Raw genomic sequence first — 57671 nt, forward strand, 5'->3', positions numbered from 1 at the left:
GCTGGCCGCAGTTCACCCGGGCGGTCGAATGGCTGCTGGACGAGAAGGTCGAGCGGCGGGACATGGTCGTGGCCTTCGGCGGCGGCGTGATCGGCGACCTTGCGGGTTTTGCGGCGGCCGTGCTGCGGCGGGGCGTGGGCTTCGTGCAGATCCCCACGACGCTGCTGGCGCAGGTCGACAGTTCGGTCGGCGGCAAGACCGGGATCAACACGCGGCACGGCAAGAACCTCGTCGGCGCGTTCCACCAGCCCTCGCTGGTCCTGTGCGATACCGCGCTCCTTGGCACGCTGCCCGCGCGGGATTTTCTGGCGGGCTACGGCGAGGTGGTGAAATACGGCCTGCTGGGCGACGCGCAGTTCTACCGCTGGCTGGAGGACAATGCCCCCGCGATGGCGGCGGGCGACATGGCGGCCCGGGTGCACGCCGTGAAACGGTCCTGCGAGATGAAGGCCGAGATCGTCGCGCGTGACGAGACCGAGCAGGGGGATCGCGCGCTGCTGAACCTCGGGCATACCTTCTGTCATGCGCTGGAGGCCGCGACCGGGTATTCGGACCGGTTGCTGCACGGCGAAGGTGTGGCGATCGGTTGCCAGTTGGCGCTCGACCTGTCGGCGCGTCTGGGGCTGTGTCCGCAGGAGGATCCGTCGCGGCTGGCCGCGCACCTCGCGCGGATGGGGACCAAGGCGACGCTGCGCGATATTCCGGGCGAACTGCCGGATGCCGATGCGCTGCTCGACCTCATGGGGCAGGACAAGAAGGTGGTGGACGGGCAGCTGCGCTTCATCCTGACGCGCGGAATCGGACAGGCCTTCGTCACCTCGGATGTGCCGCGCGATGCGGTGCGGACGCTGCTGACCGAGGCGCTCGCGGCGCGATAGGCCATCCGGGCTTGCCTTTGCGGCACCGGCCCGGTGAATATCGCGGCGAGAGAGGGAGGCGCCGGATGATCACGCCCGCTTATTGCGTCACGATGGCCCGTTACAACACCTGGCAGAACCGCCAGATCGCGCGGGCGATGGACAAGCTGGACGAGGCCGCGCTGACGCAGGACAGGGGCGCGTTCTTCGGCTCGATCCTTGCGACGGCGAACCACCTTCTTTGGGGCGACCGGACGTGGATGGCGCGGTTCGGCGTGGGTGAGGCCCCCGGCGGGCGTCCCCGCGACGGCGCGACGCTGACCCCGACGCATGCCGTCTGGTATTCCGAGCGCTACCGCATGGACGGCCAGATCGAAATCTGGGCGGAACGACAGAGCTCGGTGGACCTGACCGGCAACCTGACCTGGTACTCGCCCGCCGCCGGGCGCGAGATGTCGAAACCCGTGGGCCTGTGCGTCGCGCATATGTTCAACCACCAGACCCATCACCGCGGCCAGATCCACGCGATGCTGACCGCCGCAGGTGTCGATCCCGGCGACACCGACCTTTTCCTGATGCCCGATCCGTCGTAGACGAGATCTGAAGAAGGCGCTGCAAGGCGCGGAAAAAGAGGAGTTTTCCAATGTTCAAAGCCCTGATCCTCGAGCAGGATGCCGAAGGCCGCGCCAGCGCCCAGATCAAGGAGATCGGCGAGGACGCGCTGCCCGAGGGCGACGTGACGGTCGCGGTCGAATATTCCACGGTCAACTACAAGGACGGGCTGTGCCTGTCGGCCAAGGGCGGCGGGCTGGTGCGCAAGTATCCCCATGTCGGCGGCATCGACTTTGCCGGGACCGTCGAGGCGTCGGACGACAGCCGTTACAAGCCCGGCGACAAGGTCGTGCTGACCGGCTGGCGCGTGGGCGAGGTGCACTGGGGCGGCTATGCGCAGAAGGCGCGGGTCAAGGCAGACTGGCTGGTGCCGCTGCCCGAGGGGCTGTCGACCAAGCAGGCGATGGCAGTCGGAACCGCCGGGTTCACCGCGATGCTCGCCGTCATGGCGCTCGAGGATCACGGGCTGAAGCCGGGCAACGGCCCGGTTCTGGTCACGGGTGCTGCCGGCGGTGTCGGGTCCGTGGCGACGGCGATCCTCGCCGCGCTCGGGCACGAGGTGGCGGGCGTGACGGGGCGGCCCGAGACGGCGGATTACCTCAAGAGCCTCGGCGCGACGCAGATCGTGCCGCGCGAGGAGATCAACGAGACAGTCAAGCGTCCGCTGGAAACCGAGACATGGGCCGGATGCGTCGATGCCGTGGGGGGCGACATGCTGGCGCGGGTTCTGGGTCAGATGAAATACGGCGCGTCGGTCGCCGCCGTCGGTCTGGCCGGGGGCGCGGGCCTGCCCGCGACGGTCGTGCCGTTCCTGCTGCGGGGCGTGAACCTGCTGGGCATCGACAGCGTCATGCAGCCCTACGACAACCGTCTGCGCGCGTGGCAGAGGGTCGCCAAGGACCTGCCGATGGACAAGCTCGAGGCGATGGTCCAGCCCGCGACACTGGCCGATCTGCCGGGCCTTGGTGCGGACATCCTCAAGGGGCAGATCAAGGGCCGCGTCGTGGTCGACGTGAACGCCTGACCTGACCAAAACCGACGCCACGCGTCGCTTTCGATGAAGAATTGGGCGCTGCCGGTTGTTACCGGGGCGCCTTTCGCGTTAGGTTTCCCCTATTCCGTGTGCCGGTCCGGAAGGGCGCGCGGCGATAATGAAACGCGCGGGCGGGGCCGCGACGGACCTGCCAAAGATCACCAGAAGGCCGTGGACAAACCGGTCCTGTGAACCGCGCAAACTGCGGAGGGAACAGTGTTTTCCAACATCATGGTGCCAGTTGACCTGGCACACGAGGATCGCCTGTCCAAGGCGCTGTCCTGCGCCGGTGAACTGGCGAAATCATCCGGTGCGACGGTGACCTACGTCGGTGTTTCTGCCGCGACCCCGTCCTCTGTGGCGCATACGCCCGAAGAGTTCGCGAAAAAGCTCGACGCCTTCGCCGCTGCGCAGGGCGAGAAGCACGGTGTGACCACGCGGGCCCATGCGGTGACCAGCCATGACCCGGCGACCGACCTCGACCCGACGCTGCTGAAGGCGGTGGACGAGACGGGGGCGGACCTCGTCGTCATGGCCAGCCACGTGCCCAACATCACCGATTACATCTGGCCGTCCAACGGCGGGTCCGTGGCGGGACATGCCAAGGTCTCGGTGCTGGTGGTGCGGGACTGAAAACGACCCGGGCACGCGCGCCCGGCAATGACAACAAGGAACAACAAAGGAACAGGGGGGCCATATGGCCGACACAACCAACAACCAGGGTATCCCGGAGCCGGAAGGCCACGCGGATATCATCCAGACCGATTACGAGATCGGTCAGGATAACATCGACGGGCAGGTAGGCCCGTTCGGTTTCGACATTCACAACCCGGTCTTCCTGATCTCGGGCCTCGCGATCGTGATCTTCGTGTTCTACACGCTCGCGCTGCCCGAACAGGCGGGGGCCGTGTTCTCGTGGCTGTTCTCGGCCGTGACCAAGGGCTTCGACTGGTTCTTCCTCGGGGCGGCGAACATCTTCGTCATCTTCTGCCTGCTGCTGATCGTGACCCCGGTGGGCTCGGTCAGGCTGGGCGGCGCCGATGCGACGCCGGACTACACCTACGTCGGTTGGTTCGCGATGCTCTTCGCCGCCGGCATGGGCATCGGCCTGATGTTCTACGGCGTGTCCGAACCGCTGAGCCACTTCTCGTCCGCCGTTGGCGGCACCGCCTCGGAAGGCGGCGTGCGCACGGACTGGGCCCCGCTGGGGGCCGCGGGCGGCGACGAGGCGGAGGCGATCCGTCTGGGCATGGCCGCGACGATCTTCCACTGGGGCCTGCACCCCTGGGCGATCTACGCGGTGGTGGCGCTGGCGCTGGCGCTGTTCACCTACAACAAGGGTCTGCCGCTGACGATCCGCTCGGCCTTCTACCCGATCCTCGGGGATCGCGTCTGGGGCTGGTGGGGCCATGTCATCGACACGCTCGCCGTGTTCGCCACGCTCTTCGGCCTCGCCACCTCGCTGGGTTTCGGCGCGACGCAGGCGAATGCGGGCCTGAACGAGCTCTTCGGCATCGCGGTCGGATCGACGACCGAGGTGATCCTGATCTCGGCCATTACGGCGGTCGCGCTGATCTCGGTGCTGCGGGGCCTCGACGGCGGGGTCAAGATCCTGTCCGAGATCAACATGGGCCTCGCGTTCCTGCTGCTGCTCTTCGTGCTGATCGCCGGTCCGACGGTCGCGATCCTGACGGGCTTCGTCGACTACCTGATCGCCTACGTGCAGTATCTGCCGGCGCTGTCGAACCCGGTCGGGCGCGAAGATGTCAACTTCTCCCAGGGCTGGACCTCGTTCTACTGGGCGTGGTGGATCAGCTGGTCACCGTTCGTCGGCATGTTCATCGCCCGCGTCAGCCGTGGCCGGTCGGTGCGTGAGTTCGTGATCTGCGTGCTGCTGATCCCCTCGCTGGTCTGCGTGCTGTGGATGTCCGTGTTCGGCGGCGTCGCGATCCAGCAGGTGGTTCAGGACGGCTACACCGCCGCGCAGGACGCTTCGCTGGAACTGAAGCTGTTCAAGATGCTCGACGTGCTGCCGCTGGCGGGGATCACCTCGCTGATCGGCATCGTGCTGGTGATCGTGTTCTTCGTGACCTCGTCGGACTCCGGTTCGCTGGTGATCGACACGATCACGGCGGGCGGCAAGGTTGACGCCCCGGTCCCGCAGCGCGTGTTCTGGTGCGTGTTCGAGGGCGCCGTGGCCATTGTGCTGCTGCTGTCCGCGGGCGGCCTGCAGTCGCTGCAGTCCATGGTGATCTCGACCGGCCTGCCGTTCACGATCATCCTGCTGCTGATGTGCTGGGCGATCTGGAAGGGTCTTCAGTCCGAGCGCGACAAGCTGCGTCAGGGCTGACCTGACGCGACGGCCCCGGCCGGGTAAAGCCGGCCGGGGTCTTGCCGTGACGACCGTATTGCGCGGTGCACGGTTTCCGGGTTGAGTGCAGCCATGACACTCGACACCCAGTTCATCCGCTCACAGTTCCCCGCATTCTCCGAACCGGCGCTCGCCGGGCAGGCGTTCTTCGAGAACGCGGGCGGGTCCTATCCCTGCATTCAGGTCGTCGACCGCCTCGCCCGCTTCTACCGCGAGCGCAAGGTGCAGCCCTATGCGCCCTACGCCGCCTCCCGCCTCGGGGGCGAGGAGATGGACGAGGCCCGCACGCGCCTGTCCGCGATCCTCGGCGTGGCGGAGGAGGAGCTGTCCTTCGGCCCCTCGACCACGGCCAACACCTATGTGCTGGCGCAGGCGTTCCGGCAGTGGATGAACCCCGGCGACGCGATCATCGTCACCAATCAGGACCACGAGGCGAACAGCGGCCCGTGGCGGCGGCTGGCCGACGAGGGCTTCGAGGTGCGCGAGTGGATGATGGACCCCGAGACCGGCCATCTGGACCCCGCCGATCTGGAGGCGCTGCTGGACGAGAAGGTGCGGCTGGTCTGCTTCCCCCATTGCTCGAACGTGGTGGGCGAGGTGAACCCGGTGACCGAGATCGCCGCCATCGCCCATGCCGCCGGGGCTTTCGTCTGCGTCGACGGGGTCAGCTACGCGCCGCACGGGCTGCCGAACGTGGGTGACATGGGCGCGGATATCTACCTGTTCTCGGCCTACAAGACCTACGGGCCGCATCAGGGCATCATGGTGATCCGCCGCGCGCTGGCGAAGCTGCTGCCGAACCAGGGGCACTACTTCAACGGCGATGCGCTCTACAAACGGTTCACCCCCGCCGGGCCGGACCACGCGCAGATCGCGGCCTCGGCCGGGATGGCGGATTACATCGAGGCGGTGGCGGCGCATCATGGCGTCACCGGCGATACGGCGGCGGCACGCGCGCAGGGCGTGCACGACCTGATGCGCGACCACGAGATCCGGCTGATGGCCCCCCTGATCGAGGCGCTGAGCGCGCGCAACGATGTCCGACTGCTCGGGCCCCGCGACGCGGCGCGGCGCGCCCCGACGCTGGCGGTGGCGACGCAGGACGCGGGCGAGGCAGTGGCGACCCGGCTGGCGGAGCACGGCATCATGGCGGGCGGCGGCAGCTTCTACGCCGACCGCGCGCTCAAGGGGCAGGGGATCGACCCGGCCCACGGGGTGCTGCGGTTGAGCTTCGTGCACTACACGTCCGAGGCTGAGGTCGCGCGGGTGATCGACGCGCTCGACGCGGTGCTTTGACACCGGCCCGGATCGCCCCATTTCCGGGGAAAACGACCGGGACAGGACAGACATGGCAACCACGAAACCCTGCATTATCTGGTTCCGCCGCGACCTGCGGTTGAGCGATCACCCCGCCCTGCGCGAGGCGGCGGCGGGCGGGCGGCCCGTGATCCCGGTGTTCATCCGCGACGCCTCGGTCGACGGGCTCGGGGCCGCGCCGAAATGGCGGCTCGGGCTGGGCCTGGAAGCCTTCGCCGCCGCGCTCGAGGCGAAGGGAATGCGCCTGATCCTGCGGGCGGGTCCGGCGCTGGAGGTGCTGGAGGAGCTGATCGAGGAGACGGGGGCCGACACGGTCCACTGGTCCCGGCTCTACGACCCCGAGGCGCAGGAGCGGGATTCGCGGGTCAAGGCGGCGCTCCGGGACCGGGGGCTGACGGCCAAGAGCTTTCCGGGCCATCTGCTCCATGAGCCGTGGACGGTGCAGACGGGGCAGGGCGATTACTACAAGGTCTACACCCCGTTCTGGAAATCGGTGAAGGACCGCGACCTGCCTCAGCCCTGTCCGCGCCCGGACCTGACGGCACCCGCGACCTGGCCGCAGTCCGACAGTCTGGAGGATTGGGCTCTTGGCGCGGCGATGCGCAGGGGCGGGCCGGTGGTGGCGGACTACGTCAAGGCAGGCGAAGAGGCGGCGCTGCGCAGCTTCGGACAGTTCATGGCGGACCGGATCGGCAGCTATGCCGAGGCGCGGGACATGGTGGCCGAGAACGGCACCTCGGGCATGTCGCAATACCTGTCGCTGGGCGAGGTGTCGCCCCTGACCCTCTGGCACCGCGCGCTGGAAGCCGGGACGGGCAAGGGGCCCGAGACGTTCCGCAAGGAACTGGTCTGGCGCGAGTTTGCCTATCACCTGATGTTCCACACGCCGCAGATGCTGGACAGCAACTGGCGCAGGGAATGGGACGCCTTCCCGTGGAACGACGACGAACGCCGGGCCGAGGTCAAGGCGTGGAAACAGGGCCGGACGGGCGAACCCTTCGTCGATGCGGCGATGCGCGAGATGTACGTGACCGGCACCATGCACAACCGGGCGCGGATGATCGTGGCCAGCTACCTGACCAAGCACCTGATGTGCCACTGGCGGATCGGGCAGAAATGGTTCGACGACTGCCTTGTCGACTGGGACCCGGCCTCGAACGCGCTCGGCTGGCAATGGACGGCGGGCAGCGGGCCGGATGCGGCCCCGTTCTTCCGCATCTTCAACCCCGAAACGCAGGCCGAGAAGTTCGATCCGGACGGCACATATCGCCGTCGCTGGCTGGCCGAGGGGCAGGCGCGGCCGACGAAAACGGCGCTCAGCTATTTCGACGCGATCCCCGAACGCTGGCGGATGTCGCCCGCGGACAAGGCACCCGAGCGGATCGTGAACCTGCAGGTTGGCAGGGAGCGTGCCCTCGGGGCATACAGGGAATCACGGGATTGACTCCTAATCCATAACAATCAGTTAATCGTAGAAGATCATGCCGTAAGCGGTTCGCATGTGGCGGCGCCGCGACATCGGAGGAGACAGAATGATCCTGACCGAGACCACCGGGCAGAAGGACCTGCCGCGCTATTTCACGCAGTCTTTCGCCATTGCGAAGACCATCAAGGCCGGGCGGCTGGATTTCCGGCTGCCGGACGGACGCGTGTTCCGGGCCGAGGGCGCGGCCCCCGGACCCGTGGCCGAGCTCACGGTCCACAACCCCGACACCTTCGCGCGGCTGATCCGCGAGGGCGATCTGGGCTTTTGCGACGCCTATATCGAGGGCTGGTGGTCGACGCCGGACCTGCAGGGATTTCTTGACCTGCTGCATTCCGGCAACGACAACGTCTATGACGGTTTCCCCGGCATGGCCTTCGTCCGCATCTATGAACGGATGCGCCACTGGATGAACCGCAATACCAAGAAGCAGGCGCAGAAGAACATTTCGTATCACTACGATCTGGGCAACGAGTTCTACGCGCTGTGGCTCGACGACACGATGACCTATTCCTCGGCCATGTTCCGCACCGGGCAGGAAAGCCTCGAAGCGGCGCAGATCGAGAAGTACAAGAGCATGGTCGACCAGATGGGGGTGAACCCGGGCGATCACGTGCTGGAAATCGGCTGTGGCTGGGGTGGTTTCGCGGAATACGCGGCAAAGGAACGCGGGCTGCGCGTCACCGGGCTGACCATCTCGCGCGAGCAGCTGAAGTATGCGCAGGAACGTATTGAAAAGGCGGGGCTTTCCGATCAGGTCGAGTTCCGGCTGCAGGACTATCGTGACGAGCGCGGCAGCTATGACGGCATCGCCTCGATCGAGATGTTCGAAGCGGTCGGCGAGAAGTACTGGCCGGCCTATTTCGAGACCGTGCGCGAGCGTCTGAAACCCGGCCGCAATGCCACGCTTCAGATCATCACGATCAGCGATCAGAGGTGGGAGATCTACCGCAAGGGCGTGGATTTCATCCAGAAATACATCTTCCCCGGCGGCATGCTGCCCAGTCCGACCGTGCTGCGACAGGAGGTCGAAAAGGCCGGTCTGGGCGTCGTGCGGTCGATCGAATTCGGCGACAGCTATTCCCAGACCCTGCGGCGCTGGTACGAGACGTTCAACGACAAATGGGATCACGTCGCCGCCCTCGGATTCGACGATCGCTTCCGCCGGATGTGGAATTTCTACCTGACCTCTTGCGCGTCGACTTTCTCGGGCGGTAACTGTGACGTGACCCAGATCACGGTAACAAGGCCGCTCCGACCATGATGACAATGACCCGGCTCGTTTCCGCCATCATGGTGGCGTTTCTGGGCTGGATCGTTTCGGGGATGGTCAAGGTTCAGGTGCTCGAGGTCTACGACACCTACAATTTCGGCAAATTCGTCGGCCTGACGCTGCTGATCGGCTGGATGTGCGGCTGGTTCATCATCGGTGGTCGGGCCAATGGCCGGCTCGGCTTCGGCACCGCGCCCGCGGTCGGGGTGTCGGCGGTGGCGATGATGGTGTTCTGGGTGCTGCTGCTGGTCAGCTTCAACGAGATGCTGAGGCAGGCGATGGAGCGCCGGTTCCGCGGGGCGATGGAGGCGATCAACGAGATCCCGATCATCGCCATCGACTACGGTCAGTATCTGATGACCAAGGAAATCCTGCTGACGCTGCTGATCGGCGCGATGGTGATCGGCTGGCTGGCCGATCTTTCGGCGCGCCTCTGGAAGTAACGCCACGATGCCACTGATCTTTGTCTACGGCACCTTGCGGCATCTGCCGCTGCTCGATCTGGTTGCGGGTGTGGCGGTTTCGGGGCGCGCAGCGCGGTTGCCGGGGTATCGCGTGGTGGCCGCCAAGGGCGAGGATTACCCGATGCCGCTCGCCGATCCGGGCGCATCTGCGACAGGTTTGCTCTGCGAGGTCAGCGAGACGGCGTTCGCCCGGTTGGACTGGTATGAAACCGCCTTCGGCTACAACGCGGCACCGCTCGACGTCGAAACGGACGGCGGGACGGTTTCCGCGCAGGTCTGGCTGCCGGATCCGGGGGCCGAGGCGCCGGGGGGCGACTGGGACCTGTCCCGCTGGACCGCGGGCTGGGCCGACCTGACCATGATCGCCGCCGCCGAGGCGATGGAGCTTTTCGGCCGCGTGCCCGCAGCGCAGATCGGCCAGTTCTGGCACATGTTCCAGGGGCGGGCGGATGCGCGGCTGCGGGCAGGCCGGATGGAGCGTCCGAGGATCGGCAGTGACGTGGACCGCCGCGCGGTCACGCATGTCGCCTCCGAGATCGGCCATGCCGGCTACTTCGTCACGCGCACGGACATCCTGCGTCACCCGACATTCTCGGGCGGCATGTCCGCAGAGCTGCGGCGCGAGATGTTCGTCGCAGGCGACGCTGCAATCGTCCTGCCATACGATCCGGTCCGCGACCGCATCCTGCTGGTGGAACAGTTCCGAATGGGGCCTTGGGGAAGGGGCGCCCGCTATCCCTTCATGCTCGAACCGGTGGCCGGCCGTCTCGATCCCGGCGAAGAGCCTGAGACTTGCGCGCGCCGCGAGACCGAGGAAGAGGCCGGGGTGAAGCTCAACGCGCTCATCAAGGTGGCGAGCTACTATCCCAGTCCCGGTTACCTCACCGAGTATTTTCACACCTACGTGGGTCTGTGTGACCTGCCTGACGGGACCGAGACAAACACTGGCGGGCTGGACACCGAGGACGAGGATATCCGGACCCACGTTCTGTCTTTCGACACGGCGATGGACCTGCTTTCCTCGGGCGAGGCGGACAACGGACCGCTGATCCACCTTCTGACCTGGCTCAAAGCCGAACGTCCCGGATTGCGCGCCACGGCTTGAGTCCCCACGGCGTGGCGTCTAAGTCTTCTGCACTGGAAAGACCGTCGCGGAGGACGTCCCGAAATGTATATCGCCAATGACCTGACCGAAGCGGTCGGGAACACCCCGCTGATCAAGCTGCGGAAGGTGAGCGAGGAGACGGGCTGCACGATCCTCGGCAAGGCCGAGTTCATGAACCCGGGCCAGTCGGTCAAGGACCGTGCCGCACTGTGGATCATCCGCGACGCTGTCGCGCGGGGCGAGCTGAAACCCGGCGGCACCATCGTCGAGGGCACGGCGGGGAACACCGGCATCGGCCTCGCGCTGGTCGGCGCCTCGCTCGGGTTCAAGACGGTGATCGTCATCCCCGAGACGCAGAGCCAGGAAAAGAAGGACATGCTGCGGCTGGCCGGTGCCGAACTGGTGCAGGTCCCGGCGGCGCCCTACCGCAACCCCAACAACTACGTGCACTATTCCGAGCGGCTGGCGGCGGAACTCGCCAAGACCGAACCGAACGGCGCGATCTGGGCGAACCAGTTCGACAACACCGCGAACCGTCAGGCGCATTTCGAAAGCACCGGGCCCGAGATCTGGACCCAGACGGACGGCAAGGTCGACGGTTTCGTCTCGGCGGTCGGGTCGGGCGGCACGCTGGTCGGCACGGCGGACTACCTGCAGCCCAAGGGCGTCAAGGTGGCGCTGGCCGATCCGATGGGCGCGGCACTCTACAGTTTCTACACGACCGGCGAGCTGAAGGCCGAGGGCGACAGCATCACCGAGGGGATCGGGCAGGGCCGGATCACGAAGAACCTCGAAGGTTTCACCCCGGATTTCGCCTATCAGATCCCCGATGCCGAGGCGCTGCCCTACGTCTTCGATCTGCTGAGCGAGGAAGGGCTCTGCCTTGGCGGCTCGTCCGGGATCAACATTGCCGGCGCGGTGCGCCTGGCGCGCGATCTGGGGCCGGGGCATACCATCGTCACGATCCTCTGCGACTATGGCAACCGCTATCAGTCCAAGCTGTTCAACCCGGAGTTCCTGCGCGGCAAGGGTCTGCCCACGCCATCGTGGATGACCGAGGCGCCGCGGTCCATTCCCGGCGTCTTTTCCTGACACCATGCGGGCGCTGCGGCATATCCTGACCCGCCTGGCGCTGCTGCTGTTCCTTGCGGTGGTGCCGTCGTTCGTGGCGGCGCAGTCCGGGCCGGATTACGAGGACTGGGCGCAGACCGCGCAGCGCGCCGAGGACGCGATCGAGGCGAACCGGGCCTCGGACGACGCGCTCGGCACGCTGCGTACCGAACTCGACCGCTGGCGGTCGCAGTTCGAGGAGGCCCGTTCCACCAATGCGGCGGCCATCGCCACGGTACGGGCGCAGCTGTCCACCCTCGGGCCAGCGCCCGAGGAGGGCGCGACCGAGGCGCCGGACATCGCCACGCAACGGGCGCAGCTGAACGAGCGGCTGGCCCAGCTGGAAGCGCCGGGGCGCGCCGCCGAGGTGGCCTGGAGCCGGGCCGACGCGCTGATCCGGGAACTGGACCGCATCCTGCGCGACCGCCAGACGGACGAACTGCTTGAGCTTGGGCCCTCGCCTCTGAACCCGGTCAACTGGCCGGGGGCGGCGACCTCGGTGATCGTCGGGTTTGAGCGGGTCGTCGAGGAATTCACGACGAACTGGAGCAGTGCGATCAAGCGGTCCGAGGCCCGCGCCAAGCTGCCGGTGATCGTCGTCCTGCTGGCCGCGTCGGTCATCCTGCTGTCGCGCGGACGGCGCTGGACGGAACTGCTGACGGAACGGGTGCAGGGACGCGAGCGCAGGGCGGAACGCTACCTGCTCGGCTTCCTCGTCTCCCTGGGCCAGATCATCCTGCCCGTCGCCGGGATGATCGCCTTCGTCGCCGCCGTCTTCGCCTCGGACATGGCCGGGCCGCGTGCGACCGTCATCCTGCAGGTGCTGCCGGGGGCGATGATCTCGTGGTCCATCGCCAGATGGGTCGGATCGCGGATGTTCCCGATCTCCGACGCCTCGCCACCGCCGCTGCTGCTGTCCGAGCAGTCGCGCCGCGAGGGGCGCTGGAACACCGCCCTGCTGGGCCTGATCCTCGCTGTCTACATCTTGATCCGCGAATTCGGCAACGCTTCGGAATGGTCGCCCGCGACGCTCAACACCGTCCTGTTCCCGCTGCTCGTCCTGACCGGCCTTCTGCTGCTGCGCGTCGCGCGGCTGCTGACACTGCATGCCGAGGCGCTCGGCGAGGGCGAAAGCGGGCAGGTCTTCCGCAAGCGGATCGTGATGCTGCTGTCCCGCGCCATCAGCCTGCTGGCCATTGTCGGGCCGCTGCTGGCGGGGATCGGCTATTTCAACGCCGGGTATTCGCTGCTCTTCCCGCTGGTCTTCACGATCCAGACGCTGGGGATCCTCGTCATCCTGCAACGCCTTGCGACCGAGCTCTACGTGCTGGCCAGCCGCAACCGCGAAGGCGCGCGCGAGGCGCTGGCGCCGGTGCTGGCGGGCTTCACGCTGATGCTGCTGTCGATCCCGGTCTTCGCGCTGATCTGGGGGGCGCGGGTCACCGACCTGACCGAGATCTGGGAACGCTTCCAGGGCGGGTTCATGGTGGGCGAGACACGGATCAGCCCGGCCGTCTTCCTGACGATCGCGGTGGTCTTTGCGCTCGGCCTCGCGATGACGCGCGGCCTGCAGGGGGCGCTCAGGTCAACGGTCCTGCCCAAGACCAAGATGGACACGGGCGCGCAGACGGCCATCGTTTCGGGCCTCGGCTATATCGGCATCTTCCTCGCCGGGATCATCGCCGTTACCTCGGCCGGGCTGGACCTGACAGCGCTCGGCTATGTCGCCGGGGCGCTGTCCGTCGGCATCGGTTTCGGCCTGCAGAACGTGGTGTCGAACTTCGTCTCGGGCATCATCCTGCTGATCGAACGCCCGGTGTCCGAGGGCGACTGGATCGAGGTCGGGGGCCACATGGGCTTCGTCCGGTCGATCTCAGTCCGCTCGACCCGGATCGAGACCTTCGACCGCACCGACGTCATCGTGCCGAACGCCGACCTGATCTCGGGCTCGGTCACCAACTGGACGCGCGGCAACCTCGTCGGGCGCCTGATCCTGCCGGTCGGGGTGGCCTACGGCACCGACACCCGCAAGGTCGAGGCGATCCTGCGCGAGATCGCCGAGGCGCAGCCGGTCGTCCTGCTGAACCCGCCGCCCTTCGTGCTGTTCAAGGGCTTCGGCGCGTCCTCGCTGGATTTCGAGGTGCGGATGATCTTGCGCGACATCCTGCAGATCGTGGCGCTGCAGAACGAGATGAACCACCAGATCGCCGAACGCTTCGCCGCCGAGGGGATCGAGATCCCGTTCCCGCAGCAGGACATCTGGCTGCGCAATCCCGAAACGCTCACCGGCGGCGGGCGGCAGGGCGTGCCCGGCCCGCGGCTGGAACCGGTGCCCGCGCCCCGCGAAACGACCGGAGCGGCGCATCTGACCGGCGACGACCTCGATCCGTCGTCCGGAGGAGGAGAAGACCGATGACCGACGCGCTGTTCCGCGAGGACGCCTATCTGCAGGAAGCCCCGGCCACGGTTCTGGCGCATACGGATCGCGGCGGCGTGGTGCTGGACCGCAGCCTGTTCTACCCGACCGGCGGCGGCCAGCCGGGCGATGCGGGGCGCCTGACCTGGGCGGGCGGCAGCATGATCGTCGCGACCACGGTCAAGGGCGAGGGCGACGAGATCGTGCTGGTCCCCGGCGAGGGGGCCGATCTGCCGCCTGTCGGCACCGAGCTCTTCCAGCACCTCGACTGGGACCGGCGCCTGTCGCACATGCGCGTCCACACCGCGCTGCATCTGCTGTCCGTGGTGATCCCGCTGCCGGTCACCGGCGGACAGATCGCCGAGGGGCAGGGGCGGCTCGATTTCGACATGCCCGAAGCGCCCGAGGACAAGGACGCGCTGGAGGCGGAACTGAACGCCCTGATCGCCCGCGATCTTGAGGTCGGCGAGACATGGATCACGGACGCGGAACTCGACGCCAATCCGGGGCTGGTCAAGACCATGTCCGTGCAGCCGCCGCGTGGATCCGGCCGGATTCGGCTGGTGCGGATCGGCGAGGGCAGCGAACAGGTCGACCTGCAGCCCTGCGGCGGCACGCATGTGAAGCGGACCGGCGAGATCGGCAGGGTGCGGATCGACAAGGTCAAGAACAAGGGCAGCCGGAACCGCCGGGTTTCGATCCTGCTGGAGGACTGAGGGCGGGTCCCTCCGCTCAGCCCGTGCCGAACGCGTCCGGGTCCATCACCCGGCGCGGCAGCATCAGCACCATCGCGATCGCCAGCACCTTCAGCGCACAGGGGAGGATCGCATAGGCGAGGTTCAGCGCGGCGAGCGCCTCGGGCGGATTGGGTGCGCCGGGGGTGAAGCCCCTGAGCTGCAGCAGCGGCAGGACCACCCCCGCCGCGATCGCAAGCGTCGCCTTGGTGCAGAAGTTCCAGAACCCGAAAGCCTGCCCCGCCTGCAAGCCCGCCCGCGACAGGGTGGAGGCAAAGAGCGCCGACAGGATCACCATGTCGGCCCCGAGCGCCACGCCCGACGCCACGCAGATCACCGCGAAGGGCAGGGCGGCGCCCGCAGGCAGGGCATAGGCCCCGATGAAACTGACGATCGCCAGCGCCATCGACACCGGCAGGACGCGCCTAGCGCCGAAACGGGCGGCAAGGCGGCTCCAGCCCGGTGCGGAGACCCCGGCGGCAACGAAGAACAGGATCAGGAACGGCCCGGCGAGGTCCGGCAGCGCCAGACGGTCCTCGACGAAGAACACGAACAGGGTCGACGTCACGGCCACCGGCAGGCTGTTGACGAGGGCCAGCGCCAGCAGCCACCCCGCGCCGGACCGCCTGAGGCCCGACAGGTCCAGCCGCATCGAGGCGATCTGCGGCCTGCGCCACAGCGGCCGCGCCACCAGCGCGGCCACCAGCGCCAGCCCCGCCAGCGCCCAGCCGAAGAGCGCATAGCCGCTGCCCGAGGGCGACAGCGCGCCGAACAGGGCGGGCGCCATCGCGCCCAGCGTGACTCCGGCGAGGATCCCGAATTCGCGGACCCCGGCCAGCCCGAACTGCGCGTCGGCATCGCCGGAACCGGCCATCGCGGCGCTCTGACCATAGAGCAGGATCGCCCCGAGGCTGTAGCCGGTGAAGGTCACCAGAAGCCCGAGCGTCAGCCACACCGAGGGCGCGATCGGGGGCGTAACCGAGAACACGGCGACGAACCCGATCGCGAGCGTGGCCAGCGCGAGGAATGCGAAGCGCGACAGTTGTCCGGGCCAGCGGTCGGTCATCCATCCCAGCAGTGGGTCCTGCACGAAGTCGACGATCCGGATCAGCAGCAGGATGGTGCCGACCTGCGCCAGCGACAGCCCGAGTTCGCTGACCGCGAAACCGGGTAGGTGGATGTAGATCGGGATGCTGGCCGTCGCCAGCGCCATCCCCAAGACGGCGACACGCCAGCCGTCACGCGAGGCCGACCGGGAAGGGGCATCGGGCACCGGGGCGGTCATCGAGCTGTTGTTCTGCGTTCTCATGGTCCGTCCGGCACTGTTTGCCTGACTACGCACGGCGGCGGCGGATGGATCTTGTCAGGCGTCCTTCGGCCCGGCGGCCAGCGCCCGCGTTTCGTCGGATACCGGGGCCAGCAGCATCCCTGCCATCGTGTCGGCGAGGTTCGACCGGGCCGAGCGTTGCCCCCATAGGTTCTGCCAGACCTCGGGCGCTTCGGCTGCCGCCTCCATCGAGGCGCCCGCCGAGATGCTGTAGAGCAGCATCAGCATCAGCCGCTGCTGCAGGATCTCGGGCGGCATCTCGGGCGCGAGCTTCCGCAGCCAGGCAAAACACCGGCGTGTGCCCCGGTCCTGACCGTCCGTCGCCTCGAACAGCAGGTCGCGGCGGGTGATCGTCACGGCGGCGAAGAAACGCAGCATGAAGGTCTGCTCCCTGTCGCGCCCCTCGTCCGGTGGGGGCAGGGCGGGCAGCAGGATATCGGTGATGTCGCGCACCGCGCGCGGGCCGCCCGCCGCCTCAAGCCGGTCCAGCCGGTCGTTGTTGGCCGCGTCCAGTGCCTTGCCGACGTCGCTGACCAGTTCGCGGATCAGCGCATCGCGCGAGGCGAAGTAGTAGCTGATCGAGCCGTTGTTCTTCTGTCCGGCCGCCAGCTGGATGTCGCGGACCGACACGTTGTCCAGCCCGCGCTCCGCGAACAGCCTGAGCGCCACGCTCTTGAGCGTGCGGCGGGTGCGTTCGCCCTTGCCGAGTTTCTCCTCTGCCAAGACGGCCATCCTTTCCGGGGCGGGGTCCGGGAAATGAACCTCTCGGATATGGTTTTAAGACGCTGCTTGAAAAGAGTCACGCCGCAGCCTAATCCTTCATGACCATGTTCGGACGCAGGGAGGATGCTTCGACGTGACCGACCGGGACCCGAGGGGCGCAGCGCGGTTTCGCGCGTGCCGGAGGCGGCGTTCCGGACCAGTCCTCGCAGCATCGCCCGCACCCTGTCGACGATCACGCAGATGATCGCGGCACGCCTGTCCCCGACCGTCAGGGGCCGGTCCGCAGCATGGCACGGCGCACAGGGAGGAGCCGCCATGAAACATCCGTCCGCCTTCGCGGCGACACAGCCCGACAAGGTCGCCTACCGCATGGCCGAAAGCGGTGCGACGCTGACCTTCGCCGAGCTTGACCGCCTGTCGAACCGCGGCGCGCAGGCGCTGCGGCATGTCGGGGTCGGGCAGGGCGAAAACATCGCGCTGCTGTTCGAGAACAATCTCGACTTCCTCGCGCTCTGCTGGGCCGGGCAGCGGGCCGGCGTGTTCTATACCGCCATCAGCCGCCACCTGACGGTGGACGAGATCGCCTATATCGTCCGCGACTGCTCGGCCAAAGTCATGATCGTCTCGGCCAAATATGCCGGGCTGCTGCCGGAGCTGCGCGCGCAATGCGGCGATGTTCGCTTCTTCGTCTGCGGCGAGACCAGCCAGCCTGACCTCGACTGGAAGGCGCTGGAGGCCGCGATGCCCGACACCCCGATCGCGGACGAGGCGGCGGGGACGGACCTGCTCTATTCATCCGGCACGACCGGGCGGCCCAAGGGCATCGCCCGGACCTTCACCCTGCAGCCCATCGACACCGTGATCCCGCCGCTGATGACCGTGCTGTGCGAGACGATGGGCGGAATGGGGCCGGACTCGGTCTACCTGTCGCCCGCGCCGCTCTACCACGCCGCGCCGCTGCGCTTTTCGCTTATGGCGGTGATGCTGGGCGGGACCGTGGTGGTGATGGAGCGCTTCGACGCCGAGGCGATGCTGGCGCTGCTGGAACGCCACGCGGTGACGCACACGCAGGTGGTGCCGACGATGTTCGTGCGGATGCTCAAGCTGCCGGACGATGTGCGCACCCGCTATGACCTGTCGGCCCTGCGCGTCGCCTATCACGCCGCCGCCCCCTGTCCGAAGGAAATCAAGGCGCGGATGATCGACTGGTGGGGGCCGATCATCATCGAATATTACGCCGGGTCCGAGGCGAACGGCGTCACGCTCTGCACCTCGCAGGAATGGCTGGAGAACCCCGGCAGCGTGGGGAAATCCCTGCTGGGCAGTATCGTGATCGCGGATGAGGACGGGACCGAACTGCCGCCGGGACAGGTCGGCGGGGTCTACTTCGACAGCGGCATCGACTTTCAATACCGCAACGATCCCGGCAAGACCGCCGGTGCCTACATGCGGCCGGGCTGTTCGACGCTGGGCGATGTGGGCTATGTCAACGAAGCCGGGTTCCTGTTCCTTACCGACCGCAAGGCCTATACGATCATCTCGGGCGGGGTGAACATCTACCCGCAGGAGACGGAGGATACGCTGATCATCCATCCCGACGTCGCGGATGTCGCCGTCTTCGGCGTCCCGAACGAGGAGATGGGCGAAGAGGTCAAGGCGGTGGTGCAGCTGGAACCGGGGGTCGCGGCGACGCCCGAGAAGGCGGAGGAACTGATCGGGTTCTGCAAGGCCCGGCTGTCGCATGTGAAGGCTCCGCGCAGCGTCGATTTCCGTGAGGACCTGCCGCGCACACCGACGGGCAAGCTGATCAAGCGCAAGCTCAAGGACGAATACTGGCCCGCCAGCTGAACGGCGGCCACGAAGGAGGAAAGGTAAGAGACATGAACATCGAGGGAATGGCCGCCATCGTCACCGGCGGGGCCTCAGGTCTGGGCGGGGCAACCGCCGAGATGCTGGCCAAGGCCGGCGCAAAGGTCGCGATCTTCGACCTGAACGACGAGCTGGGCCGCGCCAAGGCGGACGAGATCGGCGGGACCTTCTGCAAGGTCAACGTCACCGACGAAAGCCAGGTCGAGGCGGCCATCGCCGAGGCCGAGGGCCTGCACGGCAAGGCGCGCATCCTCGTGAACTGCGCCGGTATCGGGCCGCCCGCCAAGGTCATCGACCGCGAGGGCAACGCGCTGCCGCTGGCGAAATTCACCTCGATCGTCAACGTGAACCTGTTCGGCACGTTCAACGTGATGTCCAAGTTCGCCGCCTCGCTCAGCCGGATGGAGCCGGACGGCGAAGAGCGTGGCGTCATCGTCAACACCGCCTCGGTCGCGGCGTTCGACGGGCAGATCGGGCAGGCGGCCTATGCGGCCTCCAAGGGCGGTATCGTGGGCATGACCCTGCCGGTCGCGCGCGAATTCGCCCGCCACGGCATCCGCGTGATGACCATCGCGCCGGGCCTGTTCCTGACGCCGCTGATGGGATCGCTGCCGCAGGAAGCGCAGGACAGCCTTGCCGCGCAGGTGCCGTTCCCCTCGCGCCTCGGCGATCCGAAGGAATACGCGCACATGGTCGCCTCGATCATCGGCAACCCGATGCTGAACGGCGAGACGATCCGGCTGGACGGCGCGATCAGGATGGCCCCGAAATGAGCAGTTTCCACCTGACCGACACCGGCATGTCCGACCGCGCGCTCGAAATCGCCGGTCGGGTCGAGGACTTTGTCCGCGGCAGGATCGCGCCGATGGAAAAGGACCCGCGCTGCGGGTCGCACGGCCCCAGCGACGAGATGGCGCTGGAAATGAAGGGCATGGCCCGCGAGGCGGGCGTGCTGACGCCGCATATCCTCGGCGGCGGGGCGCACCTGACCCACCGGGAAACGGCCTGCGTGCTGATCCGCTCGGGCCTGTCGCCGCTCGGACCCGTGGCCGTCAACACGATGGCCCCGGACGAGGGCAACATGTACCTGCTGGGCAAGGTCGGTTCGCCCGAGCTGAAGGAACGCTTCCTGCAGCCGATGGTACAGGGCAAGATGCGCTCGGCCTTCTTCATGACCGAACCGGCCGCCGATGGCGGTGCGGGCTCGGATCCGTCGATGATGCTGACCACCTGCCGTCCTGACGGCAATCACTGGGTCATCAACGGGCGCAAGACCTACATCACCGGCGCCGACGGGGCCGGGATGGGGATCATCATGGCCAAGTCCGACGACGGCGCCTGCATGTTCCTCGTCGACCTGCCGGATCCGGCGATCAAGATCGTGCGCGTGCTGGAGACCATCGACAGTTCCATGCCCGGCGGACATTCCGAGATCGTCATCGACAACCTGCGCGTCCCCGCCACCCAGATGCTGGGCGAGTCTGGCGAGGGCTTCCGCTATGCGCAGGTCCGCCTGTCGCCCGCGCGCCTGACCCACTGCATGCGGTGGCTCGGCTGCTGTATCCGCGCGAACGAGATCGCGTCGGACTACGCCAACCGCCGTCATGCCTTCGGCAAGCCGCTGGTGGATCACGAGGGCGTCGGCTTCATGCTGGCCGAGAACCTGATCGACCTGAAGCAGGCCGAGCTGATGATCTACTGGTGCGCCGACGTGCTGGACACCGGGGTTCTGGGCACGGTCGAAAGCTCCATGGCCAAGGTCGCCGTGTCCGAGGCGCTGATGCGTGTCGCGGACCGCTGCGTGCAGGTCATGGGCGGGCAGGGGGTCACGGCGGACACGATCGTCGAGCAGATCTTCCGCGAAATCCGCGCCTTCCGCATCTACGACGGCCCGACCGAGGTGCACAAATGGTCGCTGGCCAAGAAGATCAAGCGCGACTGGAAGAAGGCGCAGGAGGCGTGAGCGGCACAGACGCCGAAAGCAACGCGGGCGTGATGCCCGTGCGCGAGGGCTACGGATTCGACACCGCGGCCCTCGAAGGCTGGATGGCCGCCCATGTCGACGGCTTCACCGGCCCGATGGAGGTGTTCCAGTTCCGGGGCGGCCAGTCCAACCCGACCTTCAAGCTGGTCACCCCCGGCGGCGACTACGTGCTGCGGCGCAAGCCCTCGGGCCAGCTGGCCAAGGGCGCCCATGCCATCGACCGCGAGGCGCGGGTGATGACGGCGCTCGGCGCGCAGGGCTTTCCGGTGGCCAAGGTCCACGGGCTCTGCACCGACGAGGCGGTGATCGGAAGCTGGTTCTACGTCATGGACATGGTCGAGGGCCGGATCTTCTGGGATGCCGCCTTTCGCGAGGTTCCGCAGGACCAGCGCGCGGCCTACCTGTCCGAGATGAACCGCGTGATGGCCGCGCTGCACGGCTACGACCCCGAGGCCATCGGGCTGGGCGATTTCGGCCGCTCCGGCAACTACTTCGAACGCCAGATCGCGCGGTGGAGCAAGAGCTACCTCGCCGACGAGGACGCGGGCCGCCACCCCGACATGGACCGTCTGATCGACTGGCTGCCCGGCGCGGTCCCGCCCGGCGACGAAAGCGCGATCGTCCACGGCGACTATCGCTGCGACAACCTGATCTTCCACCCGACCGAGCCGCGCGTCGTTGCGGTGCTGGACTGGGAACTGTCGACCATCGGCCACCCGCTGGCCGATTTCACCTATCACGCGCTGATGTACCGGATGCCGCCCGACATCGTCGCGGGCCTCGGCGACGTTGACCCCGCCGCGCTCGGCCTGCCGACCGAGGCGGAGTATGTCGCGGAATACTGCCGCCACACCGGGCGCGACGGGATCCCGAACTACGACTTCTACATCGCCTTCAACTTCTTCCGGCTGGCCGCGATCTTTCACGGCATCAAGGGCCGGGCGGCGCGGGGGCAGGCGGCCTCGGCCCATGTCGAGGCGCGGGTCGCGGCCTATCCGCGGCTGGTCGCTCTGGCGGTCGAGGCGATGGAGGCCTGCCGCAGCGCATAGGGCCGTCCGGTATTTGCAGTCCGCGTGCCAAACAGGGCTGGCCGGGGCGGATAGCCGGGATTGCGCCAGAGTAGAGTGACGCCCCGTCCGGACCAAACTAGGAAGGTCCGGCCGGGTCGGCCCAACATGATCGACCCTGATCGATCACAGTCGCCGCGGGACCGGAGCTCCGGCCGGCGGCAGTCAAGAGGAGAGACCCAAATGCTGGACAACGTCGTCATCTGTGAACCGGTGCGCACCCCGGTCGGCCGCTACGGCGGGCAGTTCAAGGACCTGCATGCACAGGACCTCGGCCGGACCGTCATCAAGGGCCTGATCGACCGCACCGGCCTGCCGGGCGAGCGTGTCGACGACGTGATCTTTGCCCAGTGCTATCCCACCATGGACGCCCCCGCGATCGGCCGTGTCGTCGGTCTGGACGCCGGTCTGCCGATTTCGATCGGCGGCTACCAGATCGACCGCCGCTGCGGCTCGGGCCTGCAGGCGGTGATCAGCGCGGTGCTTCAGGTCGCTTCGGGCGGCGCATCGCTGGTGATCGCGGGCGGCGCCGAGTCCATGTCGAACGCGCCGTTCTACAGCACCGGCTACCGCTGGGGCGTCAAGGGCTCGGCCATGGTGTTCGACGACGCGCTGGCCAAGGGCCGTGTGACGGCGGGCGGCATGAATTTCCCCGTTCCGGGCGGCATGCTGGAAACCGCCGAGAACCTGCGCCGCGAATATTCCGTCCCGCGCGAGGAGCAGGACGAGTTCGCCGTGGAATCGCACCGCCGCGCCGTGGCCGCACAGCAGAACGGCCTGTTCGATGACGAGATCATCCCGGTCACTGTCAAGTCCCGCAAAGGCGACACGACCTATGACAAGGACGAACACCCGCGCCCCGAGGCCTCGCTGGAGAGCATGGCCAAGCTGCGTCCGATCCGCGCGCGCGAGGATGCCGAGTCGACCGTCACCGCGGGCAATGCCAGCGGCCAGAACGACGGCGCGTCGGCCTGCATCGTCACCACCCGCGCGGTGGCCGATGAACTGGGCCTCAAGGTCTATGGCCGGATGAAGAGCTGGGCCGTCGCCGGTGTCGGCCCCGAGGTGATGGGCATCGGCCCGGTGCCGTCGGTCGCCAAGGCGCTGAAGCAGGCGGGGCTGGAGATGAAGGACATCGACCTGCTGGAACTGAACGAGGCCTTCGCGGCGCAGGTCTTGGCCTGCACCCGCGAATGGAAGCTGGGCAAGGACGACTTCGCCCGGATGAACGTCAACGGCTCGGGCATTTCGCTGGGCCATCCGGTCGGCGCGACCGGGGGCCGTATCCTTGCCGGTCTCCTGCGCGAGATGGGGCGCCGCGAAGTGCGGTATGGCGTCGAGACCATGTGCATCGGCGGCGGTCAGGGTCTGGCCGCGGTGTTCGAGCGGGTCTGAGCCTCTGTCCTATAAAATGCGAAGGGCCGCCCGATCGGGCGGCCCGTTTTCGTTTGAACCGGCGCGGTCCGTCACTCGGCCAGTTCGATCCGCACGCGCACCTCGCCCGAGCCGAGCAGCGCGTCCATCGGACCCTCGAACTGACCCAGACGCAGCAGCCCGGCAGAGGACTGGAACGGCTTGTAGAACAGCGCGAGGTTGCCCCAGGGCCGGTACTGGGTGATGTCCCCGGCCTTGGGTGTATAGGCGCGGGGCGCGCCGGTGTCGTCCAGCTTGCGACCCAGATCGGCGACCTTCTCGGTGCCGTGGTAATCGCTCAGCGTCAGATCGAGCGGCAGCATGGCGGCAAAGTCCCGCGCGGGGGCATTGTCGTCGAGTGTGGCCGTCAGGACCTCCTGTCCGACAATGAACCTGATCCGTGTCATGCCAGCCTCCGCTGCCGTTTCGTTTGCGGTGACGGGCCCGGTCAACAGGATCGCCGTCAAAGCCGCTTTCGTTGGGAACCGCACCATTGCGTCCTCCTGGGATTTCCCGGTCAGTCTAGCTTGTCCGGTTCCGGCGGTCAGTGGCGGAAATCGACTGACACTCATGATCCCGGTTCATGAGCGACAGGATCGTCCTCCCCGATCGGTGCGCGCGTTTGATGAGCGCGCCTCATGGATGCAATCGCCCTCGGGCGCATTATCCCGGACGCCGGTCGGCATACCTCATGGCCACAGGCACCGCCTGACCATGGCCCCAAGGCCGCCACCGACAACGGAGACGACCAGACATGAAACGCTTTATTGCCCCCGCCATCGCCACCACGCTTGCCCTCGCGTTCGCCGCGCCGGCAGCGGTCGCGCAGTCCATGACCGTGACCAAGGCCGAGGACCGCGCCGGACAGGTCGGCAGCGCCGAGACCTTCACCGGCACCGCCTATGTCGCGCCGGTCTTCCCGCCGGAAATGGCGGGCGTCAGCGCGGGCGAAGTCACCTTCCTGCCGGGCGCGCGGTCCGCATGGCACACCCACCCCGCCGGCCAGATGCTGGTCGTGACGCATGGCACCGGCTGGGTGCAGGAACGCGGGCAGGAGAAGCAGGTCATGCAGGCCGGCGACGTGGTCTGGTGTCCGCCTGAGGTCGAGCACTGGCACGGCGCGACCGACGCCACCTCGGTCACCCACTACGCGATCCAGGCTTCGGTCGATGGATCCGCCGTGACATGGGGCGAGCATGTCACCGACGAAGAATACGCCGACTGACAGGCGGTGCGGCGCGCGATCCAAGTCGCGCGCCGCGAACCCGGATACCGGAGGGATTTCGATGAACCGCCTCAAGACCGCCATCGCCGCAACCCTGCTCGCGCTTCCCGTCGCCGCGCCCCTGTCGGCGCAGACGCCCGAGACCGTGCTGACCGGCCTCGACTACCCGTGGGACATCGAGGCGCATGACGGCGCGATCTACATCACCGAAAAGGCGGGCACGCTCGGCATCTGGCGCGACGGGGCGTTCCGCCGTCTGCCGGTCCACACCAGCGAACCGGTGCTGAACGACCGGGGCGGCGGGTTGCTCGGACTGGCGCTGAGCCCCGATTTCGCCGGGACGGGCCGCGTGGTGCTGTATCAGCACTACGGCACCCCCGACGACCGTCGCAACAGGGTGATCGAGGCGGTGCTGGATGGCGAGGCATGGCGCGAGACGCGGGTGCTGCTGGACGGCATTCCGGGCCATTCGCTCTACAACGGCGGGCGCGTCGCCTTCGGGCCGGACGGGATGCTCTACGTCAGCACCGGCTGGACCGAGAACCGGCAGCGTCCGCAGGACATGGAGAGCCTCGCCGGCAAGATCCTGCGACTGACGCCCGACGGCACGGTGCCACAGGACAACCCGGTCGCCGGTTCGCCGGTCTGGTCGTTGGGACACCGCAATCCGCAGGGGCTGGCGTGGGACGGCGACGGACAGCTTTTCGCGGCCGAGCACGGGCAGTCCGGTCACGACGAAGTGAACCGGATCGAGGCGGGCGCGAATTTCGGCTGGCCGCTGATCCAGGGCGACGAGACCGGCGAGGGCCTGCAACCGCCCTTGGCACATTCGGGCGGAACGACCTGGGCACCCTCCGGCCTGGCCTGGGACGGCGACCGCCTGCTGGTCGCGGCCCTGCGGGACGGAGGTCTGCTGTCGGTGACGCCGGACGGCGCGGTTTCGGCCGCGGTCGACATCGGCGCGCGGACGCGGGACGTGCTGGTCACTGACGAGGGGATATGGGCGATCACCACCACGCGGTCGCCGCGCCGTGACGGGCCGTCCGACGACCGGCTGGTGCTGATCCGCCGGTGAGGGCCGAGGACAATCCATAGACTCCATGAGTCGCGTGCATATATCTGAGGGGACCACCAATGATCCTGGACAGTCAGCTCAAGGCGACCCTCATGCTGCGCGAGAATATCAACGACCTCATCGCCTTGGCCGCCGTGGCCGAGGAGCGGAGCTTCACGAAGGCGGCGGCACGGCTGAACGTGTCGCAATCGGCGCTGAGCCACACGATCAAGGGGCTGGAACAGCGCCTCGGCCTGCGGCTGCTGACGCGGACCACCCGCTCGGTCGCCCCGACGATCGAGGGCGAGGACCTGCTGGCCACGCTGAACCCCTGTTTCGAGAAGATTGAGGCGCGGCTTCAGGCGCTCAATGACTCCCGCGACCAGCCCACCGGGACGGTCCGGATCGTCGCGGTGGAATACGCCATCGAGTCGATCCTCTGGCCCAAGCTGTCGCCCGTGCTTAAGGAATACCCGGCGGTGAAGGTCGAGTTCGTGATGGACTATGGCTATACCGATCTGGCGGAATCCCAGTGCGATGCGGGCGTGCGCTATGGCGAGCAGGTCAGCGATGGCATGATCGCCATGCGGATCGGCCCGGACGAGCGGATGATCTGCGTCGGCGCGCCCGACTATTTCGATGCGGCGGGCGTGCCCGAAACGCCGCAGGACCTGACCGATCACCGCTGCATCAACCTGCGCCTGTCGACCCATGGCGCGCTTTACGCGTGGGAGTTCGAGGATCGCGAAGGGACCGAGATCCGGGTCAAGGTTCAGGGGCAGGCCTGTTTCAACACGATCAACCCCGTGATGCGCGCGGCGCGGGACGGGCACGGGCTGGCGCTGATCCCCGAACGGCTGGCGCAGCCCCTGCTGGACGCGGGCGAGCTGCGGACCTGCCTCGATGACTACTGCCCGTCCTTTCCGGGCTTCCACCTCTACTATCCCAGTCGACAGCGCCCGTCCTCGGCCTTCGAGGTCGTTCTGGAGGCGCTGCGCGAGAAGGCCTGAGGACTGATGAGCGGCGGTCATGAGTGGCTTGAGCCGCCGCCCCATTAAGTCCGCATGGACCCGCCCCAGATCCTTGTGACAGACACCGCACCACAAGGAGACGCGCATGAGAACCCTGATCGCAACTTCGGCCTTTGCCCTGATGGCCAACACCGCCACCGCACAGGACGTGTCCACCACGCTGCGCGAGGCCGTCGGCCGGGTCGCGCCCGCGCTGGAGGCCTATTCGGGCGAGGGGCTGTTCGGCACCGTCTGGACCGCCGATGCCCTTTCGGTCCGCGACCGGGCGCTCGTGACCTTCGCCGCCCTGACGACCCGGCACGAGACTGAGAACCTCGGCGCCTTCGTCGAATTGGCGCTGGATGCCGGCGTGACCCCGGCGGAGCTGTCGGAAACGATCACCCATCTGGCCTTCTACACCGGCTGGGGCAACGCGACCGCCGCGGCAGAGGCGATGGCCCCGGTCTACGAGGCGCGCGGCATCGCGGTCGAGGATCTGCCCGCGGCCGACCCCGAACTGCTGCCCCTGAACGAAGAGGCCGAGGCCGCCCGCCAGGAGAACGTGCAGGGCAACTTCGGCAACGTCAGCCAGAGCATGGTCGACTACACCGAGCAGATGCTGTTCCTCGACCTCTGGCTGCGTCCGGCGCTGGAACCGCGCGACCGCAGCCTCGTGACCGTGGCGGCCCTGATCGCCGCCGGTCAGCCAGAGCAGATGACCTTTCACCTGAACCGGGCGATGGACAACGGCCTGACGCAGGAAGAGGCGGGCGCGATGCTGTCGCACCTCGCGTTCTACGCGGGCTGGCCCAAGGTCTTTTCGGCCATGCCGGTCGCCAAGCAGGTGTTCGAGTCGCGCAGCGAATGACACAGTCGGTCCGGCGAGGCAGCCCCGCCGGACCACCCACGGAGACGGAAATGAAGATCGGAATCCTTGGCAGCGGGCTCATGGGCGGCAAGCTTGGCCGCATCTGGGCGGCCTGCGGGCACGAGGTCACCTTTGCCTACGCCCGCAGCCAGTCCAGGCTGGACCGCTTCGCGCGGGACGCCGGTGCGGCCAGCGGGACAGTGGCCGAGGCGGTCGCCGGGGCCGATGCCGTGCTGCTGGCCGTGCACTGGTCACGGACCGGCGAGGTGCTGGCGCAGGCGGGCGATCTGGCGGGCACGGTCGTGCTGAACTGCTGCGTGCCGCTGGACGACGCCAATGAAAATATCGTGGTCGGCATGACCACCTCGGGGGCCGAGGAGCTTGCCCGGCTGCGCCCCGAGGCCCGCTGGGTGTCGTGCTTCAACACCAACCCCTCGGAAAGTTTCGAACCCGTGTTCCGCAGCAAGGGCGTCGGGGACGGCCCTGCGCCTCAGGTCCTGACCTGCAGCGATGATGCCGGGGCGCGGGCGGTGGCGGGCGACCTGATCCGTGACATCGGGTTCGACCCGCTGGACTGCGGGCCGCTGCGGAACGCACGGTTCATCGAACCCTTCGCGCTGGCGACCGTCGAGCTGGCCTATGTCCAGCCCGGCGGGCCGGCGCTGACCTATCGTTTTGACAAGCTGCGCTGAGCGCGCAGGGAAAGGACCACCATGAAGATCGTTCGTTCGGGCACCATGCCCTCCAACCCCGGCCCCGGTGACTATTTCACCGGAACCGTCCGCATCGACCCGCTGTTCCAGGCCGAGGCGCCGGGCCGCACCAGCGGCGCGCAGGTCACGTTCGAGCCGGGCGCGCGCACCGCGTGGCACACGCACCCTGCCGGTCAGACCCTGATCGTCACCTTCGGCCGTGGCCGCGTCCAGCGCGAGGGCGGCCCCATCGAGGAAATCAGCCAGGGCGATGTCGTCTGGTTCCCGGCCGGCGAAAAGCACTGGCACGGTGCATCGCCCGAAACGGCGATGAGCCACATCGCCATCCAGGAAAGCATCGACGGCACGGCTGTGACGTGGATGGAAAAGGTCTCGGACACCGATTACGGCGGCTGACCGTAGCGCTCGCGCGCGCCCCGCTCAGCCGGGGCGCCGCAGGGTGATCCGGTAGGCGGTCAGGTCGCCGTCGGCGCTGCCGCCTGCCGATACGGCGATTTCCAGCGTGTCGCCCGTGTTGAGCGCCAGATCCGCACGCTCGAAGGCATAGCGGTCCCGACCCGTCCAGCGCCCGATCGCGGTGCCATTGCGGCGGACCGTCACGGTAATCCCGTCCCCGCCGTCACCCAGAACCTCGAAATTGGCCTTAACGTCCAGCCGCATCGGCTCGGGCGCGGTGAAGGCGTGCACGATCTCGACCGGCTGTCCTGACGATGAGACGGGCAGAATCACGTTCGCCAGCAGCCGGGCGCTCTCGTCCTCGGGCAGGCCCAGCCACGGGGTCCACGGGCGGCCGGGCTTGTCCTGTCCGGGCATGGTCTGCAGGTCAAACTCTTTGGTGCCATACCGCAGGAAGCGGCGGAACGGGTCGGACGAGGTGCCGGGGCGGTCGGGGTCTGGAAAAGTGAACTGGTGAAAGCTGTCGGCGATCACGCCCTGAGGGCCCAGCCGATAGTCGCGCCCCGCCTTGATCGGGCGATCGGAGAGCAGGATCACCGGCGCGTCGGTCTGCAGGGTGAACTGGTCGCCGTCCAGCGGCGCTCCGGTGGCATCCACGGCCCGGACATCCGGTGCCAGCACTGTCAGTTCGCGCGGTTCGCCCCAGATCACCAGTACACGCTCGTCAAACAGGCAGCCGTAGGTGACCGGATCGGGCGACGCATCAATGACCGCGCGCCCCTCCATCCGGTCGCGGACCAGCGTCCATGAGTCGAAGGCGGGCGTGGTCTGAAGGTCGGCGCCGATTAGCGGGACGAAGCCGTCGCCACGTTCGTTCAGGGCATACCACGCCAGCCGGGATACGCCGGACAGTGCCATCTGGCAGTAGCCGCGCAGGAAGGTGTTGGCGGCCTCGGCCGTCGACTCCGACCCGAACTCCGTGATCTCGACAGGCATCTCGGCCAGCCCCGGCAGCCGCCGCATCACGTCGATTTCGCGGCGCAGCTGGTCGACCGGCGTGTCGTAGGGATGCAGCGCGATGCTGTCCATGTAGTCGGCCGCGCCAAGCTCCAGCATCCGGCGCAGGTAGCCGGTCGGCACCGAATGCACCCCGCCGCCGATGATCCGCACCTCGGGCCGCACGGCGCGGACCTGTTCGTGCACGGATTGCAGCAGGGCGGTGTAGGCGGCGGCGCGGGCGTCGAGGTCGCGGTCGCGCAGGGGCCCCGAGACGAAGCCGTCGCTGTTGAACTCGTTGCCCACCTCGACCGAGGTCACTTCGGGGAAACGCTGGACGACGGCGGCGGCGTGGCGTCCGAACCCGCGCACCGCGCGTGTGCCGAGCGGCGTCGCACCGTCCTCGTAGTTCTGGTGGCCGTTGTTCACCAGCAGGCTGACCGTGCCGCCCGCCGCGCCGATCCGGTCGGGGTAGTTCGAAAGCGGTGTGTCGAAGCGGAACCGGCCGTCGTCGCCTTCGGTCCGGAACCAGAACAGCTCGTCCCGGAAATCGCGGACCCCGAGCGAGAGTGCGCGGTCGAGCAGATCGGGCGGCATCGACTGGCCGAAACTGGAGGCGACAGCCAAGGCAGGGCCCCTGAGGTCGAGCGCCTGAGCCCCCCCGGACAGGCCGGTGCAGAGTGCCAGCAAGAGACCGAAACCGCGCATTCAACCGCTCCTCCACCTGTTCCTCCGACACTGGGGGCTTCGCGCCCGGCGCGCAAGCGGAGCAGGAAATTGTCCCCGTTTCGTGAACACTTGCGGGTCGCTCCGTGCTCTTGTCCGGCAGCCGGGACAATGCACGCGGCGGTGAGGTCCGGCGATCTTGACGCAGCGGGGTCCGAGGCCCCCATAACACCCCATGGAGATTGTCCCGAGTTCCGTCCTCGCACTGCTTGCCGTCGCGATGATGACCGTGAAGGGCCCTTACCGGGGGCTCTGGATCTTTATAGCCACGACTCCGTTCGGGGCGGCCGCGGCCTTCAACATGCCCGCGCTCGGCGGGGCGTCGATCCTTGCCGCCGATCTGGCGGCGGTGTCGATCTTTGCGCTCGTCGCGCTGCTGCCGGGCGGGTTGCGGCAGATCGCCGGGTCGATGCGGGTCGGACAGCCGGGCTTCTGGCTGCTGCTGCTGTCGGTCTTCTGCGTCGTCGCGACGCTGTTTTTCCCGCGCCTGTTCCAGGGCCAGACCGAAGTGTTCAGCCTGACCCGCGACATCGGGCGCCACGGCATCATCGAAGTGCCCCTGCGCCCGAGCACGGGAAACCTGACGCAGCTGTTCCGGCTGATGCTTGGTGTCGCGACCTTCTATGCGCTGGCCACCGTGTTCCGTATGCGGCCCGATGCGCGCATGGTCGTGCATGCGGTCGCCGTCGCCACGGTCATCAACATCGCGCTCGGCTGGATCGACGTGCTGAGCCATGCGGTCGGTCTGCCAGACCTGTTGACGATCCTGCGCAGCGCGAATTACTCGATGCTGGACGGGGCCTATATGGCGGGCCTCAAGCGCATGGTCGGCGGTTTTCCTGAGGCCAGCAGCTATGGCTACTACGGTCTGGGACTGTTCGCGTTCTGGCTGCAATACTGGCTGTCCGGGCCGCGGTCCCGCTGGGTCACGGCGCTGATGGTCCTGTCGGCGGTGGCGGTGGTGCGGTCGACCTCGTCGGCCTCCTACGTCGCATTGATCGCCTATCTGGTCACCGTCGCGATGTTCGGGATCTGGCGAAACCTGAACGGGCGGATCGAACGCCGGGCCCTTGCGATCGGGATGACGGCGGCGCTGGCCGCATGGGGCGTCCTGCTGCTGTTCCTTGCGACCTATGCGACCGTGCAACCGGTGCGCCAGTTCTTTGACGACGTGCTGTTCAACAAGATGTCCAGCAGCTCCGGGATCGAGCGGATGAGCTGGAACGCGCAGGCATTCAAGAACTTTGTGGACACCTACGCCATGGGGGCGGGGCTGGGCGCCGTGCGGGCGTCGAGCTGGCTGATGGCGACACTGGCCAGCATCGGGGTGATCGGCACATTCCTGTTCGGCATGTTCATCCTGTCGGTGATGACCGGACCGGCCGGGCGTGGCGCACGGCGCGAGCCGCCTTCGGCCGCGGTCAGGGCTTCGCGTTCTGCCTGTCTGGCCTTCCTGATCTCGGCTCTCCTGACCGGGGCGACGCCGGATATGGGCGTGATCTTTTTCGCCTTCTGCGGATTGGCTGCGGGGCTCAACCGTGGGGCGATTCTCAGCCGGCGGAACGGGGCGGAACTGCCTTATTCCGGCCATGCCGCATTGCGCAACAATCGACTGTCAAACGCGGCATTGTCACCCGCATTGGACCTGAAATAAGCCTTTTGTGTCAATAATCTGGCCGAAACTTGACAGGTCTTTCCTGTGCCCGACATGGTGCTGCCAAGGACTATGAAACGCGGCTGGCCCGCGGCCCGGTCCGGCTGATGTCGCGGTAGGCTTTCGTGCCCCGTCAGGGGACATGCCGGACCGCCGCGGACCCGGTCGACCCGCCCGACTTAACGGGCAGCAGGCCGCAGGGCACAACCGCAGGAACGGACCAAACGATGGTAGTCAGCATGACCGATATCTTCGATCGCGGCCCCATTGCCCCCCGCCGCATGGCGTCGGCGGCCGCCGACGATTCCGTCGATGTGCGCGCCGTTGCGCGGGGCGTCTGGTTCGAACGCAAGCTTATCCTCAGCTCGACCCTCGTGTTCGGCCTGCTGGCCGCGGGCATCGCATTGCAGATGACGCCGACCTTTACCTCGGTGTCGCAGGTGCTGCTGGATCCGCGCGAACGGCGGGTCATGACCGATGAACAGGTGGTGTCGGACCTGAAGCTGAACGATCAGGTCGTCGCCAGCGAGCTGTCGATCATGCGGTCCAACCTGCTCTTGGAAAACGTCATCGACAGCATCGACGCGCAGCAGCCCGGCGCGCTGGACCTGATCGACCCGGCCGCCGAGGAGCCGGGGATCGTGGCGCGGATGAAATCCGGCATCAAGTCGCTGTTCGTCAGCCAGACAGAAGAAACGCCCGAGGCCGAGGAGCTGGCGCGGCTGGAACGCGCCGAGCGGCTGACATGGGCGATCCGCAAGCACCTGACCACCTGGCGCGACGGCGAGGCGTTCGTCATCTCGATCAAGGCCGAAACGATCGACGCCCAGCTTTCTGCCCTGATCGCCGCGACCGTGGCCGACCAGTATGTCTCGCAGCAGCTCGACGGACGGCGCCGGTCCGCGACACAGGCCGCCGACTGGATCGAACAGCGCGTCGCCGAACTGCACGGTCAGGTGCAGGACGCCGAGGACGCGGTCGAGGAATACCGCGCCCGGAGCCTCGCGTCGAACGGCACCAGCGCCGACATCCTGTCACAGCGCATTCTCAGCCTGAACGAGGAACTGATAAAGGCCCGCGTCGAACGGGTCGCCACCCGCACCCGCTACGACGAGATGGCGCGCCTGATCCGCGAGGGCGGATACGAGGCGCTCGGCAGCATGTTCACCTCGGTCACGATCGAGGAACTGGCCAACCGCCGGGTCGAGATCATGGCCTCGGACGCGGAATGGGCCCGTCGCTTTGACGAGCGTCACCCGGAACGGCGCAAGCTGGCCGACAAGCTGGAAGAGGTGAACCGCGCGCTCAGTGCCGAGTATCAGCGGGCGCTGGATGCGCTTCAGAACGAGGTGAAGATCGCCGAGATCCGCGAACAGACCATCCGCGAGTCGCTGGAAGAGGCGGAAACTCAGGCCATCGATATGTCCCGCGACTCCATCGGTCTGCGCCAGCTCGAACGGCAAGCAGATGCGGCGCGGCGGATGTATACCGAACTGCTCGACCGCTACACCGAAACGCGGACGCAGGAACAGCTTCAGCAGGCAGATGCCCGGATCATCGAACGCGCGACCGTGGCCGGCGCGCCGTCGGCGCCGCGGCCCAAGCTGATCACCTTGCTGGGGCTGGTCTTTGGTGCGCTGGTCGGCCTGGGCGTCGCCGGGTTCCGTCAGCTGAGCACCCGCAGCTACCGCAGCTCCGAGGAACTGGTCCACGACACCGGCCTGCCGGTTCTGGCCAGCGTGCCGGAACGCCAGTGGAGGTCGCTGCGTCAGGCGATGCGCGAGGTCGACGAGGTTCCGATGGGTCCGGTCGTCGAAGCCATGCGCAAACTGCGGACCGAGCTGGGGCTGAGCGACGACGCGGGCGAACCGCAGAGCGTGGCGCTGCTCTCGCCGCTGCAGGAAGAGGGCAAGACCACCACGACCCTGCTGCTGGCCCGCGTGGCCGAGCTGTCGAACAAGCTGGTCTGCGTCATCGACTGCGATTTCCGCAAGAACACCATCCAGTCGGAACTCAAGCTGCCGATGCAGAATGACCTGATCGACCTGATGCGCGGCGACTGCGACCTGCTGGAAGCGGTCCAGACGGATGCGGGCCGCGGTTTCGACCTGCTGGCCAGCCGGACGACCGCGCCGGGCGCCGCGGACATGATCTCGACCGAATGGCTCTCCGGCGTTCTGGATGAGCTCAAGCAGTATTACGACGTGATCCTCGTGAACTGTCCCGCGATCCTGCCGGTGGCCGAAACGCTGGTTCTGGCCCGCGCGGTGGATCAGCGCGTCATGCTGGTGCGCCACGACTCCACCTCGCGCGCCGCGCTGCGCCGGGCGCTTGCAATGCTCGACCACAACGGTCTGGACCTGTCGGGTCAGGTGATGACGCGGGTCGAGCCGAAGATGGCCGAAGACGACATCTATTCCTACGAGTACTGAGCCGGGAACCTCGCCATGACCTTCGCCCGTCCGACCGGCCCGCGTGTCGCCCTGATCCACTACTGGCTGGTCGGGATGCGCGGCGGCGAAAAGGTGCTCGAGGCGCTGTGCCGGATGTATCCGCAGGCCGACATCTTCACCCATGTCTACGTGCCCGAGAAAATCTCGGACACCATCCGGGCGCACCGTGTGATCGAGACCCGTGTCGGGCGGCTGCCCTTCGCGCGGCGGATGTACCAGTCCTACCTGCCGTTCATGCCCCGCGCGCTGGAGGAGATCGACCTGACCGGCTACGACCTCGTGATCTCCAGCGAGGCGGGACCGGCCAAGGGCGTGATCGTGCCGCCGGACGCCTATCACCTGTGCTACTGCCACTCGCCGATGCGCTACCTGTGGGACCAGTATCACGTCTATCTGAAGTCCGCCGGGCGGCTTCAGCGGATGGTGCTGCCCCATGTCGCGCATCGCCTGCGGGGCTGGGACGTGACCAGCGCGGCGCGGGTCGATGCCTTTGCGGCGAACTCCAACCACGTGGCCGATCGGATCGGCAAATACTGGCGCCGCGACGCCGAGGTGGTGCATCCGCCGGTCGACGTCGACGCCTTCGCGCCGGTGCCTGCATCCGAGGTCGGCGATTTCTACCTCTGGGCCGGAGAGCTTGCGCCCTACAAGCGGCCCGACATGGTGGTCAATGCCTTCAACCGGATGGGCCGCAAGCTGGTGGTCATCGGCGGGCCGGACAAGACCCGCGATGCGCTGGCGGAACGGGCAGGGCCCAACATCACCTTCCTCGGCCGTACCGATTTCGACACCCTGCGTGACCACATGGCCCGCTGCCGGGCGCTGGTGTTTCCGGGAGAAGAGGATTTCGGCATCGTTCCGGTCGAGGCCATGGCCGCGGGCCGCCCGGTGATCGCCTACGACCGTGGCGGCGCGCGGGACACCGTGGTGCCCGGCAAGACCGGTGTTCTGTTCAAGGATCAGACGGTGGACGGGCTGGTGGACGCCATCGAGAGCTTCGAGGCACAGCGGCTCTACGAGGTCGACGCATCGGTGCTCGTCACCCATGCCCGCCGGTTCAGCGAGGGCGCGTTCCGTGCCGGGATCACCCGGATACTGCCCGTCGATCTGGCGCCCGAGACACCCGCGCGGCTCAGCCGTCCGGCAGAGTGACGATCCGCAGCTTCGACCCCGTTTCCCCGCCCACGTGTATCGTGATCCGCGCCTTGTGCGGTTCCGTTTCCGCATAGGGATCGCCGCCGCCGTTCAGGTTGCGGGCGAGGCGGGGAAAGCTGGTGCTGGCGACGTGCAGCCTGAGGCGATGACCCGCAGGCACCTTGTAGGCGATGTCGCGCAGGATGACCTCGGCCCGGACCGGTTCGCCGGGGGTCATCAGGACGCTGCGGTCCATCCCCTCGCGATACCTCAGCCGCAGGACGCCTTCGGTGATCAGCAGGGAATTGCCCTGCGGGTCGACATCCGTCAGGCGCAGGATCAGGTCAGTGTCGGGCACGTCCGCGGTCAGGCTCATGTCGGCAAAGGCCGGACCCGCGATGCTCAGCGGCGTATCGAGGGGCTGGCTGGAGAGCACAAGCAGGTCGTCGCGCCCCTCGATCTCGTTCTGAAAGACCGGTCCCATGCGCAGGTCCGGCTGGCCGGTGCAGCAGATGTTGCCGCCGACCGACGGCACCGGATTGGCGGGGTCTGATGTGTAGCTCAGATCGCCCGGCTGGGTCGGCGCGTCCGACAACCCTTCCGCGCCCAGAAAGACGACCTGTTCCGCCGTGCCTTCCGGCGGCCAGCTCTCCGCGTCGCGCCATTCGTTCGCGCCCAGCATGTAGTAACGGACCGGCGGCAGGTCCGGGGCAGGGCCGCTGCGCAGGTGGTGGTCCATGACCTCCAGGAACAGCGCCTCCATGTCGATCCATTGCGCGGGGTCGAGGGTCAGGTCGCCGATCCGCCCTTCCTGCAGCTGCCAGCCCAGACCGCAGTGCAGCGCGGGCAGGATCATCACCGTCCCGTCGGCCCCTGTCTCGCGCATCTGCTGGGCCAGCATCAGACTTTCGCGGGCGCGGTCATACCAGCCGTCGACCATCAGGAAGGGCGTAGCGAACCGTTCGTCCCCTGCGATGAAATTGCTCCGCTCCCAGTAGGCCGCGTCGTCGTAATGGTCGAGCATGATGCGGAACTCGGTCGGGTCCGCGCGGAACCGGGCCACCGCGTCGCGGACGGGCAGGGAGGCGAGGCCGGCGGCGTAGTCGATCTGTGGCAGGCCCATCCGGTCTGGCGTCTTGCCGCCCGCCTCGGAAAACCAGCCGAAGGCCGAGGCGAGGTCGAGGATCCCGCCCTCGAACGCGCCGAAGTAGGAATAGGTCCCGCCCAGCCGTCCGATCGCACCGCCCGCGCCGAGCGGGATCATCGCCCGGTGCGCGGGGTGGCGCTGCGTGGCCAGCATCACCTGCGTTTCACCAAGCGCCGAGCAGCCGATCGTGCCGACCTTGCCGTCCGACCAGCCCTGTGCCGAGATCCAGTCGAGCGTCGCCGCCGCGTCCGTCGGGTCGTCGGCATAGGGCGTGAAGACCCCTTCGCTGGCGTAGCGGCCGCGCATGTCCTGAACGACGACCGCGTAACCTTCGGCGGTGAACCGGCGGATCCAGTGCAGCGCCTCGCCGAAGCGTCGCTTGCCGTAGGGCAGGCGCATCATGATGGCGGGGAGCTTGGTGCCCTCCGCGCCATCAGGCAGATAGATGTCGGTCGCCAGATGCACGCCGTCCGCCATCGCGATCCGCACCTCGGGCAGGCGGGTGCCGCCGACATCGGCGGCGAAGCGGCGGAACTCCACCTCGGCCTTGGCGCCGCGCAGGAGGGTAACGATCCGGTTCCGCTGCCAGACCGCCCCGGCTGCCAGAGCGCCGATGACACAGGCGAGGACAATCCACTTCATCACAGTCCCTTCCGTCTCGACCCGCGCGCGCGGCCCCGCATAGGCTGGACCCCGGCAAACCGGATGCGCATGTGACCCACGAATTCCCGATCCATCTCTGGCGGCTGACCGGGCCGGACGACGCGGTCGCCCGGATGGCCGCGCACCTGTCGGAGGACGAGGCGGCGCGCGCGGCGCGGTTCGTCTTTGACCGGGACCGGCGGGCCTATATCCTCGGGCGCGGGCGTCTGCGTGAAATCCTCGGGGCCGAGATGGGGCGCGCGCCCGCTGCGGTGCGGTTCGGCTATGGCGCCCATGGCAAGCCGTTCGTCACGGGTGGCCCATGGTTCAACCTGAGCCATTCCGACGGCATCGCCTGCCTCTCGCTTCATCCCTCGATGGATTTCGGCCTGGATATCGAGGCCTTTCGCCAGATCGAGGACGGTGTGGCCGAGCGCTTCTTCTCGGCCACCGAATATGCGAGTCTCTCCGCGCTGCCTTCCGATCAATGGACGGCGGGCTTCTTCCGCTGCTGGACGCGGAAAGAGGCGGTGGTCAAGGCCATGGGCGACGGGCTGTCGATCCCGCTCGACGCTTTCGACGTGACGCTGCGCCCCGGCGACGCGCCGCTGATGACGCGCCTCGACCCGGCGCTCGGACAGGCGGCGGACTGGCAGCTCGCGCATTTCGAACTGGGCCCCGACATGGTCGGTGCGCTGGCGGTCAGGGCGCCGGGCGAGGTCACGCTGAGATGCGTCGACTGTCCGCCCGGCCTGCATTTTCACGCGCCCGCCTGAGTTTCCCCGAGAAACGCTTCGATCTCGGCGGCCATGCCCTCCACCCCGATCCGGCGATCGCGCAGGACCTGCACGCGGTCCAGATGCACCGTCTTCAGCTTGTCCCCGGCCACGACCCGTTCCCAGCCGATCGACGGGCTGAACCAGTCGCCGCGCGGCGAGGCGTTGGTGACGATGTGCAGCACCGGGAAATCGACCGGCGCGGCGCGGTAGCTGTCGCGCATCCGGGTGACGAAGGCGATGTAGCGCTCCTGGTCGGCCTCCAGATCCGTCTGGCGGACACGGTCCACCAGCCCTAGGGCGCTGGCCAACCGCAGCACGCCGGTCGCGCGGACGATGCGGTAGGAACCGAGGAAGGCCGCGAGCGACAGCTCGCCGTTCCGGACGGCCCGGAGACGGTTGCGCAACGCGTGGATCTTCTCGCGCCACTTCGCCGAGGGCGAGCGTTCGAGGTCCTCGACATAGCTCATTTCCCAGACGTCCTTCATCACGACGCCCGCGATCTCGGCCCCGTCGGCCTGCAGATGCCGCGCGGCCTCCAGCGCAAGGTTGCCGTGCACGCAGTTGCCGTAGAGCAGGTAAGGCCCCTCGGGCTGCGCACGCCGGACGATCTTGGCATAGTCGGCGGCGATCTCGGTGAAGGGCCGCTCGGTCAGGTCCAGCTTGCGCCCGCTTTCGTATTCGCGGACGCAGGTGACCTTGCGCTTGTGCGAGCCGATGGTCGACAGCACCAGCCCAGTCGCGGCGTTGTTCACCACCACCAGCGGCTGACCCTCGCCGGTCTTGCCGAGGCGCATGATCTGCCAGTCGTCCGTGGGCGCGTCCTCGGTCGCCGTCCCGCCGCGCGCGTCGAGCTTGGCGCTGATCAGCCGGGCGAGATCGCCCAGCGTCGGGTTCTCGTAGACCTGCGTCACGTCCAGCGCCACGTCCCAGCGGTCGCGGATGCGCGACAGCTGCCTGAGCACCAGAACGGAGTGGCCGCCGAGGTCGAAGAAATGCGCGTCGGCGGTGACGTCGGTCAGGCCGAGGATGTCTTTCCAGTCCGCCTGCAGCGCGGTCAGCACCTCCGGCCGTGCCGTGGCGGTCCGCACGACTTCCGTGGCGCGAGAGGGCACACGCAGCAGCGTCCGGTTCACCGCGCCCGTGGATGTCCGGGGGAAGCCGCCGAGCAGGCTGATGCCGGTCAGGCCCTGCGCGTCAGGGTTGGTGGCCAACGTGTCCATGATCCTGCCCGGCAGATCCTCCAGCGGCACCGTGCCGGTGTCGCCCGGCACGACGAAGCCAAAGAAGGCGTCGGCGGTCCGCACCACGGCGGCCTCGCGCACCATCGGGATCGCGGTCAGGGCCTGTTCCAGCGCGGCAATCGCGCGGCGGTCGCCCTGACGGCGTTCGGCCAGATGCTTGGGCAGGGGCAGTTCGGACAGCTTGGCCTGCGGCGAGGCGAAGGCGGTTTCGAACGCCCCCTGCGCCAGTTCCAGGATCGCCTGCGCGGTTTCGGTGTCGAACAGCTCGTTCGAATATTCCAGCACCATCTGCCAGCCGGTCGGACGGCCCATGACGGCAAGGCTCAGGTCATAGATCGCCCCCGGCGCATGCGAGGGCGAGGAGACGAGGGCGAAGCCGCCGTAGTCCTTGCTCTCCATGAACACGTTCTGGAGGTTGAAGTTGATCGAGATGAGCGGCGTGCGCGACGGATCGCGGGCCGGGTTCATCCGTTCGACCAGCGCGTTGAAGGGCATCGACTGATGCGACAACGCGCCCTGCACGACCTTGCCCGCGCGGGCGGTGTGATCGGCGATGGTGCTGTCGGGTTTCGCCTCGAACCGCAGGACGAGGTTGTTGATGAACACGCCGATCAGCGTGTCGAGGTCGGAATCCAGCCGCCCGGCGATCTGGGTGCCGAAGAGGATGTCCTGCGCCTCGCTCATCCGGTGCAGACAGGCGCTGAAGATGCCGGTGCCGTAGGCGAAGGTCGACACGCCCGCCGCCTGCGCCGCCGCATGCAGCCGGTCGCCGAAGCCGTCGTCCATCGAGGCGGCCAGCTTGGACACACCGGTGCCGCGCACGGCGGGACGCGGGCGATCTGGCTCGATCTCGAAATAGGTCATGCCGTCGAGCGTTTTCAGCCAGTAGGCGCTTTCCTCCTCCAGCACGCCGGAGGCGAGGTATTCCTTCTGCCACAGCGCGAAGTCGCCGTATTGCAGCGGCAGGTCGGGCAGGTCGGGCTGGCGGCCTTCCTCGTAGGCCTGCGCCGCCGTGCCGATCTCGTGCCCCAGCACGCGGATCGAGAAGCCGTCGAAGACGCTCTGGTGGAAAACGTAGGTCAGCAGCGCGCGGTCGGCGCTGAGGCGGATCAGCGTGGCGCGCAGCAGGCCGGGCTGGCCGAGGTCGAAGGGCCGCGCCGCGAACTCGTGGGCGATCTCCTCGATCTTGGCGGCCTGCTGGTCCGCCGGCACCGCTCGGATGTCGACGAGGCCGAGGCGGAAGGGAACGTGCTCCACCACCTGCTGCATCGGCGTCCCGTCGACCTCGACAAAGCGGGTGCGCAGGATTTCGTGCCGGTCGACGACGTTCTGGAACGCGCGTTCAAGGTTCGCGGCCTGCAGATCGCCCCGGACTTCCCACCGGACGGCGACGTTGAGCGAGGGGTTGCCCGGCTTCATCTCGTTCAGGAACCAGCACCGCGTCTGCGTGGTGCTCAGCGGGAATTCCGCGATGATGTCCTGCTCGGTGACCGGCGTGCGGTCGAAATCCTTGGCCATCATTTGGCTCCTCCACGTCCCGCGCGGCGGGCGCCGGCACGGAAATCCTTGAGCGAGGGTTTCGCCGGTCCGTCGGTCGAGCCGCCGCGCCCGTCATGGAACGCCGCCAGTTCGCGGATCGAGGGATGGGCGAACATGTGCCGTGCCTCAAGGTTCAGACCCGCGTTCAGCATCCGCGCGGCGATCCGGAAGACGGCCAGCGAGTCGACGCCGAGGGCGAAGAGCGTGTCGGTCACGCCGACCCGGTCGCGGCCCAGCACCTCGCCCCAGATCGCGGCGATCCTGCGCTCGGTCTCGGTCTCGGGCTCCGCCGCCTCGCGCAGTGGGGTGACGCTGGCGGTGTCCTGCGGATCGGGCAGCGCCTTGCGGTCCAGCTTGCCGTTGCCGGTCTGGGGCAGCGCGCTGAGCATCACCCAGGCCCGCGGGATCATGTAGTCCGGCAGCACCTCGGCCAGCTTCGCGGTCAGCTCCGCGCCCTCGGGCGCAGCACCGTCTTCGGCCACGACATAGCCCACGAGCTGCTTGTCGCCCGATCCGCGCGCCCGCAGGTCGACGGCCGCCTTGTCGACGCCGGGGATGGCGCGCAGGGCGGTTTCGATCTCGCCCAGTTCGATCCGGAAACCCCGCAGCTTGACCTGCGTGTCGATCCGGCCCAGCACCTCGACCTCGCCATCCGGGCGGCGGCGGGCCAGGTCGCCGGTGGCGTAGAGCCGCCGGGTCTGCCCTGCGACCGTGATGTCGCGGAAGGCCTTGTCGGTCAGGTCGGGGCGGCCGTGATAGCCGATGGCCAGACCGTCGCCGCCGATGTTCAGCTCGCCCGTCGCGCCCTCGGGCACCGGCTGGCCCGCGCTGTCGAGGATGACGAGCTGCGTGTTGGCGATCGGGTGGCCGATGGTGATCGGCTCGCCCGGCAGGATGCGGCGGACGGCGGACCAGATGGTCGTCTCGGTCGGGCCGTACATGTTCCACAGCTCGGCGCCCTGTTGCGTCAGGCGTGCGGCGAGGTCGGCAGGCAGGGGTTCACCACCGCAGAGCATGCGGAACCCTGCATTGGGTGTGAAGCCCGCCGTCAGGACCATGTCCCAGAGGGTCGGGGTCGCCTGCATGACGGTCACGTCGCCCTGGTTCAGACGCTCGACCAGCTTGAAGCCGTCGATGACGTCCTCGGTCCGGGCGATGACCACGCCCGCGCCGACCGACAGCGGCAGGAACAGTTCCAGCGCGGCGATGTCGAACATGACGGTGGTCACGGCCAGCATCCGGTCGGCGGCGGTCAGGCCCGGCTCGGCGGCCATCGAGGTGAGAAAGTTCACCGCCGCACGGTGCGGGACCGCGACGCCCTTGGGCGTGCCGGTGGAGCCGGAGGTGAAGATGACATAGGCCGCATCCTCCGCCGACACCGTGACCGGCGCCGGGCGCGTGCCCGCCTGTGCCTCGGAGGCGAGGATCACCGGTTTGCCTGCGTCGGCGGCAAAGTCCGCGTTCTCGGGCGTGTCGGTGAGGACGGCTGCGACCTCGGCGGTCTCGGCGATCTGTTTCAGACGGGCGGAGGGCTGGCGCGGGTCGAGCGGCACGTAGGTGTGCCCGGCCCTGAGGATCGCAAGCAGCCCGGCCAGCATGTCGCGGCCACGGGTCATCGACAGCGCGACGCGCGCGTTCCGGCCCGGCACCTGCGCCTGAACCAGCGCGGCGAGGGCGTCGGCGCGGGTGTTCAACTCGGCATAGGTCATCCGGCCCGCCGCGTCCTCGACGGCCATCGCATCGGCGAACTGCGCCATGCGGGTGCCGAGGAAGGTGGTCAGCGTCGCCTCGCGGTCGAACGCCATCTGCACGCCGTCGATCACGGCATCCGCCTCGTCCCCGCCGGTCAGCGACAGGGTCGCGACCTGCTGGTCGGTCGAGGCGGCAATCTGGGTCAGGATGCTCTCGTAGGCGCGGGTCCAGCCCGCCACGGTTGCGGCATCCAGAACGTCGGCGTTGTAATGCGCCTCGATCCGCAGCCCCTGGGGCGTTTCGACCACGTTGAAGAACAGGTCGAAGTTCAGGCCCGTCTTGGCATTGGCATGGAAGCTGGCGTCGAGGCCCGACATGCCGGACGCATCGCTCTGCTTTTCGAGGTTGAACTCGATCTCGGTCAGCGGCAGGCGGTTGATCTGGCGCGGGATGGCCAGGTCGCGGACGATGGCGCCCAGCGTGGTGTCGCCATGCTCGAAGGCTTCGTTCAGTCGGGCGCTGACCAGTTTCAGGTGCTCGGCCACGCTGACGTTTTCCGCGATAGTCGCGCGGACCGGCAGGAAGTTCACGCAATGCCCGACCAGCGCCGGGTTCGGCAGGTTCTGCTGCTGCGCGGTCGGCACGCCGAGCACGACGTCGCGGGTGCCGCTGAGGCGGTGGACCAGCATCTGCATCGCCCCGAAGGCGGTCGCGAACAGCGTGCAGCCCTGCTTGGCCCCGGCCTTGCGGGCGGCTTTCACGGTGTCGAGGCCGATCTCGTGGAACACGGTCCCGGCGGTATGGCTGCGCCGTTCGGGGCGCGGCTGGACCAGCGGCAGGTCGGGCAGGGCGACCGGCGTGTCGTAGACCGATTTCCAGTAGGCCATGGTCGAGGGGTTCGCCATCCGCGCGGCCTCGGCCTGCGCATGCGCGGCGAAGGAGGGCGCGGGGGCGAGGCCCGCCTGACGGCCCTCATGTGCGGCGGAATAGAGCCGGGCGAGATCGTCCAGCATCACGCCGAAGGACCAGCCGTCGGCGACGATGTGGTGCGCGCAGATCACCATGACATGCCGGTCGGTGCCCAGCTTGGCAAGGAAGGCGCGGATCGGCGCTTCGGCGGTGATGTCGAAGCCGATGGCCGAGTCAGCGGCGATGGCATCGGCAAGTGCTGCCTGCGGATCGGCCTCGGCGCTCAGGTCGATCTCTCCGATCGGGTTGGTCTCGGGCGCCATCACATCGACGGTGGACCCGTCGCGCGCGAAGCGCAGCCGCAGCGCGTCGTGGCGCGCGATCACGGCGTCGAAGGCGGTCTGGAGCGCGGCCTTGTCCAGCGTCCCGTTCATGACGAGCGATGTGCTTTCGTTGAACGCGGCGGCGGCGGCACCGCCCATCTGGTGGCTCATCCAGATCTCGCGCTGGCCCTCGGTCAGCGGCACGCCCTTGAGCGGCTCGAACGGTTTCGCGGCGGGCAGCGGGGCGGCGGGATCCTTGCGCAGATCGGCGAGGATGCCGACCGACAGCAGCGAATCCAGCGCCGTCTCGAAGGCCGCGACGACGCGGTCGCAATCGGCGTCGGTGTGCGCGGTGGTGATGAAGCCGCAGAAGCCGTCCATCACATGCACCCCCTCCATCCGCATCAGCGGATAGAGCAGCGATGCGCGGGGATCGGCCTCGGTCACCTGGATGACGAACCAGCTGGAATAGGTCTCGACCAGTTGCGGCAGGCCGCGCGCGGCCATAGCGGCGTTCATCCGGCCGGCCACATCGGCGCAGCGGTCGGCGGCGCCTTTCCACAGGCGGTCGCCCTCGGCGATCATGAAGTCGAGCGAGGCGTCGACGGCGGCCAGCACCAGCGGATGCCGCACGAAGGTGCCCGCGAAGAAGGTCGGGATCGCCTCGGGCTTGCTGTCGTCGCCGTAATTCCAGTTGCCGCCGTCGAGCGAGTCCATGAACCGCGCGTCACCGGCCAGCACGCCGACGGGCATGCCGCCGCCGACGACCTTGCCGTAGGTGGCCATGTCGCCCTTGATGTCCCAGACCCCCTGCATGCCGCGCGCATGGGTGCGGAAGCCGGTGACGATCTCGTCCATCACCAGCGCGGCACCGCCGTCGCGGGTCAGCCTGCGGATCTCGCGGACGAAATCGGCGGGACGGTGGGCCGGATGGCGGCTTTGCACCGGTTCGACGATCACGGCGGCGATGTCGCGCATGTTGTCGCGGATCCAGTCCAGCGCCTCGGGTGCGCCGTAGGTCAGCACCTTCATGTTGGCGAGGCTCGACCGCGGGATGCCGGGGGCCGAGGGCAGGGCGCTCGGGTCCGTGCCCCTGGCGCGGCCCTTGACCAGAACCTCGTCGAACTGGCCGTGGTAATCCTTGTCGAAGACCACGATCAGGTCGCGGCCCGTCACCGTGCGGGCGACACGCATCGCGGCCATGACGGCCTCGGACCCGGTGTTACAGAAGGTGACGCGCTCGTGGCCCACGAAACGGGCGAACTTCTCGGCCAGCGGCCCGGCGAGCTCGGCCTGCGGTCCGATGGGAAAGCCCTTTTCCATCTGACGCGCCACGGCCTCGGTCACGAAGTCCGGCGAATGGCCGAATGCGGTCTGGCCGAAGCCGTTGACCACGTCGACGAAGGTGTTGCCGTCCACGTCATGCAGGTAGGCGCCCTTGGCGCGCTCGGCGACGATGGGGAACACCAGTTCCTTCCAGTCGGCGCGGAAGCCGGCCGCGGTACGCGGGTCGGCATGGACCTTGCGGTGCTTCGCGGCATAGGCCTTGGAGCCGGGATGCTTGGCCGAATAGCGGGCGGCGAGGTCACGGGCAAAGGCCACCTGCGCCTCGGTCATCGTGCCGCCGGTCACGTTGGGGCCGCGCCCGAACTTGAGGCCGGCGGGCTTGTCCTCGGCCTCGGCGGGCTTCGCCGGGGCATTCGCCGCCACGGGGGCGGGTGCGGGCGCTGCGACGGGTTGCGGCGCGGGCTGCGCGGCGGGTGCCGCCACCGGCTGCGGTGCCGCGGCCTGTGCGGGGACGCCCGATCCGAGCGCCTGAAGCTGCTGCGCGAACACCGCCTGGATGGCGTCGATCTGCGCCTTCATGATGCCTTCCAGCCCCGCGACGGGCGCAGAGGCTGTGGCGGCAGGTACGGCAGCCGGCATCGGCTGGGCCACGGGCGCGGGCGCGACAGGCGCGGGCTGCGCCGCGACAGGCTGCGGCGCGGGTTCCGGTGCCGCGTTGGCGGGCATCTCGGCATCGAGATGCTGGGCCAGCAGCGTGATGGTCGAAACATCCGCAAGCAAGCGGCGGAAGCCGATCTCAACGCCATACTGCCGCCCGATGGCCTGGCTGACCTGACCCATGAAGAGCGAGTCGAATCCAAGTTCGAGGAAGGTCTCTCCGGCGACATCCGTCCCGATATCCTCGCCCGACATATCCGCCAGCAGGGCGGCGATCTCGGCCACCAGACGCGGCATGCGGTCGGCGGGCGCGGCGGCGGGGACGGAATTCGGAGACAAGTCGGTCATGACGGAACCTTCCGAGGGTTGAACAACCGGAGCGACGGGCGCGGGCACTGCCGCGGGTGCGTCCTCCTTGGGGGCGATCCAGTAGCTTTGGCGCTGGAACGGATAGGGGGGCAGCGGAACCTTGCGCGATCCGACCGGGCCCTGACGGGTCCAGTCGACGGGCAGGCCCGCGCTCCACAGTGAAGAGACCGCAGCGGCCATCGAGAAGTCATCAGAGACCGGTTGGGTATGATCCGGCAACGTTTGAACCAAGCCTCGATGGCTGCTGCGGTCCAAGGTCTGGGCGGCGAAAGCCGAAAGGGTGCGGCCTGGGCCGACCTCGACAAACACCGGAGACCTTGTCTGGGTGACCGCTTCGAGAGCGGCCTGAAAGTTGACGCAGGCGCGTGCCTGATCCGCCCAGTAGGCCGGATCGCAGGCTTCGGCTGCGGTCAGTTCGCGCCCGGTGACCGCCGAGACGATCGGACGGTCGGGGGCGTTCAACGTGATGGCGGCGGCGGCTTCGCGCAGGGGCGCGCCGACCGGGTCCATCATCTGGGAATGGAAAGCATGCGAGGTGTGCAGCCGCTGGCAGGCGATATCCGCCGCGCTGAGCCGCGCCTCGAGCGCGTCGATGGCCGCGAAGGGACCGGCCACGACCTGCAGCTTGGGCGCGTTGCGCGCGGCAAGGTCGGTGCTGTCGTCGAGGAAGGGCTTAAGCGCCTCCATCGGGGCACGCACGGACAGCATCGCGCCGCCGGGCTGGTCCTGCATCAGGTGGCCACGTTTCGCGATCAGCGTCAGCGCGTCCTCGAAGGACATCACGCCGGTCAGCGCGGCGGCGACGAATTCGCCGACCGAATGGCCGATGCAGGCGGTCGGTTCGATCCCGCGCGACTGCCAGAGCTTGGCCAGCGCGAATTCGGTCAGGAACAGCGCGGGCTGGGTGATCCACGTCTCGCGCAGCGCGGCAGCCGCCTCGTCCTGCGACAGGTCGCGGCCGAGGATCAGGTTGCGCATGTCGCGGCCCATGATCGGTTCGAGGATCTCGGCCCCCCGGTCGATCCAGCGGGCGTATTCGGGTTCGCTGTCGTAAAGGTCCGCACCCATGCCGGGGTATTGCGAGCCCTGGCCGGGGAAGAGGAACACGACGTCCGAAACCTCGTCCTTCACGGCGGCCTTCGGCGCTTTCACCTCGCGCAAAGCGGTGACCAGCGCGGGACGGTCCGCGCCGGCGGTCACGGCACGCCAGTCGTGCACGCGGCGGCCCTGCTGGAGCGTATGTGCCACGTCGGGCAGGTAGAGCGCGGCATCCGCCTCGATCCGGTCGGCGAGGCTCCGCGCCATCTCGACGACCGCCTCGGGCGATTTGGCCGAAAGCGGCAGGAAGGTCATCCCGCAGCGCGGCGCGTCACGGTCGGCCAGCGCGGGGGCTTCCTCGATGATCGCATGGGCGTTGGTCCCGCCCACGCCGAACGAGCTGACACCGGCGATCCGGGCGCCGTCGCTGACCCATTCGGTCGGCGCCTCGGGCACGAAGAACGGCGTGTCGCCAAGGTCGATGCGCGGGTTCAGCCCACGGAAATGCGCAATCGGCGGCAGTTCGCGTTTCTGCATCATGAGCGCCAGCTTGATGACGCTGACCACGCCCGCCGCCGCGTCCAGATGGCCGACGTTACCCTTGACCGAGCCGAGCGCGGTCCGCGCGCCGGTCGTGCCGAAAGCCTGCTTCAGCCCGGACACCTCGATGGGATCGCCGAGCGGCGTCGCGGTGCCGTGGCATTCGACATAGCCGACCTGGTCCGGCGTGACCCCGGCATCGGCCTGCGCCATGCGCACCGCCGCCGTCTGGCCCTGCACGGACGGGGCCGTGAACGACATCTTGGCCGCGCCGTCGTTGTTCAGCCCGACGCCCCGGATCACCGCGTGGATGTGGTCGCCGTCACGCAGCGCATCGCCGAGGCGCTTGAGCACGACCGCACCCGCGCCATGGCCGAAGACCGTGCCGCCCGCATTCGCGTCGAAAGGACGGCACAGGCCGTCGGGCGAGGCCATGCCGCCTTCGAGGAAAAGGTAGCCGCGTTTCTGCGGGAAGGTGATCGACACTCCGCCCGCCATCATCACGTCGGCATCGCCCGCGCGCAGCGCCTCGACGGCCATGTTGATCGCGACCAGCGATGTCGAACAGGCGGTGTTGACCGAGATCGCCGGACCGGTGAGCCCGAGGCGATAGGCCACGCGGGTGGCCGTCAGGCTCTGATCATTGCCGGACAGCACGCTGTAGTCGAGCTGGAAGCCGGTGGTGAATTTGCGCGCCTCGGCGCGGTTCGCCAGCAGGTTCTCCAGCATGTAGGTGGACATCGAGGAACCGGCGAAGATGCCGATCTTGACCTGCGTGCGGTCGGGGTCGATCCCGGCGTTGTCCAGCGCCTCCTGGCAGACTTCGAGGAAGACGCGGCCCTGCGGGTCGGTCAGCTCGGCCTCGCGCGGGCGCATGTTGAAGAACTTGGCGTCGAACTTGTCCGGGTCGCGCATGATCGACCGCGCGGGGACGTAATTCGATCCGGCGCGGGTGGCGGCGTCATAGCTGTCCTCGGCCTCGGACGGATCGAAGCGCTCGATGACGCTGCGGCCCTCGCGGATGACGGACCAGAAGTCGTCCAGCTTGATGCCGCCCGGCAGGCGCGCGGCCATGCCGACGATGGCGACGGCGCGGTCGTCTGTGTCGAGGGCCCTGGGCGCGGCGGTGTCGGCTGCGGGCGCGGTGCCCGCCATCTCGGACAGGCGCGCGGACAGGTCGCCGAGGCGCGGCGTGTCGAACATAAGCGCGATGTCGAAACGGACACCGAGCGCGGTTTCGATCATGGCATGCGCCTCGATCAGCTGGATCGAGGTGCCGCCGAGGTCGAAGAACGTGTCGCCCTGACCGGGCGTGCCGCAGTCGAGGACCTTCTGCCAGATCGCCGCGATCTCGGACTGGACGCCCTTGCGGGAGACGGCGGAAACCTCCGGCTTTTCAGGCGCTTCCTCGACGCTCCTGCGCAGGGCCTTGCGGTCCAGCTTGCCTGCCTCGTTCAGCGGAAACGCCTCCAGCAGCACCACTTCGCGCGGAAATACGTCGCGGGCGATGGTGCGGGCCGAGGCGTCCTTCAGCGCAGCGATGAAGGCGGGCTTGTCCGTGACCGGGGCCTCGGGAATGACGAAGGCGGCCAGCGATAGCGGGCGGTCGGCACGGCGGATCAGTTCGACGGCGGCGTCGCGGACGCCGGGCAGGTCGCGGAAGATATGTTCGACGCCGTCCACCTCGACCCGGTGGCCGGCCATCTTGATCTGCCGGTCGACGCGGCCCATGAACTCGTAGCGGGCATCGGGACGGCGGCGGCCAAGGTCGCCGGTCAGGTAAAGCGTGCCGTCGCGACCCGGACGCGGATCGGCGATGAACGCCTTGGCTGTCAGGTCGGGCCGGTTGTAATAGCCCTGCGCCAGCCCGACGCCGCCGATGGCGATCTGGCCGGGTTCGCCGTCGGTGACCACGCACAGGTCTTCGTCCAGCAGCACGATTTCTTCGCCCGGCATGGTGCTGCCGATCGGGATCGCACCCGCGCGGGTGTCGTCCAGCGTGACCGGGCAAGAGGTGCTCCAGACGCAGCTCTCGGTCGGGCCGTAGGTGTTGACCAGCGTGATGTCGGGCCAGGCCGTCAGCAGCTTTTCCGCCATCGGCGCGGACATGACATCGCCGCCCGAGATGCTCAGCCGCACGGTTTCGAACGCCTCGATCCGGTGCGCGATGGCCAGATGGTGCAGGCCCGCATACCACAACGTGACGGTGACGCGGTCGCGGGTCATCGCCTCGGCCACGTCCGGGATCGCGGGGGTCGGGGTTTCAACGACCGACACGGCCGCGCCGGACATGAGCGGAACCAGCAGCTGGTAGAGCACCCCGTCGCAGGCCAGCGTGGCCGAACACAGCGAAACATCCGCCGGGGTCATCCGCACCTCGGGGTTGCCGTGGGCCATCGCCACGATGGCGCGCTGCGTGACGATCACGCCCTTGGGGGTGCCCGTAGTGCCGGAGGTGTAGAGCACGCAGGCCGCGTCGCTGCCCGCCGCATCCGGCCAGTCGCGCGGGGCGACGTCGTCGTCGCAGTCCTCGACGGTCAGGACGGGCACGTCCCGCGGATCGAAGACGGCGTGCGTGGCGGCGTCGTGTTCGCGCGGACAGACCGCCGCGCGGAAGGGGATGTCACCGGCGATGAAGCCGATGCGTTCCGGCGCGAAGGCCGGGTCCATCGGCACATAGACCGCGCCGAGCCGCAGAATGCCGAGCAGCCCCGCCACCGCCTCGAGCGAGCGGGTGGCATAGAGCGCGACGTGATCGCCCGGACCGACACCGAGCGCCTGCAGACGCGCCGCGACCTGCAGGGCCGCGCCATGCAGTTCGGCATAGCTCCACGACCGTCCCCGACCGAACAGGGCGGGCGCCTCGGGGGCCGTTTCGACGTGCCTGCGCACGCTCTCGAAGACCGAGAGGGCGGGGTCGAAATCTGCCGTCTGTTCTGCCTTGGTCATTGTCGACAGGCTCCGCGGTCTGAGGCCCGGCTTTTTTGGGCGATGGACTGAATTGCGTCCGAGGTAATTGGCGTCCGGAGATTTGGGTCCGGTATGAAAATTTCCCGCTGGTTTTGCGGGGTTAAGGCAACGTCTGCCCTATCTCTCTTGGTGTCAATTTGGGATGGGGTTCAAGTTTATGTTATGCATTAAATCTGCCTCGTAAGTTATTGAAAAATCGCGTATTGTGCGTGACAATTTATTTTTGGTTAACTCAATCTAAGGGCGAGTAATGTGGCCTCTTTTGATACAACGGCCTAACGCCTCGGGGATTGTTTTTTGGGTGCGGTGCGGGCTGTTTTTTAACGTTGTTTGGCGCTGGATTCCTGCTCTCTGATTCGCAATTTTTAGGGTCTGTCCGGGGCAAAATTGCGACGTCGGATTGACCGTTTTGGCACCGTCCGGTTCGGGGGCATGTGGGTGCGATCCTGGTGCGCCTCGACCGGCAGCATCTTGGTCAAGAGTCCGAGGTTGGGGGCGGCGCGAATCCTGTTGGGCTCAGAACGCAAAAAGGCCGCGCGAAATCGGCGCGACCCTGTCCCGGTGTCGATCGGGAGGTCCGGCCGTCTATCGGCCGGTGCGGAGGAAGGACCGAAGTTCGCCCCAGAACGGGCGGTCGAAGATCGCCGTGGCCAGAACATATACCGGCACCGCGAAAAAGGCCGAAAGCAACGCGGATGCCAGAGGCGGAAGGCCCGATGCCGGCAGGATCCTTGCGCACAGCAACAGGGTGCCGAGCCCGAAGGCCAGGGGAGCCACCGTCGACCGGAGCGCGCGCAGCAATCCCTTTCGGCGAACACCTGCGAAACGTTCGAACATCCACAGCGTCGCGGTCGTTATCGCGATGGCCGAGATCACCTGTGCGATAGCGATCGGGTACAGGCCGAAATGCGCGGCAACAAACGTCGGCACCAGTGCTCCGGCAAAGATCCCGGCGGTGAAGGCGGGCAGGCGGCGCGTCTCGCCGACAATCGACATCAGCGGTTCGATCACGATTCCGGGCAGTGAGATCAGCGGCACAAGGGCAAGGATCGTCACCAGTGGGGCGGCGGGAAGCCAGTCCTCGCTCAGCAATCCGTGGATGATGTTGTTGCTTTCGACCATCAGCCACAGCAGCACCGGTGCGCCGGCGACCATCATCACCTTGACGTGGCGGCGGACCTGACGGCCGATGCGTGCCGCGCTTTCACTGGCCGGTCCGCCATCGCGCGCGGTGCGGAAATGGGCCCAAGCCAGGATCTGACCGGGGACCGAGATGATTTCGTAGGCGGCCGCGACCAGCCGGTCCGCCGCGCGGTAGTAGCCGACAGCGACCGGCCCGAGATAGCCGCCGATGATGAAGGTTCCGATGTGCATGCGCAGTGTCAGGAGCATCCGGCTGACGAAGATCTGACCGGAGAACCGCAGCAGGTCGCCGATCAGCGCCCGGTCCAGCCCGACGGCGGGACGCATCCCGATCGCCGCGAAGCTGATGCCGAGATGCGTGAGGCTCATGGCGAGGCGTCCCCAGACCAGCGAAAGCACGCCGTGGCCGTCCAATAGCAGCGCGAGCGTCACGGCGAGTCCGACCAGTTCGCCCGCGATTTCGCACAGGGCCGAGGTCTTGATCCGATGGCGCCACACCATCAGCCCGTTCCGGGCGGACGACAGGTTGGCCAGCACGATCCAGCCCGAGAACAGCGCCATCAGGCTGACCGTCTGGTCCGATCCGCCCAGCAGTGAGACGCCGCCCGTCGCGGCCAGTCCGATGGCGCCGAAGGCGAGGCCGCTGAGGATCGCGATGAACTGGACCTGCCGGGGGACGAGGTCGTCGCCGCCCCATGCCATGATGAAGGGCGCCCAGCCGACCTCTGCCGCGCGCAGCATGACCATGGCAAAGGCCGAGACCAGTGCGAAGGCTCCGAAATCCGCGGGCCCGAGCACGCGTGCGGCCACGATGAAGATGGCGAACTGCGCGCCCTGGGACACCACGCGGTCCATGACGGCAAATGCGCCGTCACCGAGCGCCTTGCGGCCGCCCTGTGGCGTGTTGGTGTCGATGGCAGCGTGCGTGGTCATGGATTCGCCGAAAAGTAACGTCCTTCTCATGGCGGTTTATGGGCCAGTTCGGTCGTCACGATGGCGCGATCATGGCGGAAATGTGTCACTGTTCTGGATTCTGGAAACAGAGTGTTGACGCGATATCGCAGAACCCGCGGTCAGAGGGGGTGTCGTTTCCAAAATGGGAACGGACTGCTTCCAAGAACGAAAATAACACTTTTGCCACAATGCGTTAAGTTTGTGGTGGGTATGATTCGGCACAGAAGGGTGGGGCAGGGCGCGGACAGCGCCTTGACAGTGCTTGGCATACGACATCTTTTCAAATGACGCTGACGTCATTGCGCGACACGGCGTCCGCCCGGTGCGGACCTCGGTCTCGAAGCTCGTGTTCGACAAGGCGTTCGCCCTCATGGCGCTGACGCTCCTGTTCCCGCTGCTGATCGTGATCGCGGTTGTGATCCTTATCGCCGACGGCCGGCCGATCTTCTATTCGCAGGCGCGGATAGGTCAGAACGGCCGACGGTTCAGGTGCTGGAAGTTCCGCACCATGATCAAGAAGGCCGACGCCGCGTTGGAAGCCGCGCTCAGCAAGGACCCGGAGCTGAAGGCCGAATGGCTGGCCACGCGCAAGCTGCGCAACGATCCGAGGATCAACGCGATCGGGCGAATCCTGCGCAACACCAGCCTCGACGAACTGCCGCAGTTCTGGAACGTGCTGCGCGGCGACATGTCGATCGTCGGACCGCGCCCGGTGGTGCCCGATGAACTGAGCTATTACGGCCAGTTCGCCGGGGTCTACCTGTCCGTCCGGCCCGGTCTGACCGGGGCGTGGCAGGTCAGCGGCCGCAGCAACACGACCTACGACCAGCGGGTTGCGATGGACGTCGAGTATGTCGGAAACGCAGGGTTCTGGCGGGACATGTCGATCGTGGTCAAGACCGTGCGCGTGGTGCTCACGCGCGATGGCGCGATCTAGGGGGGCGGAGTGATGCGGCACCAGGACCCCATGCAGTTCGACAAGGTGGCCACCCCGGTGGTGATCGGCATCGCCACGACCGGTCGCCCGGCCATCGTGCGGCAGACGCTGATCCACCTTGCCGGTCTGCGCGACCGGCCCGACCGGGTCTGTGTCGCGATCGGCAGTTCGGGGGACCTGGACCTTGCGGACCTGCCGGACCTGCCGTTCCCGTTCGAAGTGCTGCGATCGGAGCTTGGGGCCTGTGTTCAGCGCAATGCCCTGTTCCGCGACGCGGATCGCGATGTGGTCCTGCTGTTCATCGACGACGATTACCTGCTGGCTGACGGCTTTGTCTCCGCCTGCCGCAGCCTGTTCGATACCGCCCCCGACGTGGTGGTCGCGACCGGCCACGTGATCGCGGACGGCATCGGCGGACCGGGGTTCGACCACGCGCAGGGCCTTCGCCTGCTTGAGGCCGATGCGGGTGCGCCGGACGTGCCGCAGGTCTCTGCGGTCTACAACGGCTATGGCTGCAACATGGCCGTGCGCGCCGCCACCGCGCTGGACCATGGCCTGCGCTTCGACACCGCCCTGCCGCGCTATGGCTGGCTGGAGGATATCGACCTGTCCCGGCGTCTGGCACGTTATGGTCGCGTGGTGCGTTCGGACGCGATGCGCGGCGTGCATCTGGGGACCAAGACCGGCCGCAGCCGCGGTGTCAGGCTGGGATATTCGCAGATCGCCAACCCGCTCTACCTCGTCGGCAAAGGCAGCATGAGCAGGTCGCGTGCGTTCAACATCATGGGCCGGAACATGCTGGCCAATCTCGCCAAGTCGGTCCGCCCCGAACCATGGGTCGACCGGCGCGGGCGCCTTCGGGGCAATCTGCGTGCCCTCCGCGACCTCGTGACCGGGCGGATCCGCCCGGACAGGATACTGGACCTATGACCCAAGTTCGTGCCACCCGGACCCCGAAACGGGCCGAAGACCGACTGCGCATCGTGATCCTGAACGACTCGTCCCAAGCCGACGGCGGCACGGCGGCGCTTGCCCTCCTGTCGGCGCGGCTGCTGCGCGAGCAGGGGCATCAGGTCACCTATATCTGCGGGGACGAAGGCGACGATGGCGCGCTCGAGGCGCAGGGCATCACGCTGGTCAGCTGTGGCGGCAGGCGGTTGCTGGACCAGAGCCGCGCCTCGGCCATGCGCGACGGCATCTACAACAAAGCGATCAGGGACAGGCTGGCGCGGGACATCACGGCCCATGATACGCCGGACACGATCTATCACCTGCATGGCTGGGCGGGCATCCTGTCACCCTCGGTCTTCGACGCGCTGAAGCCGGTGGCGGAGCGGACCTACGTCCACGCCCATGACGTCTTCCTCGCCTGTCCGAACGGCGTCTATTACGACTTTCCGCGCGAAGAGATCTGTCACCGTGTCCCGATGTCCGCGGCCTGCCTGGTGACCAATTGCGACAAGCGCGCCTACCATCACAAGCTCTGGCGCGGGATGCGGCAGCGGGCGCTGCACCAGGCCTTTGACACCTCGTTGCCCTGGGCCGGGGTCATCACATTGCATCCCGACATGGCGGAGCCCCTGTCGCGCGGCGGCGTTCCCGAACGGCTAATGAACGTGGTGCGCAATCCGGCCGAGCCGTTTTCCGACACCCGGATCGAGGCCGAGAACAACCGGACGTTCGGCTTCATCGGCCGGGTGGATGCGGGCAAGGGCGTCCGGACCCTGTGCCAGGCGGCGCGGCTGGCCAATGTGCCGCTGAAGGTGATCGGCGACGGCGCAGAACGTGCTGATCTGGCACGCGAATTCCCCGAGGTGAAATTCACCGGCTGGCTGGCGCCCGAGGCGATCGGCGAGCGGTTGAAGGACGTCCGCGCGCTGGTGATGCCGTCGCGTTTTCCCGAGCCTTTCGGGCTCGTTGCCGCCGAAGGATCGCGCAGCGGTCTGCCGGTGCTGATCTCGGACGCGGCACTGCTCGCGCGAGAGATAGAGGAGCTGGGGCTGGGCTTCAAGGCCGATGTCCGCACGCCCGAGGCGCTGTCCGTCGTCCTGCGCGCGATGGCCGCTATGCCGGATGACGATGTGCGCGAGATCAGCCTTCGGGGCTTTACCGGCGCGGCGGCGATTTCCCAGACCCATGCGGGCTGGACGGACAGCCTCGTCGGGCTGTATCGCGCCGCCCGCCCGGCCATCGTCAGGGCGGATGCGCCCGTGGCGGAGTTCTCCATCTGACCGCTTCGGGGCGCTTTGCGCGTGCCGATGCCGCAGTCCGGTTGGCCTGCGCCGATTATTGATGCATCGGCATCGCGGACCTGATGCGGAGGCCCGCATCGGGTTGCATTTCCCGGTCTCCCCGTCGCCTGATCGCCCCGGCGTGCCGGACCCGGTGCGCCGCCCAGACGGGGCGCAGACCGAGGACTTGAATGACGACCGAATTCACCCGGCACCGGGGCATGCCCGAGGCGTTCACGTTGTGCCTCAACCCCGCCGCGCGACCGGATGCGGCGTGGACGCCGGCGCAGGACGCCGTCCTGAACGACACCGCTCATGCTGCCGCACTGGCCACGGTGTCGGCCTGGCCCGGCTACGAGCAGACCCCTTTAGTGAACCTGCCCGCGCTGGCATCCAAACTCGGGATCGCCGCGCTGGACTACAAGGACGAAGGCGGGCGGTTCGGGCTGGGCAGTTTCAAGGCGCTCGGCGGGGCCTATGCGGTCGCGCGGCTGTTGTGCGCAGAGCTGTCGCGCCGTCTGGGGCGGGAGGTTCCGATGGCGGAGGTCACGGCGCGCACCCATGCGGAACTGGTCGCGGGGATCACCGTCTGCTGTGCGACGGACGGCAACCACGGTCGCTCGGTGGCATGGGGCGCCCGGACCTTCGGCTGTCGCTGCGTGATCTTCATCCACGCGACCGTGTCGGACGCCCGGCGCGATGCCATCGCGGCCTATGGCGCCGAAGTGCGCCGGTGCGCGGGCAATTACGACGACAGCGTCCGCGCGGCGCAGGACACGGCGACGCGTGAGGGATGGTTCGTCGTCTCGGACACCTCCTATCCCGGCTACATGGAGGTGCCGCGCGACGTCATGCAGGGCTACGAGATCATGGCGGGCGAAGCCTTTGATGTGCTGGAGACCCCGCCGACGCATATCTTTCTGCAGACCGGGGTCGGCGGCATGGCGGCGGCGGTCACCGCGCTGGCCAAGCGTCGGTGGGGGGCGGAACGGCCTGTCATCGTGCTGTGCGATCCGGACCGGTCGGCCTGCGTGATGGTCTCGGTCCGGGCGGGTACGCCCACGCCCGTAACGGGTGATCTAGACACGCTGATGGCCGGGCTGGCCTGCGGCGAGGTCTCGGCGCTGGCATGGGAGATCCTGAAGGACCACGCCGACGCGGTGGTCGCCGTGACGGACGAGGCCGCGGTGGATGTGATGCGGCGGCTGGCGTCGCCGGCGGGCGGCGATCCGGCCATCGTCGCGGGCGAGTCCGCCGTTGCGGGGCTCGCCGCGCTACAGGCCGTGATGCGTGACCCCGAGGCGCGGGACCTGCTGGGCCTCGATGCCGCCTCGCGCGTGCTGCTGTTCGGCACGGAGGGCGACACGGATCCCGAACTTTACGCCCGTCTTGTCGGGCGCACCGCCGCCGACGTGCGGGGCGGCCAGAATGTCAGCAGTCAGGAGTAACCCGATGTCCCGGAAATTCGTCGTTGCAGGGGCGCAGCTTGGACCGATCGCGCGGGACGAACCCCGCAGCTCGGCGGTGTCGCGCATGTGCGCGCTGATGCGTGAGGCGCACCGTCGCGGCGCGGCGCTGGTGGTGTTCCCCGAACTGGCGCTGACCACCTTCTTCCCGCGCTGGTACACGGAAGACGCCGCCGAGATCGACCGCTGGTTCGAAACCGCGATGCCCAACCCTGACGTCCAGCCCCTGTTCGATCTGGCGCGCGACCTCGGGATCGGCTTTCACCTCGGTTTTGCCGAACTGACCCCCGAGGGGCGGCACTTCAACACTGCCATCGTGGTGACGGAGACGGGCGAAATCGCGGGCAAGTACCGCAAGATCCACCTGCCGGGGCACCGCGAGAACGAGACGTGGCGGGCCTTCCAGCATCTGGAGAAGCG

41 protein-coding genes (2 of these 41 only partly in view) are annotated in these 57671 nt (G+C 67.9%); 33 read left to right on the forward strand and 8 right to left on the reverse strand.

Annotated features, from left to right (window positions below):
• From aroB to ATO6_RS18765, 13 genes are all read left to right on the forward strand, one after another.
• Positions 1-878 carry the 3' portion of a 3-dehydroquinate synthase gene (gene aroB / locus ATO6_RS18705; protein WP_088625555.1) on the forward strand. The gene continues 235 nt to the left of window position 1, outside the view, so only the last 878 of its 1113 coding nucleotides appear in the window; its start codon lies off the left edge, out of view; the stop codon is at positions 876-878.
• Positions 879-943: 65 nt separating this feature from the next.
• Entirely contained in the window at positions 944-1450 is a 507-nt protein-coding gene (locus ATO6_RS18710) for a DinB family protein (RefSeq protein WP_088625556.1), read from the forward strand.
• A 50-nt stretch (positions 1451-1500) separates the two neighbouring features.
• Positions 1501-2493 carry an acryloyl-CoA reductase gene (gene acuI / locus ATO6_RS18715; protein ID WP_088625557.1) on the forward strand — a complete coding sequence of 331 codons (993 nt, stop codon included), beginning with the start codon at positions 1501-1503 and terminating at the stop codon, positions 2491-2493.
• A gap of 225 nt (positions 2494-2718) precedes the next feature.
• Positions 2719-3135: a universal stress protein gene (locus ATO6_RS18720; protein WP_088625558.1), complete on the forward strand. Its 417-nt coding sequence runs from the start codon at positions 2719-2721 to the stop codon at positions 3133-3135.
• Between the two features lie 64 nt (positions 3136-3199).
• Positions 3200-4852: a BCCT family transporter gene (locus ATO6_RS18725; protein ID WP_088625559.1), complete on the forward strand. Its 1653-nt coding sequence runs from the start codon at positions 3200-3202 to the stop codon at positions 4850-4852.
• Positions 4853-4945: 93 nt separating this feature from the next.
• Complete coding sequence (locus ATO6_RS18730) at positions 4946-6169, forward strand: aminotransferase class V-fold PLP-dependent enzyme (RefSeq protein ID WP_088625560.1); 1224 nt, start codon at positions 4946-4948, stop codon at positions 6167-6169.
• Between the two features lie 52 nt (positions 6170-6221).
• Positions 6222-7634, forward strand: coding sequence for a deoxyribodipyrimidine photo-lyase (locus tag ATO6_RS18735; RefSeq protein ID WP_088625561.1), 1413 nt, complete (start codon positions 6222-6224; stop codon positions 7632-7634).
• 88 nt (positions 7635-7722) lie between these two features.
• The gene (locus ATO6_RS18740; RefSeq protein ID WP_088625562.1) at positions 7723-8937 is read left to right on the forward strand and encodes a cyclopropane-fatty-acyl-phospholipid synthase family protein; all 1215 of its coding nucleotides are present in this window, start codon (positions 7723-7725) and stop codon (positions 8935-8937) included.
• 5 nt (positions 8938-8942) lie between these two features.
• The gene (locus ATO6_RS18745) at positions 8943-9389 is read left to right on the forward strand and encodes a TrgA family protein (RefSeq protein WP_176441000.1); all 447 of its coding nucleotides are present in this window, start codon (positions 8943-8945) and stop codon (positions 9387-9389) included.
• A 7-nt stretch (positions 9390-9396) separates the two neighbouring features.
• Positions 9397-10515 (forward strand): gamma-glutamylcyclotransferase, encoded by a 1119-nt coding sequence (locus ATO6_RS18750; RefSeq protein WP_088625564.1) that lies wholly within the window; start codon positions 9397-9399, stop codon positions 10513-10515.
• 63 nt (positions 10516-10578) lie between these two features.
• On the forward strand, positions 10579-11607 hold the full coding sequence (locus tag ATO6_RS18755; protein ID WP_088625565.1) for a cysteine synthase A: 1029 nt from the start codon (positions 10579-10581) through the stop codon (positions 11605-11607).
• A gap of 4 nt (positions 11608-11611) precedes the next feature.
• Positions 11612-14041 (forward strand): DUF3772 domain-containing protein, encoded by a 2430-nt coding sequence (locus ATO6_RS18760; protein WP_088625566.1) that lies wholly within the window; start codon positions 11612-11614, stop codon positions 14039-14041.
• Positions 14038-14757: an alanyl-tRNA editing protein gene (locus tag ATO6_RS18765; protein ID WP_088625567.1), complete on the forward strand. Its 720-nt coding sequence runs from the start codon at positions 14038-14040 to the stop codon at positions 14755-14757. Before ATO6_RS18760 ends, ATO6_RS18765 begins: the two co-directional genes overlap by 4 nt.
• A 16-nt stretch (positions 14758-14773) precedes the next feature.
• Here ATO6_RS18765 and ATO6_RS18770 read toward each other — a convergent pair whose 3' ends face one another.
• Both ATO6_RS18770 and ATO6_RS18775 read right to left on the reverse strand, forming a co-directional pair.
• Complete coding sequence (locus tag ATO6_RS18770) at positions 14774-16084, reverse strand: MFS transporter (RefSeq protein WP_369597073.1); 1311 nt, start codon at positions 16082-16084, stop codon at positions 14774-14776.
• A 54-nt stretch (positions 16085-16138) separates the two neighbouring features.
• Positions 16139-16825, reverse strand: a complete 687-nt coding sequence (locus ATO6_RS18775) for a TetR/AcrR family transcriptional regulator (protein ID WP_176441001.1) — start codon at positions 16823-16825, stop codon at positions 16139-16141.
• A 315-nt stretch (positions 16826-17140) separates the two neighbouring features.
• Between ATO6_RS18775 and ATO6_RS18780 the strand changes: the two genes are divergently transcribed.
• From ATO6_RS18780 to ATO6_RS18800, 5 genes are all read left to right on the forward strand, one after another.
• Complete coding sequence (locus ATO6_RS18780) at positions 17141-18673, forward strand: acyl-CoA synthetase (RefSeq protein WP_088625569.1); 1533 nt, start codon at positions 17141-17143, stop codon at positions 18671-18673.
• Between the two features lie 32 nt (positions 18674-18705).
• Entirely contained in the window at positions 18706-19467 is a 762-nt protein-coding gene (locus ATO6_RS18785) for a 3-hydroxyacyl-CoA dehydrogenase (protein WP_088625570.1), read from the forward strand.
• Positions 19464-20657, forward strand: a complete 1194-nt coding sequence (locus tag ATO6_RS18790) for an acyl-CoA dehydrogenase family protein (RefSeq protein WP_254919208.1) — start codon at positions 19464-19466, stop codon at positions 20655-20657. Before ATO6_RS18785 ends, ATO6_RS18790 begins: the two co-directional genes overlap by 4 nt.
• On the forward strand, positions 20654-21727 hold the full coding sequence (locus ATO6_RS18795; RefSeq protein ID WP_254919209.1) for a phosphotransferase: 1074 nt from the start codon (positions 20654-20656) through the stop codon (positions 21725-21727). Before ATO6_RS18790 ends, ATO6_RS18795 begins: the two co-directional genes overlap by 4 nt.
• A 201-nt stretch (positions 21728-21928) precedes the next feature.
• Positions 21929-23140 (forward strand): acetyl-CoA C-acetyltransferase, encoded by a 1212-nt coding sequence (locus ATO6_RS18800; protein WP_088625572.1) that lies wholly within the window; start codon positions 21929-21931, stop codon positions 23138-23140.
• 71 nt (positions 23141-23211) lie between these two features.
• Here the strand turns inward: ATO6_RS18800 and ATO6_RS18805 are convergent, their stop codons facing one another.
• Positions 23212-23565 carry a cyclophilin-like fold protein gene (locus ATO6_RS18805; RefSeq protein WP_088625629.1) on the reverse strand — a complete coding sequence of 118 codons (354 nt, stop codon included), beginning with the start codon at positions 23563-23565 and terminating at the stop codon, positions 23212-23214.
• A 347-nt stretch (positions 23566-23912) separates the two neighbouring features.
• Here ATO6_RS18805 and ATO6_RS18810 point away from each other — a divergent pair, with 347 nt between their 5' ends.
• The 6 genes from ATO6_RS18810 (at position 23913) to ATO6_RS18835 (ending at position 28424) form a co-directional block, all read left to right on the forward strand.
• Positions 23913-24383 (forward strand): cupin domain-containing protein, encoded by a 471-nt coding sequence (locus tag ATO6_RS18810; protein WP_088625573.1) that lies wholly within the window; start codon positions 23913-23915, stop codon positions 24381-24383.
• A 61-nt stretch (positions 24384-24444) separates the two neighbouring features.
• On the forward strand, positions 24445-25458 hold the full coding sequence (locus tag ATO6_RS18815; RefSeq protein ID WP_088625574.1) for a sorbosone dehydrogenase family protein: 1014 nt from the start codon (positions 24445-24447) through the stop codon (positions 25456-25458).
• 59 nt (positions 25459-25517) lie between these two features.
• Positions 25518-26447, forward strand: a complete 930-nt coding sequence (locus ATO6_RS18820; RefSeq protein WP_254919210.1) for a LysR family transcriptional regulator — start codon at positions 25518-25520, stop codon at positions 26445-26447.
• Positions 26448-26553: 106 nt separating this feature from the next.
• Positions 26554-27315, forward strand: a complete 762-nt coding sequence (locus ATO6_RS18825) for a carboxymuconolactone decarboxylase family protein (RefSeq protein WP_088625575.1) — start codon at positions 26554-26556, stop codon at positions 27313-27315.
• A 50-nt stretch (positions 27316-27365) separates the two neighbouring features.
• On the forward strand, positions 27366-28007 hold the full coding sequence (locus tag ATO6_RS18830; protein ID WP_088625576.1) for an NADPH-dependent F420 reductase: 642 nt from the start codon (positions 27366-27368) through the stop codon (positions 28005-28007).
• Between the two features lie 21 nt (positions 28008-28028).
• Complete coding sequence (locus ATO6_RS18835) at positions 28029-28424, forward strand: cupin domain-containing protein (protein WP_088625577.1); 396 nt, start codon at positions 28029-28031, stop codon at positions 28422-28424.
• A 24-nt stretch (positions 28425-28448) separates the two neighbouring features.
• On the opposite strand, the gene ATO6_RS18840 is transcribed toward ATO6_RS18835, so the two are convergent.
• Positions 28449-30128, reverse strand: coding sequence for a hypothetical protein (locus ATO6_RS18840; protein ID WP_088625578.1), 1680 nt, complete (start codon positions 30126-30128; stop codon positions 28449-28451).
• A gap of 193 nt (positions 30129-30321) precedes the next feature.
• On the opposite strand from ATO6_RS18840, the gene ATO6_RS18845 reads away from it, so the two are divergent.
• The 3 genes from ATO6_RS18845 (at position 30322) to ATO6_RS18855 (ending at position 35405) form a co-directional block, all read left to right on the forward strand.
• Positions 30322-31800, forward strand: a complete 1479-nt coding sequence (locus ATO6_RS18845) for a hypothetical protein (protein WP_088625579.1) — start codon at positions 30322-30324, stop codon at positions 31798-31800.
• 239 nt (positions 31801-32039) lie between these two features.
• Positions 32040-34232, forward strand: coding sequence for a polysaccharide biosynthesis tyrosine autokinase (locus tag ATO6_RS18850; protein WP_176441002.1), 2193 nt, complete (start codon positions 32040-32042; stop codon positions 34230-34232).
• A 15-nt stretch (positions 34233-34247) separates the two neighbouring features.
• Positions 34248-35405, forward strand: coding sequence for a glycosyltransferase (locus ATO6_RS18855; protein ID WP_088625581.1), 1158 nt, complete (start codon positions 34248-34250; stop codon positions 35403-35405).
• Here ATO6_RS18855 and ATO6_RS18860 read toward each other — a convergent pair.
• Positions 35386-37176 (reverse strand): CocE/NonD family hydrolase, encoded by a 1791-nt coding sequence (locus ATO6_RS18860; protein WP_088625582.1) that lies wholly within the window; start codon positions 37174-37176, stop codon positions 35386-35388. The genes ATO6_RS18855 and ATO6_RS18860 overlap by 20 nt on opposite strands.
• A 71-nt stretch (positions 37177-37247) precedes the next feature.
• Here ATO6_RS18860 and ATO6_RS18865 point away from each other — a divergent pair, with 71 nt between their 5' ends.
• Entirely contained in the window at positions 37248-37952 is a 705-nt protein-coding gene (locus ATO6_RS18865; RefSeq protein WP_088625583.1) for a 4'-phosphopantetheinyl transferase superfamily protein, read from the forward strand.
• Here the strand turns inward: ATO6_RS18865 and ATO6_RS18870 are convergent.
• The 3 genes from ATO6_RS18870 to ATO6_RS18880 all read right to left on the reverse strand — a co-directional run bounded on the left by ATO6_RS18870 (position 37937) and on the right by ATO6_RS18880 (position 52596).
• On the reverse strand, positions 37937-40714 hold the full coding sequence (locus ATO6_RS18870) for a condensation domain-containing protein (RefSeq protein ID WP_176441003.1): 2778 nt from the start codon (positions 40712-40714) through the stop codon (positions 37937-37939). The genes ATO6_RS18865 and ATO6_RS18870 overlap by 16 nt on opposite strands.
• Positions 40714-50499: a hybrid non-ribosomal peptide synthetase/type I polyketide synthase gene (locus ATO6_RS18875; protein WP_088625585.1), complete on the reverse strand. Its 9786-nt coding sequence runs from the start codon at positions 50497-50499 to the stop codon at positions 40714-40716. Before ATO6_RS18875 ends, ATO6_RS18870 begins: the two co-directional genes overlap by 1 nt.
• Before the next feature lie 606 nt (positions 50500-51105).
• Positions 51106-52596 (reverse strand): oligosaccharide flippase family protein, encoded by a 1491-nt coding sequence (locus ATO6_RS18880; RefSeq protein WP_176441004.1) that lies wholly within the window; start codon positions 52594-52596, stop codon positions 51106-51108.
• 283 nt (positions 52597-52879) lie between these two features.
• On the opposite strand from ATO6_RS18880, the gene ATO6_RS18885 reads away from it, so the two are divergent.
• The 5 genes from ATO6_RS18885 to ATO6_RS18905 form a co-directional block, all read left to right on the forward strand.
• A complete protein-coding gene (locus tag ATO6_RS18885; RefSeq protein WP_141102041.1) occupies positions 52880-53554 on the forward strand; it encodes a sugar transferase in 675 nt (224 codons plus the stop codon).
• Between the two features lie 12 nt (positions 53555-53566).
• A complete protein-coding gene (locus tag ATO6_RS18890; RefSeq protein WP_141102042.1) occupies positions 53567-54484 on the forward strand; it encodes a glycosyltransferase family 2 protein in 918 nt (305 codons plus the stop codon).
• Positions 54481-55785 (forward strand): glycosyltransferase family 4 protein, encoded by a 1305-nt coding sequence (locus ATO6_RS18895; RefSeq protein ID WP_088625589.1) that lies wholly within the window; start codon positions 54481-54483, stop codon positions 55783-55785. Before ATO6_RS18890 ends, ATO6_RS18895 begins: the two co-directional genes overlap by 4 nt.
• Positions 55786-55976: 191 nt before the next feature.
• Positions 55977-57233, forward strand: a complete 1257-nt coding sequence (locus tag ATO6_RS18900) for a diaminopropionate ammonia-lyase (protein ID WP_088625590.1) — start codon at positions 55977-55979, stop codon at positions 57231-57233.
• Positions 57234-57237: 4 nt separating this feature from the next.
• Positions 57238-57671: the beginning of an N-carbamoyl-D-amino-acid hydrolase gene (locus ATO6_RS18905; protein ID WP_088625591.1), read on the forward strand. 475 nt of this gene lie beyond the right edge of the window; only the first 434 of its 909 coding nucleotides appear in the window; it begins with the start codon at positions 57238-57240; the stop codon falls past the right edge of the window.

It is taken from the genome of Oceanicola sp. 22II-s10i, assembly GCF_002210105.1.
Lineage (GTDB): Bacteria > Pseudomonadota > Alphaproteobacteria > Rhodobacterales > Rhodobacteraceae > Pseudooceanicola.

Coding starts and splice junctions, on each gene's coding strand:
- ATO6_RS18725 (WP_088625559.1), top strand. CDS start 3,200: ATGGCCGACACAACCAACAACCAGGGTATCCCGGAGCCGGAAGGCCAC.
- ATO6_RS18845 (WP_088625579.1), top strand. CDS start 30,322: ATGGAGATTGTCCCGAGTTCCGTCCTCGCACTGCTTGCCGTCGCGATG.
- ATO6_RS18800 (WP_088625572.1), top strand. CDS start 21,929: ATGCTGGACAACGTCGTCATCTGTGAACCGGTGCGCACCCCGGTCGGC.
- ATO6_RS18820 (WP_254919210.1), top strand. CDS start 25,518: ATGATCCTGGACAGTCAGCTCAAGGCGACCCTCATGCTGCGCGAGAAT.
- ATO6_RS18825 (WP_088625575.1), top strand. CDS start 26,554: ATGAGAACCCTGATCGCAACTTCGGCCTTTGCCCTGATGGCCAACACC.
- ATO6_RS18760 (WP_088625566.1), top strand. CDS start 11,612: ATGCGGGCGCTGCGGCATATCCTGACCCGCCTGGCGCTGCTGCTGTTC.
- ATO6_RS18860 (WP_088625582.1), bottom strand. CDS start 37,176: ATGAAGTGGATTGTCCTCGCCTGTGTCATCGGCGCTCTGGCAGCCGGG.
- ATO6_RS18870 (WP_176441003.1), bottom strand. CDS start 40,714: ATGGCCAAGGATTTCGACCGCACGCCGGTCACCGAGCAGGACATCATC.
- ATO6_RS18880 (WP_176441004.1), bottom strand. CDS start 52,596: ATGACCACGCACGCTGCCATCGACACCAACACGCCACAGGGCGGCCGC.
- ATO6_RS18830 (WP_088625576.1), top strand. CDS start 27,366: ATGAAGATCGGAATCCTTGGCAGCGGGCTCATGGGCGGCAAGCTTGGC.
- ATO6_RS18835 (WP_088625577.1), top strand. CDS start 28,029: ATGAAGATCGTTCGTTCGGGCACCATGCCCTCCAACCCCGGCCCCGGT.
- ATO6_RS18735 (WP_088625561.1), top strand. CDS start 6,222: ATGGCAACCACGAAACCCTGCATTATCTGGTTCCGCCGCGACCTGCGG.
- ATO6_RS18785 (WP_088625570.1), top strand. CDS start 18,706: ATGAACATCGAGGGAATGGCCGCCATCGTCACCGGCGGGGCCTCAGGT.
- acuI (WP_088625557.1), top strand. CDS start 1,501: ATGTTCAAAGCCCTGATCCTCGAGCAGGATGCCGAAGGCCGCGCCAGC.
- ATO6_RS18815 (WP_088625574.1), top strand. CDS start 24,445: ATGAACCGCCTCAAGACCGCCATCGCCGCAACCCTGCTCGCGCTTCCC.
- ATO6_RS18745 (WP_176441000.1), top strand. CDS start 8,943: ATGACCCGGCTCGTTTCCGCCATCATGGTGGCGTTTCTGGGCTGGATC.
- ATO6_RS18765 (WP_088625567.1), top strand. CDS start 14,038: ATGACCGACGCGCTGTTCCGCGAGGACGCCTATCTGCAGGAAGCCCCG.
- ATO6_RS18900 (WP_088625590.1), top strand. CDS start 55,977: ATGACGACCGAATTCACCCGGCACCGGGGCATGCCCGAGGCGTTCACG.
- ATO6_RS18740 (WP_088625562.1), top strand. CDS start 7,723: ATGATCCTGACCGAGACCACCGGGCAGAAGGACCTGCCGCGCTATTTC.
- ATO6_RS18850 (WP_176441002.1), top strand. CDS start 32,040: ATGACCGATATCTTCGATCGCGGCCCCATTGCCCCCCGCCGCATGGCG.
- ATO6_RS18710 (WP_088625556.1), top strand. CDS start 944: ATGATCACGCCCGCTTATTGCGTCACGATGGCCCGTTACAACACCTGG.
- ATO6_RS18810 (WP_088625573.1), top strand. CDS start 23,913: ATGAAACGCTTTATTGCCCCCGCCATCGCCACCACGCTTGCCCTCGCG.
- ATO6_RS18840 (WP_088625578.1), bottom strand. CDS start 30,128: ATGCGCGGTTTCGGTCTCTTGCTGGCACTCTGCACCGGCCTGTCCGGG.
- ATO6_RS18855 (WP_088625581.1), top strand. CDS start 34,248: ATGACCTTCGCCCGTCCGACCGGCCCGCGTGTCGCCCTGATCCACTAC.
- ATO6_RS18790 (WP_254919208.1), top strand. CDS start 19,464: ATGAGCAGTTTCCACCTGACCGACACCGGCATGTCCGACCGCGCGCTC.
- ATO6_RS18770 (WP_369597073.1), bottom strand. CDS start 16,084: ATGAGAACGCAGAACAACAGCTCGATGACCGCCCCGGTGCCCGATGCC.
- ATO6_RS18755 (WP_088625565.1), top strand. CDS start 10,579: ATGTATATCGCCAATGACCTGACCGAAGCGGTCGGGAACACCCCGCTG.
- ATO6_RS18890 (WP_141102042.1), top strand. CDS start 53,567: ATGCGGCACCAGGACCCCATGCAGTTCGACAAGGTGGCCACCCCGGTG.
- ATO6_RS18730 (WP_088625560.1), top strand. CDS start 4,946: ATGACACTCGACACCCAGTTCATCCGCTCACAGTTCCCCGCATTCTCC.
- ATO6_RS18750 (WP_088625564.1), top strand. CDS start 9,397: ATGCCACTGATCTTTGTCTACGGCACCTTGCGGCATCTGCCGCTGCTC.
- ATO6_RS18895 (WP_088625589.1), top strand. CDS start 54,481: ATGACCCAAGTTCGTGCCACCCGGACCCCGAAACGGGCCGAAGACCGA.
- ATO6_RS18875 (WP_088625585.1), bottom strand. CDS start 50,499: ATGACCAAGGCAGAACAGACGGCAGATTTCGACCCCGCCCTCTCGGTC.
- ATO6_RS18805 (WP_088625629.1), bottom strand. CDS start 23,565: ATGACACGGATCAGGTTCATTGTCGGACAGGAGGTCCTGACGGCCACA.
- ATO6_RS18780 (WP_088625569.1), top strand. CDS start 17,141: ATGAAACATCCGTCCGCCTTCGCGGCGACACAGCCCGACAAGGTCGCC.